General features: G+C 70.5%; 56 protein-coding genes, 2 tRNA genes, 1 pseudogene and 1 riboswitch (1 of these 60 running past the window's edge). Of the genes and pseudogenes, 29 read left to right on the top strand and 30 right to left on the bottom strand.

All coding sequences use genetic code 11. From position 1 onward, the window contains the following. Positions 1-140, top strand: the 3' portion of a protein-coding gene (locus tag QBJ89_RS15200) for a hypothetical protein (RefSeq protein ID WP_277981319.1). 1135 nt of this gene lie to the left of the window's left edge; 140 of the gene's 1275 nt are visible here — the last part of the coding sequence; the start codon falls outside the window, past its left edge; its stop codon occupies positions 138-140. 190 nt (positions 141-330) lie between these two features. Here the strand turns inward: QBJ89_RS15200 and QBJ89_RS15195 are convergent, their stop codons facing one another. Next, positions 331-792: an Lrp/AsnC family transcriptional regulator gene (locus tag QBJ89_RS15195; protein ID WP_183929650.1), complete on the bottom strand. Its 462-nt coding sequence runs from the start codon at positions 790-792 to the stop codon at positions 331-333. A 209-nt stretch (positions 793-1001) separates the two neighbouring features. Here QBJ89_RS15195 and QBJ89_RS15190 point away from each other — a divergent pair, with 209 nt between their 5' ends. From QBJ89_RS15190 to cyoD, 7 genes are all read left to right on the top strand, one after another. Then, positions 1002-2666, top strand: a complete 1665-nt coding sequence (locus tag QBJ89_RS15190; RefSeq protein WP_277981318.1) for a sensor histidine kinase — start codon at positions 1002-1004, stop codon at positions 2664-2666. Between the two features lie 53 nt (positions 2667-2719). Further along, a tRNA-Ile gene (locus QBJ89_RS15185) sits at positions 2720-2795 on the top strand. 67 nt (positions 2796-2862) lie between these two features. Then, positions 2863-3078, top strand: a complete 216-nt coding sequence (locus QBJ89_RS15180) for a DUF5818 domain-containing protein (RefSeq protein ID WP_277981317.1) — start codon at positions 2863-2865, stop codon at positions 3076-3078. 5 nt (positions 3079-3083) lie between these two features. Then, complete coding sequence (cyoA, locus tag QBJ89_RS15175) at positions 3084-3956, top strand: ubiquinol oxidase subunit II (protein ID WP_277981316.1); 873 nt, start codon at positions 3084-3086, stop codon at positions 3954-3956. Beyond that, positions 3953-5908, top strand: coding sequence for a cytochrome o ubiquinol oxidase subunit I (gene cyoB, locus QBJ89_RS15170; RefSeq protein ID WP_277981315.1), 1956 nt, complete (start codon positions 3953-3955; stop codon positions 5906-5908). Before cyoA ends, cyoB begins: the two co-directional genes overlap by 4 nt. Then, positions 5905-6552 (top strand): cytochrome (ubi)quinol oxidase subunit III, encoded by a 648-nt coding sequence (locus QBJ89_RS15165; protein ID WP_277981314.1) that lies wholly within the window; start codon positions 5905-5907, stop codon positions 6550-6552. The genes cyoB and QBJ89_RS15165 overlap by 4 nt, the downstream gene beginning before the upstream one ends. After that, entirely contained in the window at positions 6549-6923 is a 375-nt protein-coding gene (gene cyoD / locus QBJ89_RS15160; protein WP_277981313.1) for a cytochrome o ubiquinol oxidase subunit IV, read from the top strand. Before QBJ89_RS15165 ends, cyoD begins: the two co-directional genes overlap by 4 nt. Before the next feature lie 83 nt (positions 6924-7006). Here cyoD and QBJ89_RS15155 read toward each other — a convergent pair whose 3' ends face one another. The 3 genes from QBJ89_RS15155 to QBJ89_RS15145 are packed head-to-tail and all read right to left on the bottom strand — an operon-like array spanning position 7007 to position 8633. Then, entirely contained in the window at positions 7007-7468 is a 462-nt protein-coding gene (locus tag QBJ89_RS15155) for a cytidine deaminase (RefSeq protein ID WP_277981312.1), read from the bottom strand. Further along, a complete protein-coding gene (locus QBJ89_RS15150) occupies positions 7465-8118 on the bottom strand; it encodes a glycoside hydrolase family 25 protein (protein WP_277981311.1) in 654 nt (217 codons plus the stop codon). The genes QBJ89_RS15155 and QBJ89_RS15150 overlap by 4 nt, the downstream gene beginning before the upstream one ends. Before the next feature lie 32 nt (positions 8119-8150). Continuing rightward, entirely contained in the window at positions 8151-8633 is a 483-nt protein-coding gene (locus tag QBJ89_RS15145; RefSeq protein WP_277981310.1) for a UPF0262 family protein, read from the bottom strand. Between the two features lie 106 nt (positions 8634-8739). Between QBJ89_RS15145 and QBJ89_RS15140 the strand changes: the two genes are divergently transcribed. Beyond that, complete coding sequence (locus QBJ89_RS15140; RefSeq protein WP_277981309.1) at positions 8740-10227, top strand: replicative DNA helicase; 1488 nt, start codon at positions 8740-8742, stop codon at positions 10225-10227. A gap of 258 nt (positions 10228-10485) precedes the next feature. Here the strand turns inward: QBJ89_RS15140 and cobU are convergent, their stop codons facing one another. After that, positions 10486-11001: a bifunctional adenosylcobinamide kinase/adenosylcobinamide-phosphate guanylyltransferase gene (cobU, locus tag QBJ89_RS15135; RefSeq protein WP_277981308.1), complete on the bottom strand. Its 516-nt coding sequence runs from the start codon at positions 10999-11001 to the stop codon at positions 10486-10488. 52 nt (positions 11002-11053) lie between these two features. Here cobU and QBJ89_RS15130 point away from each other — a divergent pair, with 52 nt between their 5' ends. The 3 genes and pseudogenes from QBJ89_RS15130 (at position 11054) to QBJ89_RS15120 (ending at position 14809) form a co-directional block, all read left to right on the top strand. Beyond that, the gene (locus QBJ89_RS15130) at positions 11054-12076 is read left to right on the top strand and encodes an aminotransferase class I/II-fold pyridoxal phosphate-dependent enzyme (protein WP_277981307.1); all 1023 of its coding nucleotides are present in this window, start codon (positions 11054-11056) and stop codon (positions 12074-12076) included. Positions 12077-12575: 499 nt separating this feature from the next. Continuing rightward, a pseudogene (gene cbiB, locus QBJ89_RS20135) lies at positions 12576-13358 on the top strand (adenosylcobinamide-phosphate synthase CbiB); the annotation flags it as partial. Next, complete coding sequence (locus QBJ89_RS15120) at positions 13346-14809, top strand: cobyric acid synthase (protein WP_277981305.1); 1464 nt, start codon at positions 13346-13348, stop codon at positions 14807-14809. The pseudogene cbiB and the gene QBJ89_RS15120, both read left to right, overlap by 13 nt. Before the next feature lie 30 nt (positions 14810-14839). Here the strand turns inward: QBJ89_RS15120 and cobS are convergent, their stop codons facing one another. The 7 genes from cobS to QBJ89_RS15085 are packed head-to-tail and all read right to left on the bottom strand — an operon-like array spanning position 14840 to position 19085. Next, on the bottom strand, positions 14840-15547 hold the full coding sequence (gene cobS, locus QBJ89_RS15115; protein ID WP_277981349.1) for an adenosylcobinamide-GDP ribazoletransferase: 708 nt from the start codon (positions 15545-15547) through the stop codon (positions 14840-14842). Then, positions 15547-16113 (bottom strand): histidine phosphatase family protein, encoded by a 567-nt coding sequence (locus tag QBJ89_RS15110; protein WP_277981304.1) that lies wholly within the window; start codon positions 16111-16113, stop codon positions 15547-15549. The genes cobS and QBJ89_RS15110 overlap by 1 nt, the downstream gene beginning before the upstream one ends. After that, positions 16110-17123: a nicotinate-nucleotide--dimethylbenzimidazole phosphoribosyltransferase gene (gene cobT / locus QBJ89_RS15105; protein ID WP_277981303.1), complete on the bottom strand. Its 1014-nt coding sequence runs from the start codon at positions 17121-17123 to the stop codon at positions 16110-16112. The genes QBJ89_RS15110 and cobT overlap by 4 nt, the downstream gene beginning before the upstream one ends. Beyond that, positions 17120-17533 carry a DUF1636 domain-containing protein gene (locus QBJ89_RS15100; RefSeq protein ID WP_277981302.1) on the bottom strand — a complete coding sequence of 138 codons (414 nt, stop codon included), beginning with the start codon at positions 17531-17533 and terminating at the stop codon, positions 17120-17122. The genes cobT and QBJ89_RS15100 overlap by 4 nt, the downstream gene beginning before the upstream one ends. Then, entirely contained in the window at positions 17533-18135 is a 603-nt protein-coding gene (gene cobO / locus QBJ89_RS15095) for a cob(I)yrinic acid a,c-diamide adenosyltransferase (protein WP_277981301.1), read from the bottom strand. The genes QBJ89_RS15100 and cobO overlap by 1 nt, the downstream gene beginning before the upstream one ends. After that, positions 18132-18842, bottom strand: a complete 711-nt coding sequence (locus QBJ89_RS15090; protein ID WP_277981300.1) for a CbtA family protein — start codon at positions 18840-18842, stop codon at positions 18132-18134. The genes cobO and QBJ89_RS15090 overlap by 4 nt, the downstream gene beginning before the upstream one ends. A 15-nt stretch (positions 18843-18857) precedes the next feature. After that, the gene (locus QBJ89_RS15085) at positions 18858-19085 is read right to left on the bottom strand and encodes a CbtB domain-containing protein (RefSeq protein ID WP_277981299.1); all 228 of its coding nucleotides are present in this window, start codon (positions 19083-19085) and stop codon (positions 18858-18860) included. A 197-nt stretch (positions 19086-19282) separates the two neighbouring features. Between QBJ89_RS15085 and QBJ89_RS15080 the strand changes: the two genes are divergently transcribed. Then, the gene (locus QBJ89_RS15080) at positions 19283-19858 is read left to right on the top strand and encodes a histidine phosphatase family protein (protein WP_277981298.1); all 576 of its coding nucleotides are present in this window, start codon (positions 19283-19285) and stop codon (positions 19856-19858) included. On the opposite strand, the gene cobF is transcribed toward QBJ89_RS15080, so the two are convergent. The 5 genes from cobF to cbiE are packed head-to-tail and all read right to left on the bottom strand — an operon-like array spanning position 19800 to position 24196. Continuing rightward, positions 19800-20576 carry a precorrin-6A synthase (deacetylating) gene (gene cobF, locus QBJ89_RS15075; protein WP_277981297.1) on the bottom strand — a complete coding sequence of 259 codons (777 nt, stop codon included), beginning with the start codon at positions 20574-20576 and terminating at the stop codon, positions 19800-19802. The two genes, QBJ89_RS15080 and cobF, sit on opposite strands and share 59 nt — an antisense overlap. Further along, positions 20573-21862 carry a cobyrinate a,c-diamide synthase gene (locus tag QBJ89_RS15070; protein WP_277981348.1) on the bottom strand — a complete coding sequence of 430 codons (1290 nt, stop codon included), beginning with the start codon at positions 21860-21862 and terminating at the stop codon, positions 20573-20575. The genes cobF and QBJ89_RS15070 overlap by 4 nt, the downstream gene beginning before the upstream one ends. Before the next feature lie 11 nt (positions 21863-21873). Next, positions 21874-22641 carry a precorrin-4 C(11)-methyltransferase gene (gene cobM / locus QBJ89_RS15065; RefSeq protein WP_277981296.1) on the bottom strand — a complete coding sequence of 256 codons (768 nt, stop codon included), beginning with the start codon at positions 22639-22641 and terminating at the stop codon, positions 21874-21876. Further along, positions 22638-23012: a cobalamin biosynthesis protein gene (locus QBJ89_RS15060; protein ID WP_277981295.1), complete on the bottom strand. Its 375-nt coding sequence runs from the start codon at positions 23010-23012 to the stop codon at positions 22638-22640. Before QBJ89_RS15060 ends, cobM begins: the two co-directional genes overlap by 4 nt. Further along, the gene (gene cbiE, locus QBJ89_RS15055) at positions 22994-24196 is read right to left on the bottom strand and encodes a precorrin-6y C5,15-methyltransferase (decarboxylating) subunit CbiE (protein WP_277981294.1); all 1203 of its coding nucleotides are present in this window, start codon (positions 24194-24196) and stop codon (positions 22994-22996) included. The genes QBJ89_RS15060 and cbiE overlap by 19 nt, the downstream gene beginning before the upstream one ends. Here cbiE and QBJ89_RS15050 point away from each other — a divergent pair. Beyond that, a complete protein-coding gene (locus QBJ89_RS15050) occupies positions 24195-24944 on the top strand; it encodes a cobalt-precorrin-6A reductase (RefSeq protein ID WP_277981293.1) in 750 nt (249 codons plus the stop codon). The genes cbiE and QBJ89_RS15050 overlap by 2 nt on opposite strands. On the opposite strand, the gene cobJ is transcribed toward QBJ89_RS15050, so the two are convergent. The 11 genes from cobJ to yajC all read right to left on the bottom strand — a co-directional run bounded on the left by cobJ (position 24920) and on the right by yajC (position 37296). After that, on the bottom strand, positions 24920-25684 hold the full coding sequence (gene cobJ / locus QBJ89_RS15045) for a precorrin-3B C(17)-methyltransferase (protein WP_277981292.1): 765 nt from the start codon (positions 25682-25684) through the stop codon (positions 24920-24922). The genes QBJ89_RS15050 and cobJ overlap by 25 nt on opposite strands. Then, positions 25681-26406 carry a precorrin-2 C(20)-methyltransferase gene (gene cobI, locus QBJ89_RS15040; RefSeq protein WP_277981291.1) on the bottom strand — a complete coding sequence of 242 codons (726 nt, stop codon included), beginning with the start codon at positions 26404-26406 and terminating at the stop codon, positions 25681-25683. The genes cobJ and cobI overlap by 4 nt, the downstream gene beginning before the upstream one ends. Continuing rightward, the gene (locus QBJ89_RS15035) at positions 26403-27032 is read right to left on the bottom strand and encodes a precorrin-8X methylmutase (protein ID WP_277981290.1); all 630 of its coding nucleotides are present in this window, start codon (positions 27030-27032) and stop codon (positions 26403-26405) included. The genes cobI and QBJ89_RS15035 overlap by 4 nt, the downstream gene beginning before the upstream one ends. Further along, positions 27033-28319: a cobalamin biosynthesis protein CobG gene (locus tag QBJ89_RS15030; protein WP_277981289.1), complete on the bottom strand. Its 1287-nt coding sequence runs from the start codon at positions 28317-28319 to the stop codon at positions 27033-27035. It abuts the gene before it with no gap. Beyond that, positions 28316-31747 carry a cobaltochelatase subunit CobN gene (gene cobN, locus QBJ89_RS15025; RefSeq protein WP_277981288.1) on the bottom strand — a complete coding sequence of 1144 codons (3432 nt, stop codon included), beginning with the start codon at positions 31745-31747 and terminating at the stop codon, positions 28316-28318. The genes QBJ89_RS15030 and cobN overlap by 4 nt, the downstream gene beginning before the upstream one ends. Before the next feature lie 7 nt (positions 31748-31754). After that, positions 31755-32792 (bottom strand): cobalamin biosynthesis protein CobW, encoded by a 1038-nt coding sequence (gene cobW / locus QBJ89_RS15020; RefSeq protein WP_277981287.1) that lies wholly within the window; start codon positions 32790-32792, stop codon positions 31755-31757. Positions 32793-32964: 172 nt separating this feature from the next. Continuing rightward, positions 32965-33198, bottom strand: a riboswitch (cobalamin riboswitch). A gap of 60 nt (positions 33199-33258) precedes the next feature. Next, a complete protein-coding gene (locus QBJ89_RS15015; RefSeq protein ID WP_277981286.1) occupies positions 33259-33708 on the bottom strand; it encodes a DUF4126 family protein in 450 nt (149 codons plus the stop codon). Between the two features lie 150 nt (positions 33709-33858). After that, positions 33859-34245: an Mth938-like domain-containing protein gene (locus QBJ89_RS15010; RefSeq protein ID WP_277981285.1), complete on the bottom strand. Its 387-nt coding sequence runs from the start codon at positions 34243-34245 to the stop codon at positions 33859-33861. After that, complete coding sequence (secF, locus tag QBJ89_RS15005) at positions 34245-35216, bottom strand: protein translocase subunit SecF (RefSeq protein WP_277981284.1); 972 nt, start codon at positions 35214-35216, stop codon at positions 34245-34247. The genes QBJ89_RS15010 and secF overlap by 1 nt, the downstream gene beginning before the upstream one ends. A 138-nt stretch (positions 35217-35354) precedes the next feature. After that, complete coding sequence (gene secD / locus QBJ89_RS15000) at positions 35355-36956, bottom strand: protein translocase subunit SecD (RefSeq protein WP_277981283.1); 1602 nt, start codon at positions 36954-36956, stop codon at positions 35355-35357. Between the two features lies 1 nt (position 36957). Beyond that, a complete protein-coding gene (gene yajC / locus QBJ89_RS14995) occupies positions 36958-37296 on the bottom strand; it encodes a preprotein translocase subunit YajC (protein WP_277981282.1) in 339 nt (112 codons plus the stop codon). Positions 37297-37475: 179 nt separating this feature from the next. On the opposite strand from yajC, the gene QBJ89_RS14990 reads away from it, so the two are divergent. The 5 genes from QBJ89_RS14990 to QBJ89_RS14970 all read left to right on the top strand — a co-directional run bounded on the left by QBJ89_RS14990 (position 37476) and on the right by QBJ89_RS14970 (position 44451). Continuing rightward, positions 37476-37552, top strand: a tRNA-Pro gene (locus QBJ89_RS14990). Positions 37553-37770: 218 nt separating this feature from the next. After that, entirely contained in the window at positions 37771-38139 is a 369-nt protein-coding gene (locus tag QBJ89_RS14985) for a low molecular weight protein tyrosine phosphatase family protein (protein ID WP_277981281.1), read from the top strand. A 393-nt stretch (positions 38140-38532) separates the two neighbouring features. Next, positions 38533-41403 (top strand): TonB-dependent receptor, encoded by a 2871-nt coding sequence (locus QBJ89_RS14980; protein ID WP_277981280.1) that lies wholly within the window; start codon positions 38533-38535, stop codon positions 41401-41403. A 19-nt stretch (positions 41404-41422) separates the two neighbouring features. Beyond that, on the top strand, positions 41423-43285 hold the full coding sequence (locus tag QBJ89_RS14975) for a glycoside hydrolase family 36 protein (RefSeq protein WP_277981279.1): 1863 nt from the start codon (positions 41423-41425) through the stop codon (positions 43283-43285). Continuing rightward, positions 43282-44451 (top strand): acyltransferase family protein, encoded by a 1170-nt coding sequence (locus QBJ89_RS14970; protein WP_277981278.1) that lies wholly within the window; start codon positions 43282-43284, stop codon positions 44449-44451. The genes QBJ89_RS14975 and QBJ89_RS14970 overlap by 4 nt, the downstream gene beginning before the upstream one ends. Before the next feature lie 258 nt (positions 44452-44709). Here the strand turns inward: QBJ89_RS14970 and QBJ89_RS14965 are convergent, their stop codons facing one another. After that, positions 44710-44916, bottom strand: a complete 207-nt coding sequence (locus tag QBJ89_RS14965) for a hypothetical protein (protein WP_277981277.1) — start codon at positions 44914-44916, stop codon at positions 44710-44712. 284 nt (positions 44917-45200) lie between these two features. Further along, a complete protein-coding gene (locus tag QBJ89_RS14960; protein WP_277981276.1) occupies positions 45201-46136 on the bottom strand; it encodes a hypothetical protein in 936 nt (311 codons plus the stop codon). Positions 46137-46526: 390 nt separating this feature from the next. On the opposite strand from QBJ89_RS14960, the gene QBJ89_RS14955 reads away from it, so the two are divergent. The 10 genes from QBJ89_RS14955 to QBJ89_RS14910 all read left to right on the top strand — a co-directional run bounded on the left by QBJ89_RS14955 (position 46527) and on the right by QBJ89_RS14910 (position 55297). Then, a complete protein-coding gene (locus QBJ89_RS14955) occupies positions 46527-47816 on the top strand; it encodes a metal-dependent hydrolase family protein (protein WP_277981275.1) in 1290 nt (429 codons plus the stop codon). A 285-nt stretch (positions 47817-48101) separates the two neighbouring features. Further along, positions 48102-48389 carry a hypothetical protein gene (locus QBJ89_RS14950; protein WP_277981274.1) on the top strand — a complete coding sequence of 96 codons (288 nt, stop codon included), beginning with the start codon at positions 48102-48104 and terminating at the stop codon, positions 48387-48389. Positions 48390-48834: 445 nt separating this feature from the next. Continuing rightward, the gene (locus tag QBJ89_RS14945; protein WP_277981273.1) at positions 48835-49131 is read left to right on the top strand and encodes a helix-turn-helix domain-containing protein; all 297 of its coding nucleotides are present in this window, start codon (positions 48835-48837) and stop codon (positions 49129-49131) included. 674 nt (positions 49132-49805) lie between these two features. Beyond that, a complete protein-coding gene (locus QBJ89_RS14940) occupies positions 49806-50591 on the top strand; it encodes a PhzF family phenazine biosynthesis protein (protein WP_277981272.1) in 786 nt (261 codons plus the stop codon). Then, positions 50585-50995, top strand: a complete 411-nt coding sequence (locus QBJ89_RS14935) for a GFA family protein (protein ID WP_277981271.1) — start codon at positions 50585-50587, stop codon at positions 50993-50995. The genes QBJ89_RS14940 and QBJ89_RS14935 overlap by 7 nt, the downstream gene beginning before the upstream one ends. Positions 50996-51460: 465 nt before the next feature. Continuing rightward, on the top strand, positions 51461-51805 hold the full coding sequence (locus QBJ89_RS14930) for an ArsC family reductase (protein ID WP_277981270.1): 345 nt from the start codon (positions 51461-51463) through the stop codon (positions 51803-51805). A 5-nt stretch (positions 51806-51810) separates the two neighbouring features. Then, a complete protein-coding gene (locus QBJ89_RS14925; RefSeq protein ID WP_277981269.1) occupies positions 51811-52224 on the top strand; it encodes a hypothetical protein in 414 nt (137 codons plus the stop codon). A 22-nt stretch (positions 52225-52246) separates the two neighbouring features. Then, positions 52247-53125 carry a 3-methyl-2-oxobutanoate hydroxymethyltransferase gene (panB, locus tag QBJ89_RS14920; protein ID WP_277981268.1) on the top strand — a complete coding sequence of 293 codons (879 nt, stop codon included), beginning with the start codon at positions 52247-52249 and terminating at the stop codon, positions 53123-53125. 112 nt (positions 53126-53237) lie between these two features. Beyond that, a complete protein-coding gene (locus QBJ89_RS14915) occupies positions 53238-53978 on the top strand; it encodes a tetratricopeptide repeat protein (protein WP_277981267.1) in 741 nt (246 codons plus the stop codon). Next, positions 53975-55297 (top strand): PQQ-like beta-propeller repeat protein, encoded by a 1323-nt coding sequence (locus tag QBJ89_RS14910; protein WP_277981266.1) that lies wholly within the window; start codon positions 53975-53977, stop codon positions 55295-55297. The genes QBJ89_RS14915 and QBJ89_RS14910 overlap by 4 nt, the downstream gene beginning before the upstream one ends. Positions 55298-55412 lie beyond the last annotated feature (115 nt).

Raw genomic sequence — 55412 nt, 5'->3', positions numbered from 1 at the left:
ACACGCGCCTCGGTATTGCGCTCGCCAACTCGGGCGATACCGCGGGTGCCAAGACCGCTTTTCAGGCGGTGCAGGGCAGCCCGCGCGCGGACATCGCCGCCTGGTGGATCGAGTTTCTCGATCACCCGCCGCAGGCATGAGGTGACGGCCGCGCTCCGATCGGGGCGCGGCTAATCCTCTCCGCAAGCGGGGAGGGCGACCATGCGCAGCATGGTGGAGGGGCCGATCCGCGCACACGACGCGCTTGATCCAGAGGTCACGCAGCGACGCGCTCGCGGCGATCTCTCTCCTTAGCGCTTGGCGCTGCCATCTCCCGCGAGCAGGGAGGAGCTAGGCGATCGGGACGCCGACCTGCGACTTGGAACTGCGGATCGTCAGCGACGACTTTACGCTCGCCACGTTGGGGGCCGACGTGAGCTTAGTCGTCAGAATACGCTGGAAGCTCTCCAGATCGGCAGCGACGATCTTGAGAATAAAATCGATCTCGCCGTTGAGCATGTGGCACTCCCGTACCTCCGGGATCGCCGCGACGTGGTTCTCGAAGGCGGCGAGATCCTGCTCGGCCTGGCTGCGCAGGCTGACCATCGCGAAGACGGTGATCGGGAAGCCGAGCTGCGACGGATCGCACTCGGCGTGATAGCCGCGGATCACACCGGCTTGCTCCAGCGCGCGAACGCGCCTGAGGCACGGCGGTGCGGTGAGCCCGACGCGCTCGGCGAGATCGACGTTGGTCATGCGCCCGTCCTCCTGCAGCAGTGCGAGGATTTGCCGGTCGATACGGTCCAGGGTCATGACGCCTCTTAGCTGCTGATCGCGCAGTTTCGCGATAGCTTCGGAACGCCCCGCTACAATAAAATTGCGTGGCAGCGCAATTGTGCCAAGCTGCGACATGGCCCCTTTTTGCGCCGCAATGAGCGTTAGCGACCGTTTCGGGGCCGCTCTATGAACGGCCAAGGCGAGCCGCGGGCGCGCCGATCACAGCAGCAGAAGGCTTCTCACCGGTGCGGTTCGACGACAGTCTGAAGACCGTTCTCGCCGCCGACGTCTCGACGGCGTTCGGCGCGCGCGCGGCTTTCCGCCAGCTGGTCGACCTGATCGGACGCGGGCGTGCTCCCGCCGAGCCCGCGCTGGTGGCGCGGCTTCGCGACCTGCGCACGACCATCCCCGCCGAGGTGCGCGCCGCGGCGGCGCGCGGGCTGGCGCTCGCCGATCCGCCCGCCGCCCTTGTCGCTTTCTTCGCCGAGGATACGCCCGAGATCGCCGCAACCATGCTCCGGGTCGCCCGGCTCGCCCCCGAGGAATGGGATCTGCTGCTGCCACGGCTCGGCCCGCATGGCCGCAGCGTCCTGCGCCGGCGCAGCGATCTCGCGCCTTCCGTGTGCCGTGCGCTGGAGGCGTTCGGGTCAACCGACTATGCGCTGCCCGAGCCCGAGGCAGCACCCGCGGTCGAGGCGAGCGCGCCTTCGGCGGGCAACGCGGGAGAGCGTTTCGAGGTGGCCGACCTCGTCCATCGCATCGAAGCGTACCAGCGCCAGCGCGGTGCGGCGCTCGGCCTGGGCGAGATGCCGCCCGCGCGGGTCCACGCCTTCCGCTTCGAGACCGACGCCGCCGGTATTATCCGCTGGGTCGACACCGGACCGCGTGGCGCATTGATCGGGCTCTCGCTCAGCCACGACAGCTCAGTCGCGCCGTCGTATCATAGCGTCGACGGCGTCGCCGCGGGAGCGTTCCGCAAGCGCGCCACCTTCGCCGACGCGCGGCTGCACGTACCGGGCGAGTCGGCGGTGGGCGGCGACTGGCGGATCTCCGGGGCGCCGATGTTCGATCTCGCCAGCGGCAGCTTCGTCGGCTTCCGCGGCCGCGCGCGCCGGCCGCGCGCCGAGGAGAGCGCCGCCGCGGCACGGTCGGTCGCGGGAGGGGTCGGCGCCGAGGGGTTGCGCCGGCTGATGCATGAACTGCGGACGCCGACCAACGCGATCGCGGGCTTCTCCGAGCTGATCGAGCAGGAACTGCTCGGTCCGGTGCCGCCGCGCTACCGCGACCGCGCCGCCGCGATCCGGCGCCATGTCGCCGGTCTGATCGGCGCGATCGACGACCTCGACCTCGCCGCGCGGCTCGAGGGCAAGGCGCTCGACCTGCGCGACGACGTGGTCGCGCTCGCCCCGCTGCTGGCCCGTGTCGTGCAGGATCTGGCGCCGCTCGCCGCGTTGCGTGGCGGTGCGCTGGCGCTGCCCGAACCCGGCGCGGCGTGCTGGGCCGCCGACGCACACGCCGCCGAGCGACTGGTGCAGCGGCTGCTCGCCACGCTGCTGGCCGCGGCGGCACGCGGCGAGCTGCTCGGCATCGCGGTCGAGGCCGCCGGCGAGTCGGTGACGCTGGCGATCGCGCTGCCCGCGGCGCTGGCCGGGCGCGACGAGGCCGCGCTGCTGGCGCTCGACGACGAGGCGGCGAGCGACGACGACGGAGCGCCGCTGCTCGGCACCGGCTTCGCGCTGCGGCTGGCGCGCAACCTCGCGGTCGAGCTGGGCGGACGGCTCGACTTCCTGCCCGAGCGGCTGCGGCTGGCACTGCCGAGCGCGTCGCCGGTATCCGCGCCGGGCGATGACGGTGCCGCGCCGCGCGATGACGGTGCCGCGCCGCGCGACCATGCCCAGAGCGGGAACTGAGCCGGCTTGCCAGCCGCCCCGGCGTGCCGCTACGTGGCGCCACCGACGCGGGCGGGCCTGTAGCTCAACGGTTAGAGCTGGCCGCTCATAACGGCTAGGTTGCGGGTTCGAGTCCTGCCGGGCCCACCACCGCTCGCGTCGGAGCGCCTGACGTGGCGCAGCCTCGTGGCGCTTGCGTCGGCTTCGGCGAGGGCGCATGGGCGCGGCCATGGCGATGCCGGGCAGCCCCGTCGACGAGACCGGCACGTTGGTGCGCGAGGGCGGCGCCTTCGTTCTCCAGCGCGATCGCGGCGGCACCTTCGTGCTCGAGCTCCAGCGCGTTCCGGTCGATCACATCGCCAAGCGCGTGCGCATCCGCGGCGTGCTGATCGATGCGGCACGGGTGAGCGTCGACGGCGTGGCCGCGGCGTGAGCGCCATGCGGCGCTGGATCGCGGTGGTGCCGCTCGCGCTCGCCGGGTGCAGCGCCGGCGTGCTCGATCCGCAGGGACCCGTTGCGCGCGCCGAAAAGCAGATCCTGTTCGACTCGGTCGGCGCGATGCTGCTCATCGTCGTGCCGGTAATACTGGCCACGATCGCCTTCGCCTGGTGGTTCCGCGCCGGCAACCGCCGCGCGCGCTATCGCCCGGCCTGGGATTATTCGGGCAAGCTCGAGCTGCTGATCTGGTCGGTGCCGGCGATGATCGTTCTGTTCCTGGGCGGCACCGGGTGGGTCGGGGCGCATCTGCTCGATCCGCGCCGCGCCATCCCAGCCAAGGTCGCGCCGATCGAGGTGCAGGTGGTCGCGCTCGACTGGAAGTGGCTGTTCCTCTACCCCGATCAGCGCGTCGCCACGGTCAACCGCCTCATCGTACCGGCGGGCACGCCGATCCATTTTCGGCTGACCTCGGCGACGGTGATGAACAGCTTCTTCGTGCCGCAGCTCGGCAGCCAGATCTACGCGATGGCGGGGATGGAGGCGCAGCTCCGCCTCGCCGCCGACCGACCCGGGCGCTATCCCGGGATCGCCGCGCATTACAGCGGCAAGGGTTTCTCCGACATGACCTTCACCGTCGACGCGCTGCCCGCGGCGCAGTTCACCGCCTGGGTAGCGCAGGCGCGCGCGGCGCCGCCGCTCGACGAGGCGCGGTACCGCCAACTCGCGCGGCGCGGGACCGTGGCTCAGCCGCTGATGTTCGGCACCGCGCCGCCGCGACTGTTCGACGCGATCGTGGCACAACGCGCGCCCGCGGCGGAGCGCCCGCGCGACGCCAGCAACCAGGGCGAAGCTGACGCCGAGGCCGGTAAGTGACGCTGCTCGGACGGCTGAGCTGGGACTCCATTCCGCTGCACGAACCGATCGTGATGGTCACCGCCGGCGTGCTGTTTGTGGTGTTGCTCGGCACCGGCGCGACGATCCTGTTCAAGGGCTGGCTGCCCTATCTGTGGCGCGAGTGGATCACCTCGGTCGACCACAAGCGCATCGGCGTGATGTACTGCCTGCTCGCGCTGGTCATGCTGATCCGCGGCTTCGCCGACGCGCTGATGATGCGCTCGCATCAGGCGATGGCCGTGGGAACCGACAAGGGCTTCCTGCCACCTGATCACTATGACCAGATCTTCAGCGCGCACGGCACGATCATGATCTTCTTCGTGGCGATGCCGTTCATGATCGGGCTGATGAACTTCGCGGTGCCGCTCCAGCTGGGCGTACGCGACGTCGCCTTCCCGACGCTCAACTCGGTAAGTTTCTGGCTCACCGCCACCGGCGTGCTGCTGATCAACACCAGCCTCGTCGTCGGCGAGTTCGCCCGCACCGGCTGGCTGGTCTACCCGCCGCTAAGCGAGCGCGCCTTCTCGCCCGGGGTCGGGGTCGACTACTATCTGTGGGCACTGCAGATCTCGGGCGCGGGCACGCTGCTGGGCGGGATCAACCTGGTCACCACGATCCTGAAAATGCGCGCGCCGGGCATGCGCTATACCCGGATGCCGATCTTCTGCTGGACCGCGCTGGCGAGCAACCTGCTGATCGTCGCGGCCTTCCCGATCCTGACCGCGACTTTGACCATGCTGACGCTGGACCGCTACCTCGGCTTCCACTTTTTCACCAACGAAGCGGGCGGCAACCAGATGCTGTTCGTCAATCTGATCTGGGCCTGGGGGCATCCCGAGGTCTATATCCTGGTGCTGCCCGCCTTCGGCATCTTCAGCGAGATCATTGCGACGTTCAGCGGCAAGCCCTTGTTCGGCTATCGCTCGATGGTGCTTGCCACGCTGGCGATCTGCGTCCTCTCCTTCATGGTATGGCTGCACCATTTCTTCACCATGGGGGCGGGGGCGGACGTCAACGGCGTGTTCGGCGTGATGACGATGATCATCGCGGTGCCGACCGGGGTGAAGGTCTTCAACTGGCTGTTCACGATGTACGGCGGACGGCTGCGCTTCGAGGTGCCGATGCTATGGGCGGTGGCCTTCATCCCCACCTTCGTCGTCGGCGGCATGACCGGCGTGCTGCTGGCGGTGCCGCCGGCCGATTTCGTGCTCCATAACTCGGTCTTCCTGGTGGCGCACTTTCACAACGTGATCATCGGCGGCGTGCTGTTCGCCGCCTTCGCTGGCTACACCTACTGGTTTCCCAAGGCGTTCGGCTTCCGCCTGCATGACGGCTGGGGCAAGGCCGCGGTGGTGCTGTGGGTGAGCGGCTTCTACCTCGCCTTCATGCCGCTCTACGCGCTCGGGCTGATGGGCATGACGCGGCGGCTCCAGCATTACGACAACCCGGCGTGGCAGCCCTGGCTGATCGCGGCGTGGCTCGGCGCGCTGCTGATCCTGGGCGGTATCGCGTGCCTGGCGATGCAGCTTTACGTCTCGGTGCGCGAGCGCCGCTCGCTAGCCGACGCGAGCGGCGACCCGTGGGACGGGCGCACGCTGGAATGGGCGACCCGCTCGCCGCCGCCGCCGTGGAATTTCGCGCGGCTGCCCCAGGTCGAAGGGCGCGACGCGCTCGCGCTGATGAAACGCGGCGAGGCGGAGAAGACGCCCGATCCGCTCGTGCCGATCGAGATGCCGCGCAACAGCGCCTACGGCTTCGTCGGCGCTTTCTTCACCTATCTTACAGGCTTCGCGCTGGTGTGGCATATCTGGTGGCTGGTGCTGCTCGGCCTGCTCGCCGGCTTCGCGACGACGTTGTGGATCGCGTGGCACCAGCCCGGTGAGCAGGAGATCGGCGTCAACGAGCTCCGCGCGCTGGAGCCGGCGGCATGAGCGGCGAGATTGCCGACCCGCGCCACGAGGGCGACGGCGGGGCGAAGAGCGACCCGCCCGGCCACGGCGAGGGCGGCCCCGCGCCCAAGCAGGTCACCGTCGCGTTCGGCTTCTGGATCTTCCTGCTCAGCGACATCATCATGTTCTCGGGGCTGTTCGCCGCCTATGCGGTGCTCGCGCCCAACACCGCCGGCGGGCCGGAGGGGAGCGAGCTGTTCGAGCTGCGGCTGGTCTTCGTCGAGACATTGTGCCTGCTCTTCTCCAGCTTCACCTGCGGCGTCATGTCGATCATGGCGGTGCGTCAGCGCGCCGGCGCGACCTATCTCTGGGCGGCTTTTACCGCACTGCTCGGCCTCAGCTTTCTCGCGATCGAGCTGTACGAGCTGACCCACCTGATCCTCGACGGCGCGGCACCGACACACAGCGCTTTTCTCTCTGCGCTGTTCACGCTGGTGGGCGCGCACGGGCTGCACGTTGCTGTCGGGCTGGTGTGGCTGACGGTGATGATGGGGCAGGTGGCGACGCTGGGCTTCACCGACGCGGTGGAGCGCCGGCTGCTGTGTTTCGGCCTCTATTGGCACGCGCTCGACATCATCTGGGTGGCGCTGTTCACCGTCGTCTATCTGTACGGAGTGATGGGATGACCGAGCAGAAGGGCGATCGCCGGCTCGACCATGCACCCGGCGGGCAGAAGGAGGGCGCGGTGCGGCTCTCGACCTACCTCGCCGGGCTCGGGCTGGCGCTGCTGCTGACGGTGGCGTCGTTCGCGCTGGTCGGCTCGGGCGCGGTCTGGGCGCCGGCGATCCCGATATTGCTCGCGGTGCTGGCGGTGGCGCAGATGGGGGTGCACCTCGTCTTCTTCCTCCACATCACCAGCGGGCCAGAGAACACCAACAACACGCTGGCGCTCGCCTTCGGGGTGTTGATCGTGGCGCTGACGGTGGGGGGCACGCTGTGGATCATGGCGCATCTCGACCACAACATGATGCCGATGGCGGCGATGGCGAAGCCGTGACCGGCGAGATCTTCCCCGCCATGCGGGGAGGATCTGCGTAGCGGCTCGCGGAGGCACTCGGCACTACTGCGACGCCGCCCCTCTCAGCGCACGCCCAGATCACTCGGCCCGAACGCGTCCGGCAGCAGCTCGGACAAGCGGTAGCTCGCCACCGTCTCCCCCTCGGCGCCGGCACAATAGACCGCGAGGTCGCGCCCGCTCAGCTGCGCCGCCTCGTTGAGCACCTGCCGGCAGCGGCCGCACGGCCGTACCGGCGCGTCGCCGGTGGCGCGGCCGGCGGAGTCCATCGCACCGCCGATCACGCCCACCGCCACCACCCGGCGCAGCCGACCCGAGGCCGAGACGGTCGCGATCGCCACCGTCTCGGCGCAGAGCGACAGGCCGTAGCTGGCGTTCTCGACGTTGGCGCCGGTGACCACGCTGCCGTCATCGAGCAGCACCGCGGCGCCGACCGCGAAGTGCGAGTAAGGCGCGTGTGCGTGCACCGCGGCCGCGCGCGCCGCCGCGATCAGTCGCCGCGCCTGATCCTGATCCCGCTCGCTCATCCCAACTCCACCACATCCCAGTTCACCGGCCCTTCGACTCCGTCGACGTGGCGCAGGTCGGTCGCGCGCCACATCCGCCACACGCGCGCGCCGTAGCCGGGGCGGAGGAAGTTGCCGACTGCCCAGAGCGGTCGGTCGAACGCCTCGGTCAGCCGATAATCGCGCTCGACGTCGCGCGCCACCTTGAGCAGCACCGGCTTGCCCGTATGCGTCTCGATCCGCGTGATCATGTCGGCCACGCCCGCCACCAGCGCGGCGCGCTCGGGTCGCTCGGCGCAGTCCTCGGCGTAGCGGAACGAGACCGCCACCGGCAGTGCCTGCGAGTCGCGCGGCACCACTGTGTTGAAGGAGTCGGCTTGCGCCCGCGGCGGCTGGCAGAAGGAGAAGACGTGGATCGCTCCGCGCCGGAGCCCCGCTTGCGCCATCTCGTCCCAGTTGGTCTGAAAGGCGCGGTCGCGGGCGGTCGCGCCGATCGTCGCCACCGCATAGCCGAAGTCGGCGCCCTCGCCCTTCACCACCGGCCACTCGACCGCGCCGGTCGCCTCGGACACATCGACACCCTGCACCGGATAGCGTTCGACGGCGGGGCGCCAGCGCAAGGCGATCTGCCACGCCGCCACACCCGCGAGCGCGATCGCACTCAGAATCAAGAAGATCCTTCCCAAACCCCACATGATAAAACTTATGCCTTGATATGAAGAACGCAGATCAGCGTGAAGAGACGCCGCGCGGTGTCAAAGTCGATCGCCACCTTGCCGTCCAGCCGCTCGCGCAGCAGCTCGGCGGCCTCATTGTGGATGGCGCGCCGCGCCATGTCCACCGTCTCGATCTGCTGCGGCGTCGATTGGCGGATCGCCTGATAATAACTGTCGCATATCGCAAAATAATCTCTGATCGGTCGACGGAAGCGCGCGAGCCCCAGCACCAACGTCTCGAGCGGCGTGTCGTCGGCGCGGCGGATCGCCAGTGCCAACCGGCCCTCTTCGACCGACAGCCGCACCTTGTACGGCCCGGCATAGCCGTCGGGATGCGCGCGCTGCGGGGCGAACTGATTGTCCTCGATCAGGTCGAAGATGGCGATCCGGCGCTCCTGCTCGATGTCGGCCGAGCGCCACAGGATGGTGCGCTCGTCCAGCTCGATGTCGATGATCCGCGGATCGGCCATGCGCCCGCTCGATAGAGCCGATGCGCCGCCGTCACAATCGAGTCATCCACAGCTTCCTGCGCCGGTGCCGTTCCGCTTGCCGCGTCGGCCGCGTATAGCCTGCCGGATGGCCACCTTAGCATTCGCACCGCCGGCATCGTCCGAGCCCGTCCACCTGCCGCGCAACGTCGAGGCCGAGGCGGCGATGCTGGGCGCGATGATGATCGACAACCGCCTCGCCGACGACATCGTCGACCGGCTCGAACCGCAGCATTTCTACGAGCCGGTCCACGGCCGCATCTTTGCCGCGATCAAGTCGCTGCGCGCCACCGACATGCTGGCCACCCCGGTGACGCTGCGCCCGATGTTCGAGGCGGACGGGGGGATGAAAGAGCTGGGCGGCGTCGGCTATCTCGCCGGGCTGACCGGCTCGGGCGCCGGGCTGATCGGCGCGCGTCAGTTCGCGCAGCAGATCTACGACCTCGCGCTGCTGCGCGCGCTCGTCTCGGTCGGCCACACGATGGTCGACCGCGCGATGGACACCAGCGAGGAGGTCAACCCGCGCGCGCAGATCGAGGCCGCCGAGGAGGAACTGTTCCGCGTCGCCGCCGACGGCGGCACCGAGAATGCGGTGAAGAGCTTCGCGCAGGCGAGCACCGCGGCGGTGAAGATGGCCGAGCGCGCGCTCAACTGGGGCGGCAACCTGTCGGGCGTGACCACCGGGCTCGACTCGGTCAACGGCAAGATCGGCGGCATGCACCATTCCGATCTGATGATCCTCGCCGGTCGTCCCGGCATGGGCAAGACGTCGCTCGCCACCAATATTGCTTTCAACGCGGCGCAGCGCTGGATGCGCGACATGCGCGACGGCATCCCGCCGTCCAAATCGGTCGGCGCCAAGGTAGCCTTCTTCAGCCTCGAGATGAGCGCGGACCAGCTCGCCACGCGTATTCTCGCCGAGCAGTCGCGGATCAGCTCCGAGGCGCTGCGCATGGGCAAGATCAGCAAGACCGAGTTCGAGCAGCTCGCCGCCGCGGCGGCCGAGCTGGAGAACCTGCCGTTCTTCATCGACGATACCGGCGGCCTCTCGATCGGCGCGCTGCACACCCGCGTGCGCCGGCTCCAGCGTCGCCACAACAACGAGATCGGGCTGGTGGTGGTGGACTATCTCCAGCTGCTGTCGGGGTCGGGCAAGGGCGACGGCAATCGCGTGCAGGAGATCTCGGAGATCAGCCGCGGGCTGAAGACGCTGGCGAAGGACATGAACGTGCCGGTGCTGGCGCTCTCCCAGCTAAGCCGCGCGGTGGAGCAGCGCGAGGACAAGCGCCCGATGCTCTCCGATCTGCGCGAATCGGGCTCGATCGAACAGGACGCCGACATGGTGTGGTTCGTCTACCGCGAGGATTATTACACCGCGCAGCGCGAGCCCAAGCGGCCGATGGAGGGCGATTCGGCCAACGTCTTCGAGGATCATGCGCGCTGGGCGGCCGACATGGAGCGGGTCTATGGCCTCGCCGAGCTGATCGTCGCCAAGCAGCGCCACGGCGCGACCGGCAAGGTGGTGCTCAAGTTCGACCCGACGATCACGCGCTTCTCGGATTACGCGGGCTATTGAGCCATGGCGGGCTCCTGCGAACGCAGGAGCCCAGGATCAGGGAGCGAGGCGCGCGCGACCCTGGGCCCCTGCCGGCGCAGGAGGACAGAAGCGCTTCATCCTACGATCCCGCGTCCGTCATGCCGGGCCTGACCCGGCATCCGTCGCTTCGCGCTCGCCGCCCCCGGTGTGTACGCGGCACCTCGGATCCCGGTTCAAGGTCGGACTGACGGGGGAGGGGCCGTCGTCGGAGGGTCACGACGTCGCGGGCCTTCCCTACTACTTCAGTACCAGCGGCAGCCCGGCGGCGATGAACACGACGCGGTCCGCGCGTGCGGCGACGCGCTGGTTGATCGTCCCCGCCAGGTCGCGGAAGCGCCGCGCCAGCGCGTTGTCGGGCACGATCCCGAGCCCCACCTCGTTCGTCACCAGCACCACCCGTGCGGCAGTGTCGCGCAGCGCGGCATCGAGAGCGTCCAGCGCGAGCGCCGCATCCTCCTGGCCGAGCAGCAGGTTCGACGCCCAGAGCGTGAGGCAGTCGACCAGCAGCACCGATCCTGGCTGCCCTTCCGCGACGATCGTCTCTGCCAGCGCGTGCGGCGCCTCGACCGTCCGCCAGCGCGCATCGCGGTCGGCACGGTGCTGCGCCACGCGCGCGCGCATCTCGTCGTCGAGCGCCTGCGCGGTCGCGACGAAGACGGGCGCACCGCCCTGCGCCTCCGCCAACGCCTGGGCGTGCCGGCTCTTGCCCGAGCGCGCGCCGCCCAGCACCAACGTCACTCGCTCCTCGGTCATCGTCACTCCCGCCTTGTGTTCGGCCGCCGGGCTGGCGAAAGACGAGCCGCCGATGCTGTTGACCGACCCTCCGCCCGCGCCCGCCGCCGCGCTGACCTATCACGGCGGTCGCGCCGATGCCGCTGCGCGCCTCTACCCCGACGCGCCCGTGCCATGGCTCGATCTCTCCACCGGGATCAACCCTTTCGCGTGGGAGGGCGCGGACATGCCGCTGTCCGCGCTGCGCGCGCTGCCGTCGCCCGCTGAGCTGAGCGCGCTCCACCATGCCGCCGCCGCTGCCTTCGGTTCGCACGAGGCGGCGATCACCGCGCTGCCCGGCAGCGAGATCGGGCTGCGTGCGCTCGCCGGCCTGGCGCTGCCGCGGCCGTGGCACGTCGTCGCGCCGAGCTACCGCACCCACGCCGCGGCGCTGCCGGGCGCGACATCGATCGAGGCCGCCGCGGTCGACGCCGTGGCGCGCGGCGGCGGCACGCTGCTGCTCGCCAACCCCAACAATCCCGACGGCCGCTGCTGGCCCGCCGCGCGGCTGATCGAGCTGGCGCAGACGCTCGCCGAGCGCGACGGCGTGCTCGTGGTCGATGAGGCCTTCGCCGACGCGGTGTCCGGCGCGAGCGTGCTGCCGCTGCTGGCGCGCGATGACCGCGTGCTGGTGTTCCGCTCCTTCGGCAAGTTCTTCGGGCTCGCCGGCGTGCGGCTCGGCTTCGCCGCGGGCGGAGCGGCGCTGGTCAGCGCGCTGGCGGCGCGGCTCGGCAGCTGGCCGGTCTCGACCGCGGCGCTGCGCATCGGCACCGCAGCCTACCGCGACACCGCTTGGATCGCGGCGACGCGCGAGCGGCTGGCGGCGGCGAGCGCGGCGCTGGATGGCGTGCTGACCGCACACGATCTCGCGCCGATCGGCGCCTGCCCCTTGTTCCGCCTGGTCGAGCGCGATGACGTGCCGCTGCTGTTCGAGCGGCTCGCGCGCGCGGGCATCCTGGTGCGCCCGTTCAACGAGGCGCCCGAGCGGCTGCGCGTCGGCCTGCCCAGCGACGCGGCGGCGCTCGCCCGGCTCGACGCGGCACTCGGCGATCGCTGAGCCCGCCGTCCTGGTGGCGCTCGCGCTCGACGCGGCGCTGGGCTGGCCCGCGTGGCTCTACGCGCGCGTGGGCCATCCGGTGGGCGCGATCGCGCGCGTGATCGCGGCGGGCGAGCGGCGGTGGAATGCGGTGGTGCCGGCACCGTCTCGCGCAAGTGTCAGCCATGGGACCGCGCTTCCCCACCTTCCGCCGTCATCCCCGTCTTGGCCCGGGATCCAGCCGTCCGCCACCGCAGCGGGTGAGAGAAGAGCATCGGAGGGAATTCCTGTACAAGCCCGCGGCGAAGCGGAGACAGGATCGTTCTTACGCGGCACCTCAGCGCTGAGCGCCGGCACGCGTCAGCAACAGGAGCCTTTTCGGCTCGACCGCGGCCTTCGCCGGGGGGACGGCAGAGGCAAGGTCAGCGGGGAGGTCGCGCCCGCTGCTGATGCTGGAATTGTAGAGTCGGGTGCGACCGCCGCCGACGAACCCGACCATCTCACCCCCGCAAAACGGCGCGAGCGCCGCCTGCTCGGTGCCGTCACTCTGTGCGCCGCCATCGTCGTCGCCACCGGCATCGCTTGGCTGGCGGAGCGCGGTCTGCGCGCGACGCTGGGCGCGCCGGCATGGCTCGCCATCGCGTTGCTCGCCTGGCCTGGGCTCGCGCAGCGCAGCCTGGACGATCACGTCCGTCCCGTCGCCATTGCTCTCGAGCGCGACGATCTCGCCGCCGCGCGCGTTGCGGTCGGCCGCATCGTCGGGCGCGACACTGCCGCGCTCGACAATGCGGGGGTAGCGCGCGCTGCGATCGAGAGCCTCGCCGAGAGCTTCTGCGACGCCGTCGCGGCGCCGCTGTTCTGGCTGCTGCTGTTCGGGCCGGCGGGCCTGTGGGGCTATAAGGCGATCAACACCGCGGACAGCCTGATCGGCCACCGCGAGCCGCGCTGGCGCGCCTTCGGCTGGGCGGCCGCGCGCACCGACGATCTCGCCAACTGGCTGCCCGCGCGGCTGGGTGGCGCGCTGCTGTGCGTGGCGGGCGGGGGAGGCTGGCGCGTGCTGTGGCGCGACTCGCGCCGCCACGCCTCGCCCAACGCCGGCTGGACCGAGGCAGCGATGGCGGGCGCGCTGGGCGTGCGGCTCGCCGGGCCCGTTGCCTATGACGGCGCGGTGGCGGACAAGCCGTGGATCGGTGACGGTCGCGCCGATCTGGACGCGCGAGACATTCGCCGCGCGCTGGTCGTCTACCGCCGTGGCTGCCTGCTGCTGTGGTGCCTGGCGGGGGCGGTCGCATGGGCGCGTTGATGCTTCAGGGCACGGGGTCGGACGTCGGCAAGTCGGTACTCGTCGCCGGGCTGTGCCGCGCCTTTACCAACCGCGGCTTGTCGGTACGTCCGTTCAAGCCGCAGAACATGTCGACCAACGCCGCGGTCACCACCAACGGCGGCGAGATCGGGCGCGCGCAGGCGACCCAGGCGCTCGCCGCACGGGTCGCGCCGCACAGCGACATGAACCCGGTGCTGCTCAAGCCGCAGGGCGACCGCACGTCGCAGCTGATCGTCGACGGTCGTGTGCGCGGCGTACTGCGCGCGAGCGAGTGGCGGCAGGGGCGTGAGGGACTGCTCGACTCGGTGCTGGCGAGCTACCGCCGGCTGCTGCGTGCGGCCGACCTGGTCGTGGTCGAGGGGGCGGGGTCGCCTGCGGAGATCAACCTGCGCGCGGGCGACATCGCCAACATGGGCTTCGCGCGCGCCGCCGACGTGCCCGTGGTCCTGGTCGGCGACATCGACCGCGGCGGCGTGATCGCCTCGCTCGTCGGCACCCGCGCGGTGATTGATCCGGCCGACGCCGCGATGGTGCGCGGCTTCCTCGTCAACAAATTCCGCGGCGATCCCGCATTGTTCGAGGACGGCTATCGCGCGATCGAGCAGCGCAGCGGCTGGCGTGGCTACGGCGTCGTGCCCTGGCTCGCCGAGGCGCGCCGTCTGCCGAGCGAGGACGCGGTGGTGCTCCAGCGCGCCCCCGCCGCGGGAGGCGGGCGGATCGTGGTGGCGTGCCCGATCACGCCGCATATCGCCAATTTCGACGATCTCGACCCGCTGCGGTTGGAGCCCGAGGTCGAGCTGGTGATGGTCCCACCCGGCACGCCGATCCCAGCCGAGGCCGCGCTGATCGTGCTCGCCGGCTCCAAGGCGACCATCGCCGACCTGCGTGCGCTGCGGCGCGAGGGCTGGGACATCGACGTGCGCGCGCATGTCCGCCGCGGCAGGCCGGTGCTCGGGCTGTGCGGCGGCTATCAGATGCTGGGCCGCAGCGTCGCCGATCCCGGCGGGATCGAGGGGCCGGCGGAGACGGTCGAGGGGCTCGGGTTACTCGATGTCACCACGGTGCTGGCCGGCGACAAGCGGCTGGTTGCGGTCGCAGGAGCGGCGCACGGCGCTCGCTTCGAGGGTTATGAGATGCACCTCGGCCTCACCGCGGGCGCCGATGCCGCGCGCGCGCCGGTGCGCTTCGACGATGGTCGCGAGGACGGTGCCACGTCGGCCGACGGGCTGGTGGCCGGCACCTATGTCCACGGGCTGTTCGCGCTCGCCGAGCAGCGCCGCGCCTGGCTCGCGCCGCTCGGCGTCGCGGGCGGCGGGGTGGACCACCGTGCCGACATCGACGCTGCGCTCGACTCGATCGCGGCGACGCTGGAGCGGCATCTCGAGCTGGACGCGCTGCTGGCGCTGGCGAGCGCGGCGGGCGCGATGTGAGGTGAGGTGCTCCCGCGCGATCACCGACGCTCAGCCCAACGCGACAACCATTACGAGCAGCCCGGTCTCGACCAGTTCCACCCCGGCGCCGTGCGCGTCGCCGTTGATCGCGCCGAGCCGCCGCTTCAGCCACCAGCCGTACAGCCCGATCAGCGGCAGCGCGGCGAACAGTGCCGGCTGAAGCACCCCCGCGACGAGCAGCAGCGCACCCCAACCGGCGAGGTCGCGCGCGCGCACCGCGCCCGCCAGCGTCGCGCCAAGTCCGGGCTTGAGCGGCGGCAGCCAGCGCGCCCAGGCCAGCGGCCCCGCGCGCGCCGCCGCTGCGACCAGCGGCAGCGTCCACCAGCCTCCGCGCGGCAGTTCGTGGAGCAGCACCAGCTTCGCGAGCAACTGGAGCGTGATCGCGACCACGCCGAAGCTTCCCACCTGCGGCTCGGCGAGGACGCGCAGCAGCCGTGCGCGGTCGCCGTGTGCAGCGCCGAGCGCGTCGGCAAGGTCGCTCAGCCCGTCGAGGTGGAGCGCGCCCGTGAGCGCGATCCAGCTGACCAGCGCCGCCAGGGCACCGAGCCATGGGTCGCGCGCGGCCCCGAGTGCGCCCGCCGCCGCGACGATCGCCCCCACGATCAGGCCAGCGAGCGGGTAGCAGCGGATCGAGGTTGCCCAGTCGCGCTCGCTCACCTGCACGCGCGGCAGCGGCAGCCGCGTGAGAAAGCCGAGCGCGACGATAAGCGAGCGGATCATCGCAGCGCGGCGATCTGGGTCACCGGCGTTGCGCCCGGCCAGCGTCGCAGCGTCACCGTCGCGGCATAGGGCAGGTCGAACATCCACACCTGCCGCGAGTCGAGCCCGCACGCGACCGCCAGTGCGGCGCGGATCGCGCCGGCATGGGTGAGCACGAGTGTGTCGGGGGTCAGCGACTCCCACGCCGCCCCGACGCGCGTGGTGAGCGTCGACCAGCGCTCGCCGCCGGGCGGGGCGGCGCCGTCCGGGTCGGCCCAGAAGGCGGCGAGCCGCTCCGGGTCGAGCACGTCGGGGTGACGGCCTTCCCACTCGCCGAAGTGGAGCTCACGCCAGCGTGCGTCCGTGCTGACCGGCACTTTGGCCACGCTCGCGACCACGACGGCGCAATCGTGCGCGCGCGCCAGGTCCGAGGTCACCACCCGCGCGAAGCCAATCGATGCGGCAGCGGCGACGCAGCTCGCCAGCCCGGCGGCGGTGACGGGCACGTCGCTGCCGCCGTTGAGGTGCCCCGCCTGGGCGGTAACGCCGTGACGCATCAGGTGGAGCGTGACCGGGGCGGTCACCCCGCGTTCACCCCCGCGTTGGCGAAGGTGGCCATGCGCTCGTGCGCGGCGAGCGCGGCGCGCACCACCGCGGCGGCGACCGCGCCGCCGCTTGCCTCGCCGAGCCGCAGGTCGAGCGCGAGTAGCGGCTTGAGACCGAGCCCGGCGAGCAGCCGCGCGTGCCCGGGCTCGGCCGAGCGATGGCCGGCGAGGCAATGGTCGGTGATCGTCGGTGCCGTTACCGCCAGCGGTGCAAGCGGGGCGGTGGCGATGAAGCCGTCGAGCAGCACCGGCACGCAGGCGTGGCGCGCCGCGATCACTGCGCCCGCGATGGCGGCGAGTTCGCGCCCGCCGAGCCGGCGCAGCGCCTCGAAGGGCGTGTTGGCACGGGCACGATGACGCGTCAGCGCGCGCGCAACCGCGTCGTGCTTGGCCGTCGCCGCCGCGCCGCTCACCCCGCTGCCCGGGCCGACCCAGTCCGCCGCGTCGCCGCCGAGCGCGGCGGCGCAGAGTGCGGCGGCGACGGTAGAGTTAGCGATGCCCATCTCGCCGGGAACGAGCAGGTCAAGCCCGGGCTCGACCGCGGCGACTCCGGCCATCAGCGCCTCGCCGCACTCGGCCACGCTCATCGCGTCGGCCTCGGCGATATCGCCGGTGGGGCGGTCGAGCTCGAGCGCAGTGACGGTCAGCTCCAGCCCGGCAGCGCCGGCGAGGGCGTTGATCGCGGCACCGCCGGCGGCGAAGTTCGCCACTTGTTGTGCGGTGACCTCGGGCGGAAAGGCGCTCACGCCGCGCGCCGCGACGCCGTGATTGCCCGCGAAGATCGCGACCCGGCCGTGCGCAAGCTTGGGGATGGCGCGCGCCTGCCAGCTGGCCATGAACAGCGCGATCTCCTCAAGCCGGCCGAGCGACCCGCGCGGCTTGGTGAGCTGAGCCTGCCGCGCCGCCGCGGCCGCGCGTGCGCCCGCGTTCGCGGCGGGGAGGGTGCGCAGCGCGGCGTCGAGTGCGGCGGGCGTGTCGAGCCGGATCATGCGACGACATAGCCCTCGGGAGGAGTGCGGGTGAGGAAATGCCCCTTCACGCCGGCCGGCCATTCCTTGAACGGCACCTGGCCGGTCTCGGTGGCGGCATAGCGCGCGGCATAGTCGAGGATCGCGCGCGCGGCGTCGTCATCGGGCGCGAACCGGCCGAGCACATAGCCGACCTTGCCCGGTGCACGCAGGTGAACGGTGCAGAAGTCGCTGCACGCGAACAGGCACGGCATTTCCTCGATCGCCACCGCAGCATAGGCCGGGTCGCTCGCCTGCAGCGCGCGCAGCGCGGCGGCGAGTCGCGCACCGCCGCGCGCGCCGTCGCCGTCCTCGCGCGCTTCGGCGCTGTGGCGGCAGGTGGTGCACGCCACCACCGAGGTGCCGGATGGGACGGCGCGGAGAACGACCATCAGAATTCCACTCCCGGCTGTGCCTTCACCCCGCCGCGGAACGGGTGTTTGACCTGGGTCATCTCGGTGACGAGGTCCGCGGCCTCGATCAGGGCGGTGGGTGCGTTGCGACCGGTAACGACGAGGTGCGTCATTGCCGGCCGCGCGGCAGCGACCGCGAGCACCTCGTCCACCGGCAGATAGTCGTAACGCAGCACGATGTTGAGCTCGTCGGCGATCACCATCGCATAGGACGGGTCTGCGACCATCCGCGCCACCTCCTCCCAAGCGGTGCGCGCCACCGCGATGTCGCGGGCGCGATCCTGCGTGTCCCAGGTGAAGCCTTCGCCCATGGCGCGGAAGGTGACGAGGTCGGGGAAGGCGTCGAACACCGCGCGCTCGCCCGTGGACATCGCACCCTTGACGAACTGGACGATGCCGACGCGCATGCCGTGACCGATCGTGCGCACCGCCATGCCGAAGGCGGCGGTGGTCTTGCCCTTGCCCGCGCCGGTGTGGACGATCAGCAAGCCCTTCTCCTGCGTCTTGGTCGCCATCATCGCGCGCCGGCTCACCTGGACCCGGCGCATCTTCTCGGTGTGCCGCTGCTCGGTCGCGGTCACCGCGCCACCCGCGGCGCGAGCAGCGGCTGCGCGAGCCGGCCGAACAGCTCGGCGGTGATGAGCCAGAAGATCATCTGCCCAGCAATCGCGGCGACGCGATATTGCCACAGCAGCGAGGCGGGAAAGTCGGTGGGCACCTCGTCGACGGGCGGCAGCAGCGCGGCGATGAGCATGACGATGGCGAGATAGACCAGCCCGCCCGCGAGCCAGCGATCGAGCCGGGTGAGCACCGCGCCGAGCCGCTGCGCCGTCCATGCGCCGGCGAGCGCGGCGATCAGCGAGCCGGCCAGCATCGCGAGGAAGGCGCCGGTGCGCAGCCGCACGGTCTCGTGCAGTCCCACCGCAGGCGGCGTCGGCGGGTATTTGAGCGCGGGCGCGAGCACCAGCACGACGCAGGCGAATGCGGCGAGCAGCAGCGCCAGCGCGCGCGGCGGAATCGCGCCGATGCGGCCGTGGCACGCCGCCACCACGATGGCGAGCAGCCCGCCCAGCGCGGTGCCGTAGAGCATCATCGCGGTGTACAGCCCCAGCGTCTTCTGCGTCGCACGCGACACCAGCTCGACCCCGCCCGCCTGCGCGGCATGGCGCGCCTCGAAGGCGATCGCGGCGTCGACGTGCGGCTCCGCGACGATCAGTGCGAAGGTGGCGGCGACGAACGCGCCGGCGAGCCCGGCGAGCATCCCTCGCCAAAGCAGCAGCCCTGTCATGATGTGACCCTGCGCTTAGTGGCAGGGAAAGCCGAGCAGGTGCCGTCCGTCATGGACGAACTCGTGGACGTACATGCCCTTGAACAGCGCGAAGGCGCCCTGCTCGGTGCTGACGAAATAGAGCAGGATCAGCGCCACGATCGCGGCGAAGACGGCCCAGGGAGCAATCTCGGCGAGCGGGATCGCACCGGCGGGAGCAGGTGCGGGGGCGGCGAGCGGGCGCGCGGCGACGCGGCTGGTCATCGGTTCGGCTCCAGTCCGGGGAAGCGCGCCCGGAATAGCGGGTTGATGCGCCGGGCGGGGTCTGACTCTCGACAGCGCTGAGGCCATCGATCACAGTGGCGCGACCGCGCCGGAGTCTCACCGGCTTCCCGCCCGGTGCTGAGGCACGCAGCTGTGGCGGCTGAGCGGCACCGCGTCAACCGAGCAGGAGCCCCATCATGACCGTTCGCCTGCTGCTGCTCTGCGCCGGCGCGACGGACGCGACGCGCGCCGCGCGCTTCGCTCAGCCGGACGACGCGCTCGATCCCGTTGGACTCGCCAAGGTGGAGGCGCTGCGGCTCGGCCCGGCGGCGTCGTGGCGCTGCGTCGTCGCGCCCGAGCGGTCGGCGCGCGAGACCGCGCAGGCGCTGGGCCTGGTCGCGACGGACGAGCCGGCGCTCGCCGACCAAAACGCCGGCGCGTGGCGCGGCCGCGCGCTTGCCACCCTGCCCAAGGACGAGGTGGTCGCCTGGATCGCTGCCCCTGAGCGCGGGGCGCCCGGCGGCGAGTCGCTCGACGCGGTGCGTGCGCGGGTCGGTGCGTGGCTCGACCCGCTCGCCGCGGCGGGCGAGGGGCGTTGGCTGGCGGTGACGCACGCCGCGGTGATCCGCGCCGCGCTGGCGCACGCGCTCGCGCTGCCCATGACGGCGACGCTGGCGATCGACGTCGCGCCGCTCGCCACCGTGGCGCTGTCGTTCACCGATCGCTGGCGTCTGCGCGAGCTGCGTCGCGGCGGAGCAGGTAGCAGTCCATGATCCAGCCGTGCCGCGCGCGCAGCAGCGTGCGCTCGTCGCGGATCGCGGGCGCCGTCGCGGCGAGCGGACCCGCGAGCAGCGATTGCTGCGCCATGCCGAGATAGGCGCCCCACCAGATTGTCGTGCCCGCCGGGTCCAGCTGCTCGAACGCGCAGCCCGAGTCGAGCATTACCGCCACCATCTCGATGTCGCCGGGCCAGCCCTCCGTGGCGAGCCGGCGCCCGGTCGTGACGAGCAAGGGCGCGCCGAGCGCGGTGAGCGGGATGGCATGCGCCGCGGCGAGCGCCTGCAGGCTGGTGATGCCGGGCACGACCTCCACCATCACCGGGATCGCGCCGGCGTCGAGCCGCGCGGCGATGCGCAGGCTGCTGTCGTAGAGCGAGGGGTCTCCCCAGACGAGCAGCGCGACTCGGCCACCGCCGGGCAGGTGGCGTGCGATCGCCTCGCGCCACGCCGCCGCGATTGCGCCGTGCCACGCGTCGACCCCGTCCAGGTAGGGCAGCGCCGGATCGCGCCCGGGCACATCGAAGGTCGCGGTCCGTGCCGCGTCGCCGACCACCGCGGCGCAGATCGCCGCGCGCAAATCGAGCAGCTCGGCAGTCTCGGCGCGTTTGCGCGGCAGCAGGATCAGGTCGGCGGCGCGCATCGCCGCCTCAGCCGCGCGGGTGAGATGGTCGGGGTTGCCGGTGCCGATACCGATGAGGCTGAGCGCGATCATCGTGCCGCCGCGATCAGGTGAAAGAAGCTGCCGCTGACATGGCCGCGCGCCGAGCCCGTCTCCGCCACCGCGACGCCATCCGCGTCGGTCACGGCGGCGAGCGGCGCATCCGGCTGGGCGAGGATCGAGGAATAGTGGAACTCGTGTCCGAACAGTGTCGTGGCGGGCGCGAAGGCGCCGAGGCGCCGCGCCAGCGTCGCGCGACGATAGCCGAGGTGCAGCCGCCGCGTCGCATAGCTCGTCACCAATCCGAGCAGCCCTGCCATGCGGTGGTGAGTGCCGTCCGCGTCGACCAGCGCCTCGCCCAATACCATATAGCCGCCGCACTCGCCGTAGACAGGACGCGTCTCGGCGTGCGCGCGAAGCCCTTCGAGGAAGCGCGTGGCGGCGGCGATGCGGCCGGCGTGGAGCTCGGGATAGCCGCCGGGCAGCCACACGAGATCGGCGTCTGCTGCGGGCGGCTCGTCGGCAAGCGGCGAGAAGGGGAGCAGCGTCGTCCCCGCCGCGCGCCAGCCGCTCAGCAGGTGCGGGTAGGTAAAGGAGAAGGCGGCGTCCTGCGCGAGCGCGATCCGCTGCGCCGGCGGGTCGATCCGAGACGTAGCCGATCCGGCAAGCCCGCCCGCGGCGAGAGCACGCAGGGCGCTCAAGTCAAGGTGCGCGCAGGCGAAGGCGGCGTGGGCGGCGATCCGCTCCTCGAGGTCGCAATGCTCGTCCGCCTGTACGAGGCCGAGGTGGCGCTCGGGGAGACGCAGAGTGGGCGCGCGGGGCAGCGCGCCGAGCACCGCGATCCCGGCCGATGTCATGCCCGCGCGCGCGAGCCGCTCGTGCCGTGCGCTCGCCACGCGGTTGAGGATCACGCCGGCGATCCGCACCCCGGCGTCGAGCGTCGCGAAGCCGAGCGCGGTCGCGGCGGCGGACTGCGCCTGGCCGCTGACGTCGAGCACCAGCACGACGGGCCAGCCGAAGCGTCGCGCGATCTCCGCCCCCGCGCCGGTACCGCTCTGCCCCGGCGTCGCGACGCCGTCGAACAGCCCCATCGACGCCTCGGCCAGCACCAGCTCGGCGTCACCCGCGCGCGCGACGAGTGAGTCGAGCAGCGCGCCCGGCATCGCCCAGCCGTCGAGATTGTAGGAGTCGCGCCGGCACGCGGCGCGGTGGAAGGCCGGATCGATATAATCGGGGCCGCTCTTGAAAGGCTGCACGACCACGCCTTCGTCGGCGAGCGCGCGGAGCAGCCCGAGCATCACCGTTGTCTTGCCGCTGCCCGAGGCGGGGGCGGCGATCATCAGGCCCGGCGTCACGTCGCCGGCCCGGCGGTTGCCCGGAAGCGACGGTCATAGTCGGCGGCGTAGAGCCGGCTCTCGTCGAAGCGCTCGGCGCCGAGCACGCGACCGACGAGAATCAGTGCAGTACGCTCAGGGCCACCCGCGGCGGCGCCGACGAGCGTCGCCAACGTCCCGCGGACCACGCGCTCGTCGGGCCAAGTCGCGCGCCACACCACCGCCGCAGGACAGTCGCCGCCGTGGGTCGGCAGCAACGTCTCCACCACCTCGGCGAGGCGATGGATCGAGAGATGGATCGCCAGCGTCGCGCCGGTCGCGGCGAAGGCGGCGAGCGTCTCCGTCGGCGGCATCGCGCTGGCGCGGCCCGACGTGCGCGTGAGCACCACCGACTGCGCGATGCCGGGCAGCGTCAGCTCGCTCTCCAGCGCGGCGGCCGCAGCGGCGAAGGCGGGGACGCCGGGGGTCACCGTGACAGGAATGTCGAGCGCGCGCAGCCGGCGCAGCTGCTCGCCGACCGCGGACCAGACCGAGAGGTCGCCCGAGTGCAGCCGCGCCACGTCTTGCCCGGCGGCGTGCGCGGCGGCGATCTCGGCGACGATGTCGTCGAGCGACAGCGGCGCGGTGTCGATGATTCGAGCGCCCGGCGGACAGTGGCGCAGCACCGCGGCCGGGACGAGCGAGCCGGCGTAGAGGCACACCGGCGCGGCGGCGATCAGGTCACGGCCCCGCAGCGTCAGCAGGTCGGGCGCGCCGGGGCCGGCGCCGATGAAGTGAACGGTCATGGAGTTCCTTGGGCGAGCGCGCAGGTGGCGCGTCGATCGGGGGAGATGCGGCGGCTCGTGAGCAGGCGTGCGTTCGGACCGGCGGCGTGGAGCGCGACGGCCTCGGCGACGCTGCCGGTGCCGCGCGCGGCGAGGCTGACGGGTGAGCAGGTCGGGGTGACGATCGCGCTGAGGGCGTCGTCCGCGACGGCGATGAGCGGGAGGCCGCGTGCGCGCGCGAGCGGCGCGAGCAGCGCGATACGATCGGCCGGAGCGGCGAGCCGGTCGACCGATCGCCCCTCGGCCGCGGCGGCGAGCGCGGCGTCGAGCGACTCCGCAGTGGCGCTGGCGCGGCAGCCGAACCCGGCGACGATCACAGGGTGACGCTCCATTGCACGATCGGGAAGCTGGTGCGCCAACCGCGCCGCCTGCCCAGCGCGGCCGCCTCCGCCAGCTCCACCCGCAGCAGGGCGCCGCCGTGCGCGGCATGCCGCGCGGCGAGCAGCACCTCCGATTCCAGCGTCACGGCGTGCGCCACCAGCCGGGTGCCGGCAGGCAGGGAGCCGAACAACCAATCGAGCAGCGCGTCGCAGAGCCCGCCGCCGACGAACACCGCGTCGGGCGGCGGCAAGTCGGCCAGCACCGCCGGCGCCGCGCCGTCGACCAGCCGGAGTCGGTCCACGCCGAGCGAGTTGGCGTTGGCGCGGGCGCGAGCGGCGCGGACCGGGTCGCGCTCGATCGCCACCGCCACGGTGCGTGGGTGCGCGAGCAGCCATTCGATCGCGATCGAGCCCGATCCGGCGCCGATGTCCCACAGCAGCTCGCCCGCGCGCGGCGCGAGGGCGGAGAGCGCCAGCGCGCGCTGCGGTCGCTTGGTGAGCTGGCCGTCGTGCGCGAACCAGTCGTCGGCGAGCCCGCTCGCGCGCGGCATGACGCGGCCGTCGCCGCTTACCGCGATGGCGAGCGCGACCGGATGCGCGACATCGTCGAGATCCCATGCCGCGGCGGTGGTCGTGCACACGCGCTCGCGCGCACCGCCGAGCGCCTCCAGCACCGTCACCGCGCTGGCGCCGAAGCCCTGCGCGACGAGATAGCGTACCGTCTCCGCGGCGGCGTCACCGTCGCGTACCAGCACGATCGCGCGCTCGCCGGGCGCAAGCAGCGGACGCAGCCGGCCGAGTGGCGCGGCATGCAGACCAAGGCAGGCGGTCTCCTCCAGCCGCCAGCCGAGCCGCGCCGCCGCCAGCGCGAAGGTAGAGCGCGCGGGGTAAGCCACCCACTCGTCGCGCCCGAGCAGCGCGGTGACCGTGGCGCCCGCGCCGAACCAGAAGGGGTCGCCCGAGGCGAGCATCACTGTCGGCCGGCCGCGCCGCGCCAGCAGCCGCTCCACACCCGCGGCGAAGGGGACGGGCCATTGCTCCTGTGTCGCCGCCAGGGCCGGCAGCAGCGCGAGCTGGCGCGGCGCGCCGAACACGTGGGCGGCGCGGTCGAGCGCGGCGCGGCTTGCGGCGCACAGCCCCGCCGGTCCATCCTCGCCGATCCCGACGATCGTCAGCCACGGACCCCGCTCAGCCATGCCGCACCTTCTCATCCTCGGCGGCACCACGGAGGCGAGCGCGCTCGCCGCCGCGGTCGCGGAGAAGGGCGTGCGCGCGACTTTGAGCTACGCTGGCCGCACCGCGCAGCCGCGCGCGCAGCCGGTGCCCGTGCGCGTTGGTGGGTTCGGTGGCGCCGAGGGACTCGCCGCCTGGCTGCGTATCGAGCAGGTCACGCATCTCGTCGACGCGACCCACCCCTTCGCCGCGCAGATGAGCGCCAACGCGGTCGCGGCCGCCGAGCAGGCGGGGGTGCCGCTGGTCGCGCTCACCCGGCCGGCGTGGCGCGCGGGCGCGGGCGATCGCTGGACCTTCGCGGCCGACCTCGACGCCGCAGTCGCCGCGCTCGCCGGACCGTCGCGCCGGGTGATGCTCGCGCTCGGACGAATGCACGTCGACCGCTTCGCGGCGCGGCCGCAGCACGATTATCTGCTCCGCTTCGTCGACCCGCCCGAGCGCGCGCCCGCGCTGCCGACGCATCGAGTGGTGATCGACCGCGGCCCGTTCACCACGGCGGGCGACCGGCGGCTGTTGGAGGCGCATCGCACCGAGCTGATCGTGTGCAAGAACGCGGGCGGCGAGGGGGCCGCGGCCAAGCTCGCGGCGGCGCGCGCGCTCGGCGTGCCGGTGCTGATGATCGACCGTCCCACGCTGCCGCCGCGGCGGACGTGCGAGAGTGTCGCGGCGGTGCTCGACTGGCTCGATCACGCGACCGACCGCGGGGTGTAGAGCCAGGGCGCACCGGGGCGCTCGATCACCCGCGTCCGGCTCGAGCCGACGATCACCACCGTCCGCATGTCCGCCATGTCGCCGCGCGCCTCCGCCAGGGGCACGATCCGCAGCAATTCCGCAGGCGTCGTCACCGCACGCGCGAACAGCACCGGGCGCGAGTCGGTGCAGGCCCCGCGCAGCACGGCGAGCGCGCGGTCGAGCCCGTCCGGCCGAGCGGCCGAGCGCGGATTGTAGAGTGCGATCGCGAAGTCGGCCTCCGCCGCCAGCCGCAGGCGACGCTCGATCAGCGCCGCGGGCTTGAGATTGTCCGACAGGTTGATCGCGCAGAAATCATGACCCAGCGGCGCGCCGGCGCGCGCGCTCGCGGCGAGCATCGCGGTGATCCCGGGCAGCACGCGCACGTCGAGCGCGCGCCAGTCCGGCTCGCCCGCCTCGATCGCCTCGAACACCGCCGCCGCCATCGCGAACACGCCGGGATCGCCCGACGACACCACCACGACGCGCGCGCCGGCGGCGGCGAGCGACAAAGCGTGGCGCGCGCGATCGAGCTCGACGCGATTGTCCGATCCGTGGCGGGTCAGGCCGGCGCGCGGCGCGACGCGACGCACGTAGGGCACGTAGCCGATCACGTCGGTCGCCGCGGCAAGCGCAGCGCTCACCTCGGGCGTGACGAGTGCCTCGCCGCCGGGTCCGAGCCCAGCGATAGCAAGCCAGCCCACGTTCGCCGATACGGTCACGGGCGCCGACCCTGACCGTGCACCAGCACGATCGCGAAATAAGGCGCGGTCTCACCCGCCTCGGCGAGCGGGACGACTCGCTGTTCGGGCATGGCGGCGTGCTCGACCAGCCAGGCGGCGTCCTCGCGACCAGCGGCGGCGAGCGCGCGGCGCAGCTTGGGCAGGTGGCGACCCACCTTCATCACCACCAAAGCGTCGGTGTCGCGCACGCGGCGGGTCAGCTCGGCCTCGGGCAGGGTCGCGGTGGCGACGGTGAGCACGTCGTCGCCCCAGGTGATCGGCGCACCGCTCGCCGTCCAGGCGCCCGACATGCCGGTGACGCCCGGCACCACCGCCACCGGCACTTCGCCCGTCAACCGCGCGTGCAGGTGCATGAAGGAGCCGTAGAAGAACGGGTCACCCTCGCACAGCACCACCACCTCCTCGCCGGCGCGGGCGAGCGCGGCTAGGTGCGCGGCGCTCTCGGCGTAGAAGGCGGCGAGCTGCGCGTTATACGCCGGATCGCTCACCGCCAGTTCGGTCGTGACCGGATATTCCATCGCATATTCGACGACATCGGCGCGCAGCATGCCCTCCACCAGCCGGCGCGCGTGCCCGGGCCGCCCGCGCTTGCGGAAGAAGGCCAGGTGTTGCGCGCCGCGTACCAGTCGATCGGCGCGGACGCTCATCAGGTCAGCCGCGCCCGGCCCCAGGCCGACGCCGTGGATCGTGCCCGCGCTCACTCGGCCGCGCTCGCCAGCGCGTTGACCGCCGCGACGGTGATCGCGCTACCACCGAGTCGTCCCGTCACGATCGCGCACGGCACGGGCGCCTCGCACCACAGCGCCGCCTTCGACTCGGCCGCGCCGACGAAGCCGACCGGGCAGCCGATGATCGCGGCGGGGCGCGGGCAGGCGGGGTCGTCGAGCATCGCAAGCAGGTGGAACAGCGCGGTCGGCGCGTTGCCGATCGCGACCAGCGCGCCGCCGAGATGCGGGCGCCACAATTCCAGCGCGGCAGCGGAGCGCGTGGTCTTCAGCGCCGTGGCGAGTGATGGCACGGCGGGATCGTGGAGCGTGCAGATCACCGCATTGTCGGCGGGCAGCCGCGCGCGCGTGACCCCCTCGCTCACCATGCGCGCGTCGCACAGGATCGGTGCGCCCGCGGCCAGCGCCGCGCGCGCGGCAGTGGCGAAACCAGGCGAGAAGCGGATGTCGCTGGCCAAAGCGACGAGGCCCGCGGCGTGGATCATCCGCACCGCCAGCGGCTCCTCCCCGGCCGAGAAGCGACCTAGCTCGGCCTCGGCGCGGATGATGGCGAACGACTGGCGGTAGATCGTCGCGCCGTCGGTCTCGTGGGAAGGTCGCATTCAATCGGCTCCGAGTTGAGCGAGCAGCGCCGCGGCGGTGAGGCCGCGGCGAAAGGGGGGCGAGTCGGCCCGACCGTCGCGCACGAGGTCGTAGCGACCACCGCGCCCGACGATCGTGAGTGCGGCTGGCGCGCTGCGGGCGCAGCCCTTGGTGCAACCGGAGACGTGGATCGGACCGGCGAGCGGCGCTGCGGCGAGCAGGTCGGCGAGCGCGCGCGTGACGACGCTTGCCTGTGGACAGGCAGGGGCACCGACGCAGGCGTCCACGCGGGCACGGTGCGGTGCAGAAGCAAGTGGTGACCTTGGACGTGCTTGTACGGCGCCGCTGACGCGAACCCTATTCTCCCCTGGTACGGCAGGGGGACCAGCCCCAGGCTGGTGGAGGGATGTCGCCTCCGGTGAGGTCAGCGACATACCCGCGCCGCGACATCCCTCCAACAGGTCTTCGGCGTGCCGCCTCTCCTTCCAGAAAGGGATGTTAGACGAGCTTGGGGGTGCCGGCACACGCGCCGCGCCACGCTCCAGCAGCAGCGAGCGCTTCGGCGTGACCCGCAGCGCCTCGAGCTTGTCGGCAAGCGACGCCAGTTCAATGCCGGTGACGCGGCCGTAGCGCGGCGTTACCTGCTCGCCCTCCAACTCGCCCACGAGCGGCGTGGCACCCCCCGAGGCCCAGGCCGGCAGCACGGCCGCATGCCGCGCCATGCGGCCCGCGGTCGCACCCTCACTCGCGGCGAACCAGTCGGCCAGCGCCACGATCGCGTCGACCTCCTTCCCGCGCCCCAGGCGAACACCCCTCGCTCGCCCGTCCGCGCGCAGGATCAGCCCGCCGTCGACGCCCCGCTCCACCCGCAGGTCCGCCGGCGCGTCGCCGAGCACCGAGCGCTCACCCGCGTCGACCGCGATCCCGAACTTGGCCGGAAGAGGGGGCAGGTCACCGCGTCGCGCCGTCAGCGCGCACGCGACCCGATGTGTGTCGTCGCCCTCACGCCAGTCCGGCGCCACCGTGAGCGCAACTGCCTCGATCGCGGGATCGGGATCGACCAGCCCGGCCGACACCAGGCGGTCCACCGCCGCGCGCCAGCCCGCCTCGTCGAAGCCGCGCAATTGAAGCGCCGCGCGACGCGTGAGATCGATCGCACCGTTGCCGTACGCCGTCGCCAGTTCGGCGACCAGCAGCGCCTGCGCGCGGGTCAGCCGCGCGAGTGGTGGGCGGACGCGGAGCAGCAACCCGTCGCCTGCCAGCATCGGCCGCCACGCGCTCGGGCACCAGCCGCGTATCGCGCTCATGCCGCATCCCCGAGTGCGGCGACGATCGCGTTGCGCCGCGTCGACCACAGACCCGAGCGGTGCAACGCGCGGAAGCGGGCCTGCATCGCCGCCAGCGCCGCCGGATTGGCGTCGGCGAGGAAGTCGCGCACTGCCGCGTCGCCGAGCGTGGCATCGTGGTAGAGGTCGAGCAGCGCGGGCGGGACGATACGCGCGAGATGCGCGAAAGCGGCGAGATGGTCGAGCGTCGCCGCGATCTCGGCCGCGCCGCGATAACCGTGGCGCATCATGCCGGCGAGCCAGCGCGGGTTGGCGGCGCGCGCGCGCATCACCCGCGCGATCTCCTCGTCCATGCAGCGGGCGCGCGGGCGCGTCGGGTCGCGACTGTCGAGGTGGAGCAACCGCGCCTCGCCGCCCAGCGCCGCCCTGGCCGCCGCGAAGCCGCCGACATGCGCGGCCACGTCCGCGGCGGTGAGCAGGTCGCTCTCGGGCAGGTCGTGCGGGTGGACCAAAGCCTCGGCTGCGGCCACTCGACGCCGGAGCGCGGCAGCATCGTCGCGCCCGGCTGGGGTAGCGACGGCATCGTCATAGGCGTGCGACGAGGCGGCGAGCCACCGCGCGCCAGCGGAGGCGCGCCCCGGCTCACCGTAGCGCTCGATGCTGTCGCCGAGCCCGACGCCATAGCCGCCGGGCGCCGGGCCGTAGACGCGCGGCTCCGCCGCCTCGCCAACGAAGGGATTGAGGTCGCGCGGCTCGTTGCGCTCGTGAAGCGCGCGCACGGTCTGGCCGAACAACGCGCAGAGCGGCGGGAAGGTGTCGCGGAACAGGCCCGATATGCGCAGCGTCACGTCGATCCGCGGACGATCGAGCAGCGCCAGTGGCAGGATCTCGACCCCCGTCACGCGATCGGAGCCATCGTCCCACATCGGCGCCGCGCCGAGGAGGTGAAGCGCCATCGCGAACTCCTCGCCCGCGGTGCGCATCGTCGCCGAGCCCCACAGATCCACCACCAAAGTGCGCGGGTAATCGCCCTCATCCTGCAAGTGACGGCGCAGCAGCTCCTCGGCGAGCGTTACACCCTGGCGATGCGCCGCGCGCGATGGCGTGGCGCGCGGATCGACGCCGTACAGGTTGCGCCCGGTCGGCAGCACCGCGGCGCCACGCGCGGGCGAGCCCGCCGGTCCGGCGGCGACGCGCCGCCCGTCGAGCGCTGTGAGCAGTCCGTCACGCTCGGCCGCGCCGCTCTCGCCACGGCCGTAGACGTGCAGCCCGTCGCCGAAGCGCGCGTCCTTCACGTCGCAGACGAAGGCGTCGATGCGCGTGACTCGCTCGGCGTCGCCGGCGCAGCCGGCGAGGTCGAGCTCGGCGGCGAGCCCGGTAGCCGTCGCCTCGTCGGCGATGTCGCGGATCAGCCGCTCGCGCCGCGCCGGATCGAGCCCGTCAGCGGCGGAGAACTCGTCCAGCAGCAGCTCGAGCCGACCAAGCCCCGCACCGGCCTCGGTGCGTACCAGCGGCGGGGGCAGGTGCCCGAGCGTCACGGCGGCGGCGCGGCGCTTGGCCTGCGCGGCCTCGCCGGGATCGTTGACGATGAAAGGATAGATCAGCGGGGTCGCGCCGATCAGTGCTTCGGGCCAGCATTCGTCCGACAGCGCCACCGCCTTGCCCGGCAGCCACTCCAGCGTGCCGTGTGCGCCGACATGGACGATCGCGTCGATGCCGCGCGCGCGCAGCCAGAGATAGAAGGCGACATAGGCATGGCGCGGCACCCGCGCGACGTCGTGGTAGTCGTCGCCGCGCGCGCGTGGGTCGCCGCGCTCGGGCTGAAGCGCGACGAGCGCCTTGCCGCGCTCCAGGGCGGCGAAGTGGAAGCGCTCGCCCGCGACCGCGGGGTCCTCGGCAGGGGTGCCCCAGGTTGCCGTCAGCGCTTCCTGGAGCGCGCGGGGGAGCGCCGCAAGGGCGTGCTCATAGTCGGCGATCGGCCACGTGAGGGAGGGCTCCAACGCCGGCACGCGGAGAAAGCGATCGTCACCAAACCGCGTGATCGCCTCGCCGGATGCTGGGATCCGGTCGGGAGACCTCGCGGCGCTATCGCAGGAGCCTTCCCACCTGGCCTCCGGCGTTCGCCGGGGCGGCACGTCTGCGGTGCCGGCCGCGGGCACCCCACACAGCGCCTCGATCCCGCCCGCCTCAACATCATAGCCCACCTCGGCCAAGTCGCGCAGCATCGCCGCGGCCGACGCGAGCGGATCAAGCCCGACGGCGTGCGCCAGCTGGTAGCTCTTGCCCGGATAGGTCGAGAGCACCAGCGCGATCTGCCGCTCGCCGCGCGGTCGACGCCCAAGCGCGACCCAGCCCGCGACCCGATCCGCGATCGCGCCGACTCGCGCCGCATCGGCCTGGTGCACGCGCCGCGCGAACTCCAGCGCCGGATCGCGCGCGGTCGCATCCTTGAAGCTCGCCACCCCGGCGAAGACGCGGCCGTCCACCTCGGGCAGCACCACGTGCATCGCGAGGTCCGCCGGCGAGAGCCCCCGCACCGAGTCGGCCCAGTCGCGACGGTCGCACGTCGCCAGCGCCACCTGGAAGACTGGCGCGCCGGCGCCGTCGAGCGGGGACGGATCCTCGGCATCGCCGGCGGCGAAGGCGGTGGCGCTGACGATCGCCTCGGGCGCGAGCGCGGCGACCCAGCGCCGCAGCCAGCCGCGCGCCTCGAGCACCTTGAGCGAGGGCACGAACAGCGTGGCGGCCGGCAGCCCGCGCGCGGCGAGCGCCTCGCGCAGCGCCGCGATCGGCGCAACGTCGCCGGCGAGCAGATAGGAGCGATAAAAGACGAGCAGCACGCGCGGCCGCGTCACCGCGAAGGCGAGCGTGGCGGGGCAGGTGGGCGCGGCCCCCTCCGCCCAGGCGCCCACCGCGGCGAGCGGCGGCGCCTCCTCCGGCAGCGCGGCGTCAAGCCCGGCGGCGCGCGCGAGCAGCGCCAGCGCCGCCCGCGCCGCCCCGGCGCCGCCCGCGTCGCAGTGGCGCGCCAGCGCGCGCAGCTCGGCCAGCGGCAGTGTCGAGGCGGCGTCGAGCGCGGCGTCCTCGCGCCCGTCCGCGGCGAGCACCGCCAGCGCGATGCCGCGCTCCTCCGCCAGCCGTGTGAGCTGCTGCAACCCGTAGCTCCAATAGGAGCGCCCACCGATCAGCCGCACCAGTATCGCGCGCGCGTGCGCCAGCGTCGCCTCGACATAGGTGTCGACCGATAGCGGGTGCGCGAGCTCGGCGAGGTTGGCGAGCCGCAGCGACGGCAGCGCCGCGCCGCTCGCTGCGGCAGCGTGCCAGCCCGCGGCGAAGGCCTGCACGTCGCTGTCCGAGAAGGAGAGGACGGCGAGATCGGCGGGCGATTGCGCGAGGTCGCGCGGCGCGGCCGCGGCGTCGAGCCCGTGCGTCTCACGGAAGAGGACATGCATGGCTAAATCAGCCGGCGAGCGCTGCCCCGACGCTCGCCGCGTCGACCCGCCCGCGCTCGGCAATGACTACCAGCCGGGTGCGGCGCAGCTCGTCGGCGCGCCATGGCCGGTCGTAGCTGGTGCGCACGCGGGCGCCGACCGCCTGCACCAGCAGCCGCATCGGCTTGCCGCGCACCGCCGCATAGCCCTTCACCCGAAGCACGTCACGGTCGCGCGCGAGCGCCGCCAGCCTTGCGGACAGGACGGCCGGATCGTCGATCTCGCCCAGCTCGTGAACGAGGCTGTCGAAATCGTCGTGCTCATGGTCGTCGAACCCGTCGTGGTGCGACGGGCGTGCGGCGAGGTCGTCCTCCGCCGCGGCGCCGAGCCCGAGGATCACCCCGGGGTCGATCGCACCGTCGACCAGCGCGACAATCGGAACCGGGCGCGGCGCCTCGGCGAGCACAATCGCGCGTGCCGCCGTCACCGCGTCAGCGCCGGCGAGATCGGCCTTGGTGAGCAGTACCACGTCGGCGCAGGCGAGCTGGTCCTCGAACACCTCGGCGAGTGGCGTGTCATGCTCGACCTCGTCGTCCGCGGCGCGCTGCGCGGCGACCGCAGCGGGATCGGGCGCGAAGCGGCCGGCGGCGACCGCCTCCGCGTCGGCCAGCGCGATCACGCCATCGACCGTCACGCGCGAGCGGATCGCGGGCCAGTCGAACGCCCTCAGCAGCGGCTTGGGCAGCGCCAGCCCCGACGTCTCGATCAGGATATGATCGGGGCGCGGCTCGAGCGCGAGCAGCCGCTCGATCGTCGGGATGAAGTCGTCCGCCACGGTGCAGCAGATGCAGCCGTTGGCGAGCTCGACGATATTCTCGGCCGGGCAGTCGGGGATGGCGCAATGCTCGAGGATCGCGCCGTCGACCCCAAGCGTGCCGAACTCGTTGACGACGACGGCGAGCCTCCGCCCGTTCGCGTGGCGGATGAGGTGGCTGATCAGCGTGGTCTTGCCCGCGCCGAGAAAGCCGGTGACGACGGTGACGGGAACCTTGGACAGGTTGCGCAATGATGTTCCTTCGGGGCGCCGCGACGGTGCGTGGACCGGGGCCGAAGGTCGGCCGGCGCGCACCACGGACGGGCGCCCGCCGTCGCCCGTGCCACGCGCCGCTGCGGCCCCGACCGCATGGCTTCGTCGCTCAGACGGAACACCGTGCCCGGCCATCCCCTGGACCAAAGGCAAGAGCGACCCTGCGCCGGCAGGTATCCTGGCTCGCGGGTCGTCGCTCCCGGCACGGCCTTCCCGGGACGGGGCGAACCCCGCGCTCCAGTGACCGCCTCCCGCCTGCGCAGGAGGCATGTGCCGCTCGCTCGCCGCTCACAGTTGCAGGGACAGCCGCGGATTCGGGGAGTACTCCCCTCACCGCATTCCCATTTGAGCCCCTCGTCGGGGCACCGGCGCGATCGTGGAGCCGGAAACCGGCCCCGTCGCGCGGCCTAGCCGATGCCCGCGCGACTGCCAATAGGCGCTGGTGTCAGCGCGCGGCGCGCACCGCCAGCGCCGCGGTGCCGAGCGCGATCGCATCCTCCACCGCGCCTGTGCTGGTCTGGCCGTAGCGGCGCATCGCCGTCGCGCGCGCGCGGAACGTGAGATAGGACGACCCGGCCGCCACCCCGGCGCCCAGCACGGCCGCGAATGCCCGCTGCTTGCGCGGGGCGAGGCTCGCCGCCGCGAAGGCGCCGGTCGCAACGCGCGCGATCATGCCGGGCATGATGATCCGATCGGGAGCGGTCTTCATCTTGTCGCCGGCGAGCTCACCGGCGGCGAGCGCGAGCGTCCCCGCGGAGACGAGCGGGTGTGCGAGCAGCGCGGGCGCGCTGCCGTCGCGCGGCAGTTCGCCGCGGCGCGCGGCGTTGGCGACGGTGGCGAGCGGGGTCATCGCGCGCATGCCCGACACAGCGGCGATCAACAGCGAGGCGAGCATAGCGGGCGGTCTCCGTAGGGTTGCGGCGACAACCGGCGGGGCGGGGGAGAGTTCAACGCGGCCGTGTTGCTGCGCACGCGAGAACCCAGCGGCGCCGGCCGCAGCGCTCCCAGCCTCGGGCCCCTGCGTTCGCAGGAGCACGGCAGCGGCTCAATAATCCAGCGGGTAGAGCGCCGCAGCGATCTGTCGTTCTTCGGCGCGCAGCACGCCCCACGCGCGCGCGGCGGCGCGGCTGTCCATCGCCTCGACGCCGATCCCGCGTGCGTCCAGCACCGCAGTCAGCGCCTTGGGCGCGCGGCGGAGCGTATCTCCCGTACCGAGCAGCAGGAACTCGATCGGGCCACCGAGCAGCGGCGCCAGCGCGATCTCGTCGAGCGCCTCCAGCGGAGGCGGCGACCAAATGTCGGCGCGCGTCGCGGTGAGCAGCAGCGCGGGGTAGACCCCCATCGTCCCATCGGGTGCGTCGACGCGGTAGCCGCCCGCACCGAAGCCGCGGACGAGCGGCCCCGGTGCCGGTCGCTCGCGGTCCATCCGCATCAGCTGCGCGGCCCGACGCGCTCGGCGTTCTCGATGCCGCTGCGTTTCGGCGTGGCACCGCCCTCCGGTTCGGCGCGGAGGCCGAGCGAGATCAGCAGCGACGACGAGACGTAGATCGACGAATAGGTGCCTACGATGATGCCCAGGATCATCGCCGCGGTGAAGCCGCGCAGCACGTGGCCGCCGAGGAACAGCAGCGCGAGCAGCGCGAGCAGGATCGTCACGGAGGTCATCACCGTGCGGGGCAGCGTCTCGTTGACCGACAGGTTGATGATCTCGCGCATGTCCATCTTGCGATAACGGCGCATGTTCTCGCGGATGCGGTCGTCGATCACGATCTTGTCATTGATCGAATAGCCGATGATCGTCAGCACCGCGGCGACGATGTTGAGATCGAACTCGAACCGCGTGATCGCAAAAAAGCCGAGCGTCATCAGCAGGTCGTGGACGATCGCGACGATCGTAGAGACGCCGAACTGCCACTCGAAGCGGAAGATCGCGAACAGGCCGATGCCCAGGATCGCCAGCACCACCGCGAGCACGCCGTTGCGGATCAGCTCGTCCGACACCTTGCCCGACACGGTCGAGTAGCGGAGGAAGGTGCTGCCCGGGAATTTCGCGGCGAGCGCACTCTCCACCTTACGCACCGCGGCGTTGGTGGCGCCCTCGTCGCCGCCCTTCTGGACGGGCAGACGGATCGTCAGCGTCTTGCCGTCGCCGATCGGCTGGATGTTGGCCTCGCCGAGCCCCTGCGAGTCGACCGTCGCGCGCACCGCCTCGATCGCGGGCGGCTGCGCAAACTTCTCCTCGATCATCAGGCCGCCCTCGAAGTCGACGCCGAAGTTGAGGCCTTTGTAGACGGTGAGGCCGACCGCGAGCAGGCTGAGCAGCAACGTCAGCGCGAAGGCAATGCCGCGCAGCCGGACGAAATCGATGTTGGTGTCGTCGGGGACGAGCTTGAGCAGTTTCATATTACCTCGTCACCGCCTGGAGCGGGTGCCGTGCCAACGTCTGATCACCGTGCCGTCCCACAACCCCGTGAAACGAAGGCGTCGGCCGTGGTGAGACGGGGGGGAGGGGCGATCGCATGACGGCGAAGCTGCACGCGATCATATGTTGATCGTCTTCGGCTTGGTGCGGCGCAGCCAGCCGGCGACGAGCATGCGCGTGAAGGTGACCGCGGTGAACACGCTGGTCGCGATGCCGATCAGCAACACCACCGCGAATCCCTTCACCGGGCCGGAGCCCAGCAGGAACATGATGATGCCCGAGATGGCGTGGGTCACGTTCGCCTCGAAGATCGTGCGGCTGGCTTCCTTGTAACCCAGCTCAACCGCCTGGACGACCCCGCGCCCGCGGTGGCGCTCCTCGCGAATGCGCTCGTTGATCAGCACGTTGGCATCTACCGCGGTACCGATCGTCAGCACGAAACCGGCGATGCCCGGTAGCGTCAGCGTGCCGCCGATCAGGGCGAGCACGCCGAGGATGACGAACACGTTGATGACCACGGCGAGGTTCGCGTAGAAACCGAAGCGGCCGTAGGTGACGAGCATGAACGCCACCACCAGCGCCACTGCCACCGCAGAGGCGAGGATGCCGGCGCGGATCGAGTCGGCACCGAGATCGGGGCCAACGGTCGATTCCTCCACTACCTTGAGGTCGACCGCGAGCTTGCCCGAGCGCAGCGCGATCGCCAGCTGGTTGGCGCTGTCGACGGTGAAGCCGCCGCTGATCGAGGCGCGGCCGCCGAGGATCGGCTCGTTGATGTTGGGCGCCGAGATCACCTGATTGTCGATCACGATCGCGAATGGCCGACCGACATTCTCCTTCGTCGCCTGCGCGAAGCGGCGGCCGCCCTGGCTGTCGAAGGTGATCGCCACCTGCGGCGCGTTGGTCTCGGGGGCGAACTCCTGGCGCGCGTCGCTCAGCATGTCGCCCGTGATGATCGCCTGGCGCTTGACCGCGATCAGCGGAATGCCACCGAGGTTGCCGGGATAGGGCAGGATCTGGTCACCGGCGGGCACCTCACCTTTGGCGAGCGCCTGCGCGTCGGCGTTGATGTCGACGAGCTTGAACTCGAGCTTGGCGGTCTTGCCGACCAGCGCCTTAAGCTGCTGCGGATCCTGGAGGCCGGGAACCTGCACGACGATGCGGTTGGTGCCCTGGCCGATGATCGTCGGCTCGCGCGTGCCGAGCGCGTCGATGCGCTTGCGCACCACCTCGACCGTGTCGCTCATCGCGGTCTTGATCGCCTGGTCGAGCCCTGCCTTGGTCGGCGTCAGCACGAAGCGGCTGGTGTCGACGACCTGGATGTCCCACTGGCGCTGGCCCGTCATCCCCGCGCCGGTGCCGGTGATCTGGAGCAGTCGCTCGCGCGCGGCATCGACCTGGCTGGGATCGCGCAGCAGGAAGGAGAGCTGGCCGTTGCGGCTCGAGATCTCACCGATGTCGATGCGCGGAGTCTGGCGACGCATCTCGGTCTGCACCTGCTCGCGCATGGCCTCGACGCGCGCCGCGGCCAGCCCGTTGGTATCGGCCTCGAGCAGCAGGTAGCTGCCGCCGGCGAGGTCGAGCCCGAGGTTGATCTGCGGTGGCGTGAAGCCGAGTCCCTGAGTGACCCGATCGGGCAGGAAGCTGGGAATCGAGAGCGACGCCAGCACCGCCAGTACGAGCCAGATGGCGGTCACTTTCCAGCGGGGAAAGTCCAGCATGTCAGTCGTTCGCCGGCTTGCCGCCGAGCGGCGTCACTTCCGCCAGCGTCGCCTTGACGACGCGGACGCGGGTGTTGGGCGCGATCTCGACCTCGACGAAACCCTCCTCCACCTTGGTGACGCGGCCGACCAAGCCGCCCGCGGTCACGACCGAATCGCCCTTCTTGACCGCGGCGATCGCGCTCTGGAGCGACTTCATCCGGCTCTGCTGCGGGCGGATCATCAGGAAATAGAAGACGACGAACACCAGCAGGAGCGGCGCCAGGCTGATGAAGCCGGCGAGGCCGCCGCTCTGGGCGGCGCCACCGGCCGTCTGCGCGTAAGCGGAAGGAATGAGCATCGAATTCCGTGCATGACATTGGGGCGGCCGAAACCCGGCCGCACGAAGCCGCTGCCGCTATCATCGCCGGGGCGCGCGCGCAACACAGGCTCGCCCCGCCACGGCGCGTGCCGTCCGCGGCACCCCGTGCCTAGCCGCTTGCAATGCCCGGCGACCGCGCGTAGAGGCGCCCCCTCGGTCGGGGCGTAGCGCAGCCTGGTAGCGCATCACACTGGGGGTGTGGGGGTCGCAGGTTCGAATCCTGTCGCCCCGACCAAGGAAATAGGTAGGATTTCTGCCGTTTTCCAGATGGCTTGTAGATGCCTCTGCAAGCGAGCGTTCGGTAAAGAGCCGCCACCGAGCGGCAGCCCTGGGGACGGCACGATTATCATGCGCCGGGCTGATGGCACTTACACGGCTCACCATCCACGCGATCAATGGCGTTACAGGCATTCTCGCGGTCCGCTCGCCTAGCGCGGCCTTTAGGGGCTGGGATTGAAGCGCGCCCGCGTACAGACGGTGCTGTTCGTGTGCAGCCAGAACAGGTTGCGCAGCCCATCGGCCGAGCAGGTGTTCTCGCGCCGGCAGGACCTGGAGGTGGACTCCGCCGGCACCAACCACGATGCTGGAAATCCGCTTACGGCCGAGCTGGTCGCGTGGGCCGATGTGATTTTCGTCATGGAGAAGGCGCACCGGAGCAAGCTGCAGCGGCGCTTCCGAGCGGTTCTTGGGGACAGGCGCGTGGTCTGCCTACACATACCGGACGACTACGCCTTCATGCAGCCCGAACTCATCCGGCTACTGGAGACCAGGGCGAGCCGTCACCTGCCCGCGTTGCCACCGACGCAAGAGCCACACGCGTGAACGACCGCTCGACATCGCTGCCTCGATCCTCGCCTTAACGAATGACCGGTGTGAGCGGACGGGAAGGGCAGGCTGAATGGCCGAGAGTCGGTCACTGTCACATCGCGTGCCGCGTTTTCATACGCACCGTTTGCGGACGAGCCACCGATATAGCTGATGAGGTCGCTAGCGTCTGCTGAGCAAGCGTCCTTGCCTGAGCTGACTGGCCAAGCACAATACCTTCGATCGCTCGGGTCGGGCACGGACTGGGCAAAATTTACAGCGATGGTGAGAGCAGCGCTATTCCGATCAAAGGCTGAGAATAGCGCTTGCTCAAGGCTGCCGAGACTGGTTACCAGATAGATCATAACAAATGGTCGGCGCAGATCGGCCTTCACATCGGGGAGGATTGAAATGAAGGTTTCAGTCAAGGCAGCGCTGCTCGCCAGCGGAATGATCGTCGCGTCTCCAGCCTCGGCGCAGGACACACCGCAGACCGCGCAGCCCGCGGCGGGGGCGCCCGTCACCAGCCCGCCCGGCACGGAGCAGGAGCCGACGCCCGTTGCGGCGCAGGTCGGGCCGGGCGAGAGCGACGTCTCCGACGAGATCGTCGTCACCGGCATCCGCGGCAGCCTCGCCTCGTCGGCGCGGATCAAGCGCGACGCACAGCAGATCGTCGACACCATTTCGGCCGAGGATGTCGGCAAGTTCCCCGACGCCAATATCGCGGAATCGCTCCAGCGCATCACCGGCGTGGCGATCGACCGCTCGGGCGGCGAGGGCCAATTCATCACGGTGCGCGGGCTCGGGCCCGAGTTCAACACGGTGCTCGTCAACGGCCGCGTGATGGCGACCGACAATCCCGGCCGCGAGTTCTCGTTCGACGTGCTGTCGTCGAACATGATCCAACGTACCGACGTGTTCAAGTCGAGCGTGCCCGAGTTGCAGGAAGGCGGCATCGGCGCCACGGTCAACGTCATCACGGCGCGCCCGCTCGACGGCCGCAGCGGCTTCCACGTCGCCGCCTCGGCGGGCGGCATCTACGACACGCTGCGCGAGAAGCTCAGTCCCGATTTCTCGGCGGTGACCTCGCTGACCAACGAGGCCAAGACGCTCGGCATCGTGCTGTCGGGCTCCTATACCGACCGGCGCAGCCAGCTCGACTATATCCAGACCGATGGCTGGCTGTTCGGACCGCAGAACGTCGTCAACGGCAGCGCGAGCTCGACCGGGCTGACGACGGGCGCGCTGGGCAACACCGGCGCCACCGTCAACGTGCCGCAGAACCTCGCCTTCGCGCGCCAGCTCGATCGGCGTCGCCGGATCAACCTGGCGGGCGCGGTCCAGGCGCAGGTGACCGACCAGCTGCTGCTGACGGTCGACGGCATCTACTCCAAGTTCGACGTGTTCACGCACCGGAACATTTTCGCCAACTTCTATTCGGCGCCCTATATCGGCCTGGAGCTCGACGACACCGCCTCGGCGATCGGTTTCAACCGGCCCGGGCAGCAGTTCCTCGCCGCCAACCCGCTGCTGGCGGACCGCGTGTCGCTCTCGCAGAACGACAATATCGTCAACAACAACGACCGTCGCACCGAGACCTACCAGGTCGGCGGCAACCTCAAGTGGAACCCGACCGAAGACGTCGAGGTGCGGCTCGACGCGTCGCGGACACGCGCGACGCAGCGCAACCCCACGCAGTTCGTCGTCATCGGCTCGCTCGCGCAGACCAGCCCGCGGTTCGACCTCAACGTGGGCGACGACGTGCCGACCGCGTCCAACTTCGGCAACATCACTGACCCGTCGCTGATGCGTGCGCACTTCACCGGCATCGATGCCAATCGCGTGCGCGACACGAGCTCGGAATATCACATCGATACGGACTATAAGATCCACGACAGCGTGCTGCGCTCGGTCCGGATCGGCATGGCCTATTCGGATCGCACCAAGATCCGTCGCTTCTTCAGCAATTCCGACGGCAATTGCGCCTATTGCGGCTATGACATCCCGGTCGACCAGTCGCTGCTGTCGCCGTACACGCTCGACAATTTTCTCAAAGGCGTCTCCGGCGCGCAGAACGCGCCCGGGCAGTTCTTCACCTACGACACCGACGCGGTGATCGCCTTCCTCTCCGATCCCGCCAACCTCGCCCGCGCCCGCCAGGGACGGACCGCGGCGGAGCAGGCCGCCGAGGCGGCGCGCCTGCTGGCGCTGCCCGGCGGCCCCTACGGCGTGCGCGAGAATGTCGGCAGCACCGCCAACGTCAACGAGCGGCTGCTCGCCGGCTATATCGCCATGTCGTTCGGCGGCGAGAGCTGGAGTGCCAACGCCGGCGTGCGCGTGGTGCGCACCCAGACCGTGTCGCGCGGCTTCGCCCAGCCGGTCATCAACATCACCAACACGCGCGGCGACGACACCTTGGTCTTCACCTACGGCGACTCGACGCCGGTCTCGATCCGCAACAGCTACGTCAACGCGCTGCCGTCGGCCAACATCAAGTTCAACGTCACCGACAAGTTCATCGCGCGCGCGGCTTTCTCGCAGACCGTCACCCGACCGACGCTGACCGATCTGGGCGTCGACAATTCGTACGGGGGCCGCGTCTCGGTGCCGCAGTCGAGCGGCGGCAACCCGACGCTGGAACCGTTCAAGTCGACCAACTACGACATCTCTCTGGAATATTACTTCAACTCGATCAGCTATCTGAGCGCCGGCGCCTTCTACAAGGACCTCAGCAACTTCCTCGAACTGCAGACGCTGCCGGTCGAGCGCTTCGGCCGCACCTTCCAGGACACGCGTACGCGCAATGGCCAGACCGGCTGGATCCGCGGCATCGAGGTCGGCGGGCAGTACTCGCTCGACTTCCTGCCCGGTCCGCTGTCCGGCTTCGGCCTCGCGGGCAATTACACCTATGTCGAGAGCAAGGCCGAGCGCGACGCCTCGCTGGCCGACTATGAGTGCGGCTACAACGGCCTCTCGCCGCATTCGGCGAACGGCAGCGTGTTCTACGAGAAATACGGCATCTCTGCCCGCGGCTCGTACAACTGGCGGTCCGAATACCTGCGTTCGTGCCGTTCGGACCAGGGGCGGCCGCGCAACCGATCGAGCTACGGCCAGTTCGACTTCAACGTCGGCTACGACATCACGCCCAACGTCCAGATCTACGTCCAGGGCGTCAACGTCACCAACCAGCGGATCCACGAATGGTCCGCGATCGAGGAGCGCTTCCTGCTGCTCCAGGAGACCGGCGCGCGCTACAATTTCGGCGCGCGGCTGAAGTTCTGACCGCGGCGGGGAGGGCGTCATGAGGAACGTGGCGCTCGCCGGCGCGCTCGCCGCCTGCCTCCTGGCGGCCCCCGCCGTGGCGCGGGCGGGTCCACCCGCGGCGACGGAGACGAGTCGCAGTCTCACCGTCGCCGGGCTTGAGCTGACCGTCGCGGGCGCGCTCGACGGCTTCGCGCTCGAGCTGCGCGCCAAGCCGATCGCACCCGGCGTCGCGCGCGCGGTGCTGACGCTGACGCGCGCCACGCCCGCGCCCCCGCCGCGTCTGACGATCCGCTGGTCGCAGCCGTCGGTCGACATGGCCGGCATGTGGACACCCGACGCGGGCCTGGGCCGGACGATCGTGCCCGATTTCGCGTCGACGCGGCTGCGCTCGACGCTCACCGCCGCGGCGCCGGTGCTGGCGCTCTACGGGCGCGGCGAGCAGAACCGGCTCACCGTCGCCGTCGAGGAGGCGGTGACGCCGGTGCTGCTCGCGGCCAAGCTGCGCGAGGAGGACGTGCGCGTCTACGGCAGCGTCGAGCTGTTCAGCGAGCGCCACGCGCCGCTGACGCGCTACACCACCAGCCTGCGCCTCGACACGCGCGCGATCCCCGTCGCGGACGCGCTCGAGGAAGTCGCGGCCTGGTGGTCGCGCCAGCCCGGCAAGGCGCCGGTGCCCGCGCCGCCGGGCGCGCGCGAGCCGCTCGACTCGACCTGGTACAGCTATCACCAGGCGGTCGACGAGGCGACGGTGCTGGCCGAGGCCGAGGCAGCGGCGCGGCACGGGTTCAAGGTGATGATCGTCGACGACGGCTGGCAGACCGGCGACACGAACCGCGGCTACGCGCATGCGGGCGACTGGCGGCCCGAGCGGCTGCGGCGGATGCGAGTCGTCACCGACGCGCTGCACGCGCGCGGGATGAAGGGGATGCTGTGGTTCTCGGTGCCGCTGGTCGGCGACGAGGCCGCGGTGCTGCCGCGTTTCCGCGGCAAGATCCTGCGGCGCTGGGCGGAGCAGCGCACCAACGTGCTCGACCCGCGCTACCCCGAGGTGCGCGCCTATCTGGTCGAGACCTTCCGCCGCGCGGTGCGCGACTGGGGATGGGACGGGCTCAAGCTCGACTTCATCGACATGTTCAGCAGCGACGACACCACGGTCCTCGATCGCGCCGACAGGCGCGACATCGCCTCGGTCTACGAGGCGGTCAACCGGCTGATGGTGGACGTGATGACGGCGCTGCGCGCGGTTCGCCCCGACGTCATGATCGAGTTCCGCCAGCCCTATAGCGGCCCGGTGATCCGCACCTTCGGCAACATGCTGCGCGCCTCGGACGCGCCGAACGAGTCGATCCTCAACCGCCAGCGGATCGTCGACCTGCGGCTGCTCGCCGGTGCGACCCCGGTCCACGCCGACCCGATCGTGTGGCATGCCGACGAGCCGAGCGACACCGCCGCGCTCCAGCTTCTCGACACGCTGTTCGCGGTGCCCCAGGTGTCGATGCGGCTCGACACGCTGACGCCCGCTCACGCCGCGATGCTGACGCACTATCTCGCTTACTGGCGCGCCAACCGGGACGTGCTGCTCGACGGGCGCTTCCGTCCGGAAGGGATCAACGCGCAATATGAGCTCGTCCGCGCCACGACCGCCGACAAGCAGATCGTCGCCGCCTACGCCGATCGCGCCATCGCGCTGGAAGCGTCGGCGCGCGCGATCGACCTGGTCAATGCCACCGCGGCGTCGCGGCTCGTGGTGGAGGCGACGCGCGACCTCGGCCGCTACGAGGCGCGCTCCACCGACGCGGAAGGGCGAGTGGTGTCGCGCACGCTGATCGACCTGACGCGGGGCGCGCATGTCATCGCCGCGCCGCCCGCGGGTATCGTGGCGCTGACCCGGCGACCGTGAGCGGCGCGGCGCCGGGTGCCGCATCGGACGCGGCGGCGACGGCGACCGACGCGACGGCGCCGGGGAAGCGCCATTATGTCGTGCTCGACGGGCTGCGCGGCGTCGCGGCGCTGATGGTCGTCCTGTTCCACACCTTCGAGGCCTATGCCGGCGGCGACCCGACGCGGCAGATCATCAACCACGGTTACCTCGCGGTCGACTTCTTCTTCCTGCTGTCCGGCTTCGTCATCGCTTACGCCTATGACGACCGCTGGGGACGGATGCGACAGGGCGAATTCTACCTGCGCCGGCTGATCCGGCTCCAGCCGATGGTGGTGCTGGGCAGCCTGTGGGGTGCCGCGCTCTTCTATCTCCAGGTAGGCGAGCTGTTCCCCAGGATCGCGGCGACGCCGGTGTGGCAGATGCTGCTGGTCACGCTGCTCGGCTGCACGCTGCTGCCGCTCCCCAAGCAATTCGACATCCGCGGCTGGGACGAGATCCACCCGCTCAACGGGCCGGCCTGGTCGCTGTTCTACGAGTATGTCGCGAACATGGCCTATGCGCTGGTGCTGCGGCGACTGTCGGCGCGCGCGCTGACCGTGCTCGCGGCGCTGGCGGCGGCGCTGCTGCTCGAGGTGGCGCTGCTCGGGCCACGGCGCGACCTGATCGGCGGCTGGTCGCTCGACGCCGCGGGCGTGCATGTCGGCCTCGCGCGGCTGTGCTACCCGTTCCTTGCCGGCATGCTGCTGATGCGGTCGGGCTGGCGGCTGCCCCACCGCCACGCCTTCGCGATCAGCGCCGCGCTGCTGATCGTCGCGCTCGCGCTGCCGCGCTGGGGCAACACGCCGCATCATTGGAGCAACGGCCTGTACGATGCCGCCTGCGTGCTGCTGCTGTTCCCGCTGGTGGTCGCGATCGGCGCGGGGCATCGGGCCGCGACCGGAGCGGGCGTGCGGATCGCGCGCTTCTTCGGCGACCTGTCCTTCCCGCTCTACATCACCCATTATCCGCTGATCTACGTCTACACCGCTTGGGTGGCCGATCGGAAGGTGCCGGCGCGGATCGGCGCGCCCGTCGGCGCGGCGCTCGTCGTCGCGGCGGTGGTGATCGCGTACGCCAGCCTCAGACTCTACGACGAGCCCGCGCGGCGTTGGCTGAGCCGCCGCCTGCTACGGCACGTTTGTTAACGACCAAAAGATCCGCCTTCCTCGGACCATGTCGGAGCGACGGACGAGTTAGCTGAACAGATGGTCAGAGTCAGGGAGCGCGGTGGCGGACCTGAACGACCGATGGTGGGTCTTCACGGATTGCACATTGCGGGGATCCGCCCGTTGCAGCGCGAGAGGGCAGGGCAGTGACGTCGCCTAAGCCGTATCCCAAGCTCGGTAAGATCCTTCATCAACCTGGCGAGCGCTCGTTCAACCCTCAGGCGAACGCTTACGCGCTCACCATGAAGGATCGTCGCCGCGTTGATCGATGGCCGCCGCGATCCGTTCGAGATCCGAGGCGAGAACAAGCAACGATTGGTCATGGCCGACTCTGTCGACGGGCATGCCATCGCCGCAGCCGGTCGAAGCGGCACGGGATCGAGCAAGCCACGCCACCATCCTCAATGTGCTCGCATCCTGTTTTCCCTCGATTGAAACCCACATGCCCGCTCCTCTTCAAAGGAGCAGCCGCTTCGATGAGGTGCTACCATCAACGGCCGAATCGGCCGTTGAAATGGCGCAAGTATCGACGTTATCCCTGCAGCTTCCTGACGGGTTTGGGCGTCGACGGGCCTTCTCTACACGACTCGTAGGTGGCGTTTGACCCGGTCCAGTTCCGCGCGAGCGCCCAATGGCAGCCGGACATGTTGCACTTCGACGTAAAAGCTCCGGGAGACGGACAACTCCGCAAACAAAGGGTCTTTCGCCTGGCGGATTGCGCCGCGATGCTACGACGTCCTGTATGCGCGTCCGGACTGGATCAGGCGCTGACGAGCGGTGTTGCCGGGCACCGCTATATGGGTCGCCGGGTCGAATTCAACGCCGACGCCAGAAGCGTCATTCGGTACCCAGAGCTCTACGACGGTGTTGGAGTAGCTCATCGGGAGGTATCGCACCCAATACCCGTCCGGATGACGGCTCCAGCGCCCGCTCGGCACCTCCAGGCTGTCCTTGCCGGTGGGAGCTGCCCCCGCCAACACGGCGACGCGTTCGAGTTCGCCGAAGCTGGTGCCGGGTGTCACCAGCATGCGGCGCAGATCCGCTTCGGCCTGCATTGCCTGACGTATCTCGTGCGGCAGATTGTCGGCGATCGGCCCCTGCGACATCAGGTCCAGTACCGATCGGTTGAGCGCGGCGAGTTGACGCGGCGACAGCAGTTGCGCCGCGATGGCCTTATGCTCTGTGGAGAGATCCTCCAGCCTCGCGCGGGCGACGATCGCCCAAAGGAGCGTCTGAATGTCGTGCTGCTGTATCTCAGGGTGCTGGACCGAGTTGCGCACGATCGTGATGACCGCATCCTTGGCCGCACCGAGCGGCGGCGCGTAGAGATACCCGTCCCCGCCGCCCGGCCCATACGTACCGGCATGTAGGCAATAGCTTTGGTCGTGGAAGCTGTAGTAGCCGGGCTGGAGGATGAAGCCGCCAGCAGGCGTGCGCTGGAGGTCGGTCAGCGCGCGCTTGGGGGCAGGAGGTGTAAAATCATCCTGCGTCGGGTCAGACCAACGGGCGTCGGCGAGGCTGGTGGATATCGGCTCTTTGCGCAACGTCGGAAGGTTGATGCCGCCCGGCACCAGCTTCTTCAGCATGCCAAACTGGCCACTCGCCGGCACGGAGAGTGTGCCGATCAAGGAGGCAGCCACGGCACCGAGCAGAAAAGCGCGCAAATTCGATCTCCCCCGGAACTCTCCGCCGCGTTCATTACGGTGTTGCAACGCTGAGGGAAAGAGGTCCGCCGCGTGCCGGTTGGCGTGTCACGCTAACCGGTGTTTGCGCATGGGAGCCGGTGGCGTACCGTTCACGAGCGGGTCTTGTTGCGCCGGGCCGGTGATCGCGTCGGCGCCCAGCCCGGCGAGCGGTACGATGTCGGTGACGACCAAGGCGCGGCGTCTCACGAGGACGATGTCCGGCACGGCCAGCGTGGCCTGAGTGTCAGATGTGACCCGCGCCTGCGCACAGCGTTGGCCGTCACGCCTATGGTCGACCGGCACGATGGTAGGCACGGGCAGCGAAGAGGGTTACGCGTCACGATACCTGTTGCATCGGAGAAGGGAATGATGAGGCGGGCGCTTACCCTCGCGATCACACTGCTGCTCGCCGGCTCCGCGGCGACGCTCGGTGCGCGACCGACGGTCGACCCGGTGCCCTTGCTGTTGAGGCCTGCCGGCGTGTTCGACGGCATCGATGGCAAGGTGCACGCCGGCTGGCAGGTGCTGGTGCGCGGCGACCGCATCGTCGCGGTCGGTCCGGCGCTCAATGCTCCAGCCGACGCGCGCATCGTCGACCTTTCCGGTGACACGCTGATGCCGGGGATGATCGAAGGACATGGCCACCTCTTCCTCCACCCGTATGACGAGGCGAGCTGGGATGATCAGGTCCTGCACGAACCGCTCGCGTTGCGCACCGCACGCGCGGTCGCCAACGCCGGCGCCACGTTGCGCGCCGGCTTCACGAGCGCGCGCGACCTTGGCACCGAGGGAGCGGGCTATGCCGATGTCGGCTTGAAGCAGGCGATCGATCAAGGGATCATCGAAGGGCCGCGCCTGAGCGTCGCCACGCGCGCGATTGTCGCGCTGGGCGCTTACGGTCCGAAAGGCTTCGAGCCCGGCGTGGTCGTTCCGCAGGGCGCGGAGGAAGTGTCGGGGGCCGAGCAGATGGTGGCCGCGGTGCGGCGGCAGATCGCTGCCGGGGCGGATTGGATCAAGCTCTACGCCGATTATCGCTGGCGCGCCGGTGAGGACTCGCGTCCGACGCTGAGCCTGGACGAGATCAGGGCAGCGGTCGCGGCGGCGCACGACGCCGGGCGCCCGGTCGCGGTGCACGCGTCGACGCCGGAGGGCATGCGCCGCGCCGTGGAGGCCGGCGTCGACACGATCGAACATGGCTATGGCGGGACGAACGCAATCTTCGCCAGCATGGCCGCCAAGAAGATCACGCTGTGCCCGACGCTCGCCGCCGCGGACGCGAGCGCGCGTTACCGCGGCTGGACCGGCGCGGAGCCGGCGCCGCCGGCGGTTCGGGCGGCGCGCGAGAGCTTCCATCGCGCGCGTGGGGCGGGCGTGCCGATCTGCATGGGCGGCGATGTGGGCGTCTATGCCCACGGCAGCAATGCACGCGAGATGGTGCTGATGGCGGCGGCCGGCATGACGCCGACGGAGGTTCTGGTTGCCGCCACCTCGGGTAACGCGCGCTGGATGCGGGTCGGTGATCGGCTTGGCGCGGTGAAGCCTGGTATGCTCGCGGACTTGGTTGCGGTCTCGGGTGATCCCACCAGCGACCTTGCTGCGCTACGCCGCGTGAGATTGGTCATGAAGGACGGCACGATCCTCGTCGTGCAGCAGCGTTGAAGGCGGAGGCCTGACACTGCAGCCGCTGCGAGCGCTTGGACGACGACGGTCGGCGGAACGCTCAACATCAACATATGCCGAAAGATGGTCTTCGATACCAAGCGCTTGAACGCTGCTTCTGGGTCCCTGAAGACGAGAGGGGAAGAGGACAAGCGCGCTGAAGCTCGCCTGCCTTCGCCTAGTGCGCATGCACCACAAGCGAGCGGCTGCTCCATTTCGGGACTGGAACAACCTCTACATACCGGAGTTTTAGCATCGGAAAACAGCAAGATAAGGAGAGGGAACGTGGCTGATTATCGTGCCGGCGACGATCGCGTTGTCGTGCGCCGTGGCGGCGCTGGCCGTACGCTAGCCATCATCGCTGGCATCATCCTTCTCGTCGTCATACTGCTTTTCGCAACCGGCTTCTGGAGCGCCGATGTGAAGGGTGGGAAGCTGCCAGAGGTCGATGTGAGCACGAAGGCTGGCGCCTTGCCGAAGGTGGACGTCGACAGCAAGAAGGTCGTCGTGGGCACCAAAAAGACGGAGGTTGATGTCCCCGTCGTCGGCGTCAAGGACAATGGCGAAAAGTAGGTTTAGCCTCGATCGCGTCTTAAAGTAGAGGTTGGATTTGCAGGGTAGCTTGGCGTTTCGTCAAGCTACCTTTTTCTTTGGTAAAATCGCTTCATTGCCACAGTCTAAGTGCACCGGCATGATGTGGACCTCACAGCCGCCCATGTGCGATTCAAAAACGACCTGCCTGGTGCTCGGTTGATTCATACATTCCTGTTTATTGTTCAGGCAGCAGACATACGATCCAAAATCTCACCGACGGCCTAATATTCCCAGCAATGCTTATGAACCGTAAGGCGCTGGGCTGACCATCAGGGTGAGGTAAGGAGCAAGTGCTCGCGAGTCGCTGAGTTTGGTTCGTCTGCCGTTAACATTCAATCCGCTACACGGCGTCTAATAGGCGCCTTTGGCTCTGCGGCATCGTCTGCATCTAGGTGCCGCAATACGTCTTAAGCCGGAGGGATGCATGACCACTAACGAATGTGAGGTAGAGGGTACGTTGGCCTTCGCCCAAAGAGCAGCGGTTGTCGCGGCTCTGTGCGAGAACGGCTGCAATCTCACCCATGCTGCTCGTCAGCTTAGAGTAGGGCGCACAACGCTTTACCGGCTGATCAAGCGCTTCGATGTCGATGTGGCCGTCGCGGCAGAAGCCGGGGTCGGTCCCACTCGCCGCAGGCCAGCTGCTGGCAAGCAAACGAGCGTTCGTCTCGTCGACGGGATCTGGTACCTGGTGAACGAAGGTGCGCAGACCTCGCGTGGTTGAAGCTCGTCCTCGCTTTTCAGCAGCGAGATCCCTGCGTCGAAGCGTTGGAAGCATCGTGCTCAATTACTGAGATCGGTTGTTGGACTAAGTTGATTCCTGCCTCTTTGAGCGACGGATCGCCATGAGGTGGTCGGCTTGCGGTGGAGGTAGCGTGTCAGGACGATCGCTCGCTGTCGAGGGCGACTCGTTCGTCCGGCTGCAGATCGTCAGCGCGCTCGATGCCTCGGGGGCGCCAATCTGAGAGGCCGGGGACGCAAGGGCTGCGCCTGAGCTATCGGACGGCGGCGCCGCAATCCGCCACCTCCTTACCGACATTTGGATGCCTGGGGGAACCAACGGTTTAGCGTTGGCACGTACCGTCCTGGAGCGTTGGCCAGATATCAACCTTGTGGTGAGCCCTAGCGCGCAAGATCCTTAAGGGCGCAGGCTACCGCATATCCACTGCGGTCGATGGCGAGAAGGCGCTACGCTTCTTTGGGGCGGCTCACCCGCACACCATCTTCAACGGGGGATTCTTGGAATGAGCAATCGGGAACAGATTGCGGGAAAGCGGATGCTGCGGACGCCTGTCGGCGCGATCGAAAGGGCCACCTTACCAGCGGTAGTTCCTTTGCGGGGATGGGCCGCCTTCTTACACGCTGGAAGAGCCGCTGTGCCGCCGCTACTTCGGACGGGTGCAAGCTCGCCTCTTTCAACTCGACGCCTTCGCGGCTCGCCGGTTCACGGGAAATCCGGCGGCGGTGATGCTGTTCGAGACATATCCGGATGACTGCACCCTGCAGGCGCTGGCGGCCGAGAACAACCTCGCCGAGACGGCCTTCATCGTTCCCCATGGCGGCGACTTTCGCATTCGTTGGTTCACGCCGATCGTGGAGGTGCCGTTGTGCGGCCATGCGACGCTGGCGAGCGCGGCCGTGGTACTGGATCGCTTGGAGCCTGCCCGCGAGATGGTCATGTTCCATTCGGCAAGTGGACCGCTGACCGTCCGGCGTTCGGAGCGAGGCTATGTCATGGATTTCCCGGCCCGGCGCTGCGCGCCGGCGGAGGCGCCCGTCGGGCTTGCGGCCGCGCTTGGCGCATCGGTCGAGGAGACCCTGTGGGATGGCTTCAACTTCGTTGTCCGGCTCGCCGCGGCGGCCGACGTGCGCAGGCTTGCTCCGAACTTTGCCGCCATCGCGATAATGCCGTGCGCGGGCGTGGTCGTAACCGCACCGGGGGACGGCGACTATGATTGCGTCAGCCGGTACTTCGCCCCGGCCAAGGGTATCCCCGAAGACCCGGTGACCGGGGGCGCGCATTGCGCGCTGACCCCCTATTGGGCGGCGCGGCTCGGCAAGACAGACCTTCGCGCCTTCCAGGCGTCCGCGCGTGGCCGCGAGCTGCGCTGCCGCCTCGATGGCGATCGCGTCGAGCTCGAAGGTGCATGCGTTTTCTTTCTGGAAGGGGTGGCGCAATGGTGAGCACGTACCCGGGTAGCTGCCACTGCGGTGGCATTCGATTTACCGTCGCTCACGATCTCGACGAACTGACGACCTGCGACTGCCCTTTATGCGTGAAGCGCAACGTTCTGATGGTAAAGGTGCCGGAAGCGGCGGTGCGGATTGATCAGGGGGAGGAACTGCTCGCCACCTATCAATGGAACAGCATGAAGGCGAAACATCATTTCTGCTCGCGCTGCGGTATCTACGTCTTCCATCGAAAGCGGGCTGCCCCCGACCATTTCGGCATCAACATCTTCTGCCTGGATCGGTTTGACGTAACCTCCCTGCCGGTGCGCGCAACGAAGGGCGAAGGCATGAGCGTGGTTTGTGACGATCCGCGCGCGGAATGGTCCGGCCCGCGTGTCGCGGGCGCGACAACATAGCAATGATGGCGGTCAGACCATACGTCTGTTTGCAATTCGATCTCGTCCGCGACGCTACCTGGCAGCACGACCTGCTTGCCGGTGCCGACCAGCTCGATCTCTCAGTCCCAGTTCCACACGCCACCGGCGGTGTGGTGCTTGCCCTCGGACTGGGCGACCATTTCCGACTGGAAGAGCCGATCGGTGATGAAGAGGATGTGGCGCGACCCGCCGCGCTCGGGCGACTGAACGCAGGGGAAGTCGTCACGGTTCAGCCCGGTCGCTCCGTTGACTTAGATCAACAGGTGAAAAACGACGGAATTCACAGATGCACACGGGGGATGTGGAAGTCGCCGGTTCGAAACCTGGCGCCCCGACCGTTTTCGAACAGACCGGATCGATGGCCGCCGGCGGAGCGACGTTGCCGGCGTCGTTGGGCGTCTGACGGCGCTTCCCATCGGTGCTCGGCGGTGTCACGGCGGGCGCATGGTCACGCTCCACGGCATCCCCAATTGCGACACGGTCAAGAAGGCGCGCCGCTGGCTCGCCGACCACCATGTCGCTCATGGCTTCCACGACTTCCGCAAGGACGGGCTTGATCCCGCGCTGCTCGACTCCTGGATCGATCGGCTCGGCTGGGAGCCGCTGCTCAATCGCGCGGGCACCACCTTTCGTAAGCTGTCCGAGCAGGATCGCACCAACCTTGACCGAGCTCGCGCAACCGCGCTGATGCTGGCGCAGCCCGCGATGATCAAGCGACCGGTGCTGGTCCATGACGGCGGCGTGGAGGTCGGCTTCGCACCCGAGCGCTATGCCGCGATGTTGGGGTGAGCCGCGTGCGCGCGCCCGTCTGGTACCGGCTGCTTGTCGGCGCGCTGCTGCTCTGGGCGGCGCTCTCGGCCTATGCCTGCGTCACGCAGCTGATGGCGGGCGCGGGCGCGGCGGCCGACCCGGCAGACCACGCGCTGCTTGCCGCGCTGCCGGGCTGGTACTGGCTCGACTATGCGGTGGCGAGTCTCGGGCTGCTCGTCGGCGCGCTGGCGCTGCTGCTGCGGCGCCGGCTCGCGGTGCCCGCGCTGACCGTGTCGCTGGTCGCGGCGCTGATCCAGTTCGGCTGGCTGTTCGCGATGACCGATCTGCTCGCGCGACGCGGGGCGGGGACGCTCTTCTTCCCGCTGCTGATCCTGCTGGTCGGCGCGGTCGCGCTCCAGCTCGCGCATCTCGCCGCGCGGCGCGGCTGGATCGGGTGAGCGCGCCGGAGTAGCAGGGAGCATGTCCACTACCTTTACGATCGACTCCGCCACCAGCCGCGCCACGCCCGTCGCCGCGCCGATGAAGCGGCTCACGGTTCCCGCGATCCGCCAGCGCAAGGGCGCGATCGCGGCGGGCGAGGGCGAGCCGCTGGTGATGCTGACCGCTTATACCGTGCGCATGGCGCAGCTGATGGACCCGCAGTGTGACCTTCTGCTGGTCGGCGACAGCCTCGGACAGGTGATCTACGGTCTTCCCTCCACCGTTCCCGTCACGCTCGAGATGATGGCCGCGCACGCCGCCGCGGTGGTGCGCGGCAGCTATCACGCGCTGGTCGTCGTCGACATGCCGTTCGGCAGCTACGAGGCGTCGCCGCAGCAGGCGTTCGAGAGCGCGGCGCGGCTGCTCAAGGAGAGCGGCGCGGCGGCGGTGAAGCTGGAGGGCGGCACCGCAATGGCGCCCACGGTCGCCTTCCTCGCCGAACGCGGCATCCCGGTAATGGGCCATGTCGGGCTCACCCCGCAGGCGGTCAACGCGCTCGGCGGCTATGGCGCGCGCGGACGCAGCGCGGCCGAGGCCGCCAAGATCGTCGGCGACGCGCGCGCGGTCGCCGCGGCCGGTGCCTTCGCCTTGGTAATCGAGGGCGTGGTCGAGCCGATCGCGGTCGAGATCACGACCAGCGTCGCGGTGCCGACGATCGGCATCGGCGCCTCCGCCGCGTGCGACGGCCAGGTGCTCGTCACGGAGGACATGCTCGGGCTGTTCGAGCGTACGCCGCGCTTCGTGAAGCGCTACGGCGACATGGCGGGTTATGTCGCCGAGCGGGTGGCGACCTATGCGAACGAGGTGCGCGCGCGCGCCTTCCCCGGCGCAGACCAAGTCTACGCACCGAGGGAGTGAGGGTGCGGGTCGGGCCGGCGGGCGGTGCGGCACGAAGCACTCGCGCGTGCTCTTTCCTCGCGCCGACCGAGTCGCTACAGCGCGGCGGTTCCCCTTCAGCCCGGAGTGATCGGTGGCTCTGACGCCGCAAAATAACGAAGCGTTCCTGCGCGAGGTCGACGACGAGCTCCGGCGCGACCAGGCGATCCACGTGTGGAAGCGTTACGGCCGGGCGATCATCGCCGCCGTGGTGCTGGCGCTCGCCGCGCTCGCGGCCTTCCTGTTCTGGCAGCACCGCCAGTCGGTCGCGGCCGAGCGCGAGGGCGAGCAGCTGCAGCAGGCGTTCGACTCGCTCGCCGCGCAGGACACCAAGGCGGCCGCGGCGCCGCTCGCCGCGCTGAGCGACTCGTCTCGCGACGGCTATCGCGCCACCGCGCGCTTCACCCAAGCGGACGTGCTGCTGCAGAAGGACGATTTGCGGGGCGCCGCGGCGGCTTTCGCCAAGATCGCCGCCGACACCTCGCTCGCGCAACCGTTCCGCGACCTGGCAGTGATCCGCCAGACCAGCGCCGAGTTCGACCAGCTTCAGCCGCAGCTTATCGTCGAGCGGATGCGTCCGCTTGCGGTGACGGGCGGGGCGTGGCTGGGCAGCGCGGGCGAGCTGATGGCGGCGGCCTATCTGCGCGAGGGTCGTCGCGATCTCGCCGGCCAGACCTTCGCACGCATCGCCGCCGACTCGGGTGTGCCCAGCTCGCTGCGTCAACGTGCGGTTCAGATGGCGGGCGTACTGGAGACCAAGGCGCCGACCGCGCCGGCCAAGAATGCCAAGGCGCCCGTCGCGCCGGCCAAAGATGAAGGTGTGAGCAAGCGATGAGGACGAGGTTCGCGACCGGCGTGGCGATCGCCGCGCTGGTGGGGCTGAGCGGCTGCGGCATCTTCAAGAGCGCGCCCAAGAAGACGCCCACGGTCGGCCAGCGCGTGCCGATCCTCGTGTCGGAGAACCCGGCCGAGATCGACAAGGGGCTCGCGGACGTTCAGGTGACGCTGCCGACGCCCGCGGCCAACGACGGCTGGACCCAGCCGGGCGGCAGTGCGGCCAAGTCGATGGGCCATCTGCTGCTTGCCGCCGCGCCGGCCAGGCGCTGGAGCGCCGAGATCGACGGCGGCAGCAACCGCGCGCGGCTCGCCGCCACGCCGGTGATCGCCGATAACAAATTGTTCGTGGTCGACGTCGACGGCGTGATCAACGCCTTCGCGGCCGACACCGGCGCCAAGCTGTGGACCCGCGCGATCACCGAGGGCGACGAGAACCGCGCCGCGCGTTTCGGCGGCGGGGTGAGCTACGACGACGCCAAGGTCTATGCCACGGACGGGCTGGGCGACGTGATCGCCGCCAATGCCGCCGACGGCGCGGTGCTGTGGCGCGCCAAGCCGGGCGGCCCGCTGCGCGGCGCGCCGACGATCGCCAACGGCCAGGTCTATGTGCTGAGCCAGGACAATCAGATCGTCGCGCTCAACCAGGCCGACGGCAAGGTGGTGTGGACGCAGACCGCCAGCCTCGAGACGCAGGGCGTGTTCGGCGTCGCCGCGCCCGCGGCGAGCTCAGGCACCGTGGTGGCGGGCTTCTCCAGCGGCGAGCTCAACGCCTACCGCTACGAGAACGGCCGCTCGCTGTGGCAGGACGCGCTGTCGCGCACCTCGATCACCACCTCGGTGTCGAGCCTCGCCGACATCGACGCCGACCCGGTGATTGAGGACGGTCGTGTCTATTCGATCGGGCAGGGCGGTCGCATGATCGCGCTCGAGCTCGCCACCGGCCAGCGGCTGTGGGAGCAGAACCTGGCCGGCATCTCGACGCCGTGGATCGCGGGCGAGTGGATCTTCGTCGTCACCGACGACGCGCGGCTGGTGTGCCTGTCGCGCGCCAACGGCAAGATCCGCTGGATCAGCCAGCTGCGCGCCTACAAGAACGAGGAGAAGCGCTCGGACCCGTACAATTGGTTCGGGCCGGTGCTGGCGGGCGAGCAGCTCTGGCTGACCAACTCGCGGGGCGAGCTGGTCGCGCTGTCGGTCGCCGACGGCAAGGTGCAGACCACGATCCGCGCCGGCGACAGCTTCTCGCTCGCCCCGATCGTCGCCAACCAGACGTTGTACACGCTCGACGAGAAGGGTGTGATTACCGCCTGGCGGTGAGAGAGGATCTGATGCTCTCTCGTGGTCCCGCGTGAGCGGGAGCAAAGAGCCACGATCGGTGGGGCGCATGGCCCTGGGCTCCTGCGTGCGCAGGAACACGGTAGTGGCGCTATCG

This window comes from Sphingomonas phyllosphaerae, assembly GCF_029623345.1.
In the GTDB taxonomy this organism is placed as follows: Bacteria; Pseudomonadota; Alphaproteobacteria; order Sphingomonadales; family Sphingomonadaceae; genus Sphingomonas; species Sphingomonas phyllosphaerae_C.
This window is presented reverse-complemented; position numbering and strand designations above follow the sequence as displayed.

Bases quoted from the DNA above. Each gene is read 5' to 3' on its own strand.
- QBJ89_RS15195 (WP_183929650.1), bottom strand. From the start codon at position 792: ATGACCCTGGACCGTATCGACCGGCAAATCCTCGCACTGCTGCAGGAG.
- QBJ89_RS15180 (WP_277981317.1), top strand. From the start codon at position 2,863: ATGGGCGCGGCCATGGCGATGCCGGGCAGCCCCGTCGACGAGACCGGC.
- cyoA (WP_277981316.1), top strand. From the start codon at position 3,084: ATGCGGCGCTGGATCGCGGTGGTGCCGCTCGCGCTCGCCGGGTGCAGC.
- QBJ89_RS15165 (WP_277981314.1), top strand. From the start codon at position 5,905: ATGAGCGGCGAGATTGCCGACCCGCGCCACGAGGGCGACGGCGGGGCG.
- cyoD (WP_277981313.1), top strand. From the start codon at position 6,549: ATGACCGAGCAGAAGGGCGATCGCCGGCTCGACCATGCACCCGGCGGG.
- QBJ89_RS15155 (WP_277981312.1), bottom strand. From the start codon at position 7,468: ATGAGCGAGCGGGATCAGGATCAGGCGCGGCGACTGATCGCGGCGGCG.
- QBJ89_RS15145 (WP_277981310.1), bottom strand. From the start codon at position 8,633: ATGGCCGATCCGCGGATCATCGACATCGAGCTGGACGAGCGCACCATC.
- QBJ89_RS15140 (WP_277981309.1), top strand. From the start codon at position 8,740: ATGGCCACCTTAGCATTCGCACCGCCGGCATCGTCCGAGCCCGTCCAC.
- cobU (WP_277981308.1), bottom strand. From the start codon at position 11,001: ATGACCGAGGAGCGAGTGACGTTGGTGCTGGGCGGCGCGCGCTCGGGC.
- QBJ89_RS15130 (WP_277981307.1), top strand. From the start codon at position 11,054: ATGCTGTTGACCGACCCTCCGCCCGCGCCCGCCGCCGCGCTGACCTAT.
- QBJ89_RS15120 (WP_277981305.1), top strand. From the start codon at position 13,346: ATGGGCGCGTTGATGCTTCAGGGCACGGGGTCGGACGTCGGCAAGTCG.
- cobT (WP_277981303.1), bottom strand. From the start codon at position 17,123: ATGATCCGGCTCGACACGCCCGCCGCACTCGACGCCGCGCTGCGCACC.
- QBJ89_RS15100 (WP_277981302.1), bottom strand. From the start codon at position 17,533: ATGGTCGTTCTCCGCGCCGTCCCATCCGGCACCTCGGTGGTGGCGTGC.
- QBJ89_RS15090 (WP_277981300.1), bottom strand. From the start codon at position 18,842: ATGACAGGGCTGCTGCTTTGGCGAGGGATGCTCGCCGGGCTCGCCGGC.
- QBJ89_RS15085 (WP_277981299.1), bottom strand. From the start codon at position 19,085: ATGACCAGCCGCGTCGCCGCGCGCCCGCTCGCCGCCCCCGCACCTGCT.
- QBJ89_RS15080 (WP_277981298.1), top strand. From the start codon at position 19,283: ATGACCGTTCGCCTGCTGCTGCTCTGCGCCGGCGCGACGGACGCGACG.
- cobF (WP_277981297.1), bottom strand. From the start codon at position 20,576: ATGATCGCGCTCAGCCTCATCGGTATCGGCACCGGCAACCCCGACCAT.
- QBJ89_RS15070 (WP_277981348.1), bottom strand. From the start codon at position 21,862: ATGATCGCCGCCCCCGCCTCGGGCAGCGGCAAGACAACGGTGATGCTC.
- cobM (WP_277981296.1), bottom strand. From the start codon at position 22,641: ATGACCGTTCACTTCATCGGCGCCGGCCCCGGCGCGCCCGACCTGCTG.
- QBJ89_RS15060 (WP_277981295.1), bottom strand. From the start codon at position 23,012: ATGGAGCGTCACCCTGTGATCGTCGCCGGGTTCGGCTGCCGCGCCAGC.
- QBJ89_RS15050 (WP_277981293.1), top strand. From the start codon at position 24,195: ATGCCGCACCTTCTCATCCTCGGCGGCACCACGGAGGCGAGCGCGCTC.
- cbiE (WP_277981294.1), bottom strand. From the start codon at position 24,196: ATGGCTGAGCGGGGTCCGTGGCTGACGATCGTCGGGATCGGCGAGGAT.
- QBJ89_RS15035 (WP_277981290.1), bottom strand. From the start codon at position 27,032: ATGCGACCTTCCCACGAGACCGACGGCGCGACGATCTACCGCCAGTCG.
- QBJ89_RS15030 (WP_277981289.1), bottom strand. From the start codon at position 28,319: ATGAGCGCGATACGCGGCTGGTGCCCGAGCGCGTGGCGGCCGATGCTG.
- cobN (WP_277981288.1), bottom strand. From the start codon at position 31,747: ATGCATGTCCTCTTCCGTGAGACGCACGGGCTCGACGCCGCGGCCGCG.
- QBJ89_RS15015 (WP_277981286.1), bottom strand. From the start codon at position 33,708: ATGCTCGCCTCGCTGTTGATCGCCGCTGTGTCGGGCATGCGCGCGATG.
- QBJ89_RS15010 (WP_277981285.1), bottom strand. From the start codon at position 34,245: ATGCGGATGGACCGCGAGCGACCGGCACCGGGGCCGCTCGTCCGCGGC.
- secF (WP_277981284.1), bottom strand. From the start codon at position 35,216: ATGAAACTGCTCAAGCTCGTCCCCGACGACACCAACATCGATTTCGTC.
- secD (WP_277981283.1), bottom strand. From the start codon at position 36,956: ATGCTGGACTTTCCCCGCTGGAAAGTGACCGCCATCTGGCTCGTACTG.
- yajC (WP_277981282.1), bottom strand. From the start codon at position 37,296: ATGCTCATTCCTTCCGCTTACGCGCAGACGGCCGGTGGCGCCGCCCAG.
- QBJ89_RS14980 (WP_277981280.1), top strand. From the start codon at position 38,533: ATGAAGGTTTCAGTCAAGGCAGCGCTGCTCGCCAGCGGAATGATCGTC.
- QBJ89_RS14975 (WP_277981279.1), top strand. From the start codon at position 41,423: ATGAGGAACGTGGCGCTCGCCGGCGCGCTCGCCGCCTGCCTCCTGGCG.
- QBJ89_RS14965 (WP_277981277.1), bottom strand. From the start codon at position 44,916: ATGTGGGTTTCAATCGAGGGAAAACAGGATGCGAGCACATTGAGGATG.
- QBJ89_RS14955 (WP_277981275.1), top strand. From the start codon at position 46,527: ATGAGGCGGGCGCTTACCCTCGCGATCACACTGCTGCTCGCCGGCTCC.
- QBJ89_RS14945 (WP_277981273.1), top strand. From the start codon at position 48,835: ATGACCACTAACGAATGTGAGGTAGAGGGTACGTTGGCCTTCGCCCAA.
- QBJ89_RS14935 (WP_277981271.1), top strand. From the start codon at position 50,585: ATGGTGAGCACGTACCCGGGTAGCTGCCACTGCGGTGGCATTCGATTT.
- QBJ89_RS14930 (WP_277981270.1), top strand. From the start codon at position 51,461: ATGGTCACGCTCCACGGCATCCCCAATTGCGACACGGTCAAGAAGGCG.
- panB (WP_277981268.1), top strand. From the start codon at position 52,247: ATGTCCACTACCTTTACGATCGACTCCGCCACCAGCCGCGCCACGCCC.
- QBJ89_RS14910 (WP_277981266.1), top strand. From the start codon at position 53,975: ATGAGGACGAGGTTCGCGACCGGCGTGGCGATCGCCGCGCTGGTGGGG.